General features: G+C 69.1%; 54 protein-coding genes and 1 pseudogene (1 of these 55 running past the window's edge). 31 read left to right on the forward strand and 24 right to left on the reverse strand.

The window, feature by feature from the left end:
* Positions 1–281 (reverse strand): annotated as a pseudogene (locus tag RZ1_RS05010) (guanitoxin biosynthesis MBL fold metallo-hydrolase GntH); the annotation flags it as partial.
* Between the two features lie 501 nt (positions 282–782).
* On the reverse strand, positions 783–1,244 hold the full coding sequence (locus RZ1_RS05015) for a hypothetical protein (protein WP_238071774.1): 462 nt from the start codon (positions 1,242–1,244) through the stop codon (positions 783–785).
* Positions 1,245–1,465: 221 nt separating this feature from the next.
* Between RZ1_RS05015 and RZ1_RS05020 the strand changes: the two genes are divergently transcribed.
* The 7 genes from RZ1_RS05020 to RZ1_RS05050 all read left to right on the forward strand — a co-directional run bounded on the left by RZ1_RS05020 (position 1,466) and on the right by RZ1_RS05050 (position 12,453).
* Entirely contained in the window at positions 1,466–2,398 is a 933-nt protein-coding gene (locus tag RZ1_RS05020) for a glycoside hydrolase family protein (RefSeq protein WP_072809792.1), read from the forward strand.
* A gap of 381 nt (positions 2,399–2,779) precedes the next feature.
* Positions 2,780–4,699 carry a hydantoinase/oxoprolinase family protein gene (locus RZ1_RS05025; RefSeq protein WP_072809793.1) on the forward strand — a complete coding sequence of 640 codons (1,920 nt, stop codon included), beginning with the start codon at positions 2,780–2,782 and terminating at the stop codon, positions 4,697–4,699.
* A 46-nt stretch (positions 4,700–4,745) separates the two neighbouring features.
* Positions 4,746–5,165, forward strand: coding sequence for an acetone carboxylase subunit gamma (locus tag RZ1_RS05030; RefSeq protein WP_072809979.1), 420 nt, complete (start codon positions 4,746–4,748; stop codon positions 5,163–5,165).
* 30 nt (positions 5,166–5,195) lie between these two features.
* Positions 5,196–7,322, forward strand: coding sequence for a hydantoinase/oxoprolinase family protein (locus RZ1_RS05035; RefSeq protein ID WP_072809795.1), 2,127 nt, complete (start codon positions 5,196–5,198; stop codon positions 7,320–7,322).
* A 25-nt stretch (positions 7,323–7,347) separates the two neighbouring features.
* A complete protein-coding gene (locus tag RZ1_RS05040) occupies positions 7,348–9,669 on the forward strand; it encodes a hydantoinase B/oxoprolinase family protein (protein WP_072809797.1) in 2,322 nt (773 codons plus the stop codon).
* Positions 9,670–9,744: 75 nt separating this feature from the next.
* Positions 9,745–10,557, forward strand: coding sequence for a hypothetical protein (locus RZ1_RS05045; RefSeq protein ID WP_072809798.1), 813 nt, complete (start codon positions 9,745–9,747; stop codon positions 10,555–10,557).
* A gap of 81 nt (positions 10,558–10,638) precedes the next feature.
* On the forward strand, positions 10,639–12,453 hold the full coding sequence (locus RZ1_RS05050) for a sigma-54-dependent Fis family transcriptional regulator (protein WP_072809981.1): 1,815 nt from the start codon (positions 10,639–10,641) through the stop codon (positions 12,451–12,453).
* A 13-nt stretch (positions 12,454–12,466) separates the two neighbouring features.
* Here RZ1_RS05050 and RZ1_RS05055 read toward each other — a convergent pair whose 3' ends face one another.
* Together RZ1_RS05055 and RZ1_RS05060 are read right to left on the reverse strand one after the other, a co-directional pair.
* Positions 12,467–13,444 (reverse strand): pseudouridine synthase, encoded by a 978-nt coding sequence (locus tag RZ1_RS05055; RefSeq protein WP_072809800.1) that lies wholly within the window; start codon positions 13,442–13,444, stop codon positions 12,467–12,469.
* Between the two features lie 112 nt (positions 13,445–13,556).
* Entirely contained in the window at positions 13,557–14,414 is an 858-nt protein-coding gene (locus tag RZ1_RS05060) for an alpha/beta fold hydrolase (protein WP_238071776.1), read from the reverse strand.
* 97 nt (positions 14,415–14,511) lie between these two features.
* Here RZ1_RS05060 and RZ1_RS05065 point away from each other — a divergent pair, with 97 nt between their 5' ends.
* Positions 14,512–15,117: a TetR/AcrR family transcriptional regulator gene (locus tag RZ1_RS05065; RefSeq protein ID WP_072809802.1), complete on the forward strand. Its 606-nt coding sequence runs from the start codon at positions 14,512–14,514 to the stop codon at positions 15,115–15,117.
* 41 nt (positions 15,118–15,158) lie between these two features.
* Here RZ1_RS05065 and RZ1_RS05070 read toward each other — a convergent pair whose 3' ends face one another.
* Positions 15,159–15,938: an alpha/beta fold hydrolase gene (locus tag RZ1_RS05070; RefSeq protein ID WP_072809804.1), complete on the reverse strand. Its 780-nt coding sequence runs from the start codon at positions 15,936–15,938 to the stop codon at positions 15,159–15,161.
* Positions 15,939–15,987: 49 nt separating this feature from the next.
* On the opposite strand from RZ1_RS05070, the gene RZ1_RS05075 reads away from it, so the two are divergent.
* The 4 genes from RZ1_RS05075 (at position 15,988) to RZ1_RS05090 (ending at position 20,181) form a co-directional block, all read left to right on the forward strand.
* The gene (locus tag RZ1_RS05075; protein WP_072809805.1) at positions 15,988–17,745 is read left to right on the forward strand and encodes a GNAT family N-acetyltransferase; all 1,758 of its coding nucleotides are present in this window, start codon (positions 15,988–15,990) and stop codon (positions 17,743–17,745) included.
* A gap of 146 nt (positions 17,746–17,891) precedes the next feature.
* The gene (locus RZ1_RS31960) at positions 17,892–18,227 is read left to right on the forward strand and encodes a DUF2798 domain-containing protein (protein ID WP_505358099.1); all 336 of its coding nucleotides are present in this window, start codon (positions 17,892–17,894) and stop codon (positions 18,225–18,227) included.
* 158 nt (positions 18,228–18,385) lie between these two features.
* A complete protein-coding gene (locus RZ1_RS05085) occupies positions 18,386–19,291 on the forward strand; it encodes an LLM class F420-dependent oxidoreductase (protein WP_218020444.1) in 906 nt (301 codons plus the stop codon).
* Entirely contained in the window at positions 19,288–20,181 is an 894-nt protein-coding gene (locus tag RZ1_RS05090) for an SDR family NAD(P)-dependent oxidoreductase (RefSeq protein WP_238071778.1), read from the forward strand. Before RZ1_RS05085 ends, RZ1_RS05090 begins: the two co-directional genes overlap by 4 nt.
* On the opposite strand, the gene RZ1_RS05095 is transcribed toward RZ1_RS05090, so the two are convergent.
* The gene (locus tag RZ1_RS05095) at positions 20,178–20,732 is read right to left on the reverse strand and encodes a TetR/AcrR family transcriptional regulator (protein ID WP_072809810.1); all 555 of its coding nucleotides are present in this window, start codon (positions 20,730–20,732) and stop codon (positions 20,178–20,180) included. The genes RZ1_RS05090 and RZ1_RS05095 overlap by 4 nt on opposite strands.
* 113 nt (positions 20,733–20,845) lie before the next feature.
* Here RZ1_RS05095 and RZ1_RS05100 point away from each other — a divergent pair, with 113 nt between their 5' ends.
* Positions 20,846–21,862 carry a hypothetical protein gene (locus RZ1_RS05100; protein ID WP_072809812.1) on the forward strand — a complete coding sequence of 339 codons (1,017 nt, stop codon included), beginning with the start codon at positions 20,846–20,848 and terminating at the stop codon, positions 21,860–21,862.
* Between the two features lie 24 nt (positions 21,863–21,886).
* Here the strand turns inward: RZ1_RS05100 and RZ1_RS05105 are convergent, their stop codons facing one another.
* The 3 genes from RZ1_RS05105 to RZ1_RS05115 all read right to left on the reverse strand — a co-directional run bounded on the left by RZ1_RS05105 (position 21,887) and on the right by RZ1_RS05115 (position 24,493).
* Positions 21,887–23,170 (reverse strand): MFS transporter, encoded by a 1,284-nt coding sequence (locus tag RZ1_RS05105; protein WP_072809814.1) that lies wholly within the window; start codon positions 23,168–23,170, stop codon positions 21,887–21,889.
* A 143-nt stretch (positions 23,171–23,313) separates the two neighbouring features.
* On the reverse strand, positions 23,314–23,721 hold the full coding sequence (locus tag RZ1_RS05110; protein ID WP_072809815.1) for a VOC family protein: 408 nt from the start codon (positions 23,719–23,721) through the stop codon (positions 23,314–23,316).
* 13 nt (positions 23,722–23,734) lie between these two features.
* Positions 23,735–24,493 carry an arsenate reductase/protein-tyrosine-phosphatase family protein gene (locus tag RZ1_RS05115; RefSeq protein ID WP_072809817.1) on the reverse strand — a complete coding sequence of 253 codons (759 nt, stop codon included), beginning with the start codon at positions 24,491–24,493 and terminating at the stop codon, positions 23,735–23,737.
* A gap of 68 nt (positions 24,494–24,561) precedes the next feature.
* Here RZ1_RS05115 and RZ1_RS05120 point away from each other — a divergent pair, with 68 nt between their 5' ends.
* Positions 24,562–25,842 carry an APC family permease gene (locus RZ1_RS05120; RefSeq protein WP_072809818.1) on the forward strand — a complete coding sequence of 427 codons (1,281 nt, stop codon included), beginning with the start codon at positions 24,562–24,564 and terminating at the stop codon, positions 25,840–25,842.
* 76 nt (positions 25,843–25,918) lie between these two features.
* Here RZ1_RS05120 and RZ1_RS05125 read toward each other — a convergent pair whose 3' ends face one another.
* Positions 25,919–26,188: a hypothetical protein gene (locus tag RZ1_RS05125; RefSeq protein ID WP_072809820.1), complete on the reverse strand. Its 270-nt coding sequence runs from the start codon at positions 26,186–26,188 to the stop codon at positions 25,919–25,921.
* Between the two features lie 200 nt (positions 26,189–26,388).
* Here RZ1_RS05125 and RZ1_RS05135 point away from each other — a divergent pair, with 200 nt between their 5' ends.
* Positions 26,389–26,583 (forward strand): hypothetical protein, encoded by a 195-nt coding sequence (locus RZ1_RS05135; protein ID WP_072809823.1) that lies wholly within the window; start codon positions 26,389–26,391, stop codon positions 26,581–26,583.
* Here RZ1_RS05135 and RZ1_RS05140 read toward each other — a convergent pair.
* On the reverse strand, positions 26,507–28,852 hold the full coding sequence (locus RZ1_RS05140) for an FHA domain-containing protein (protein WP_072809824.1): 2,346 nt from the start codon (positions 28,850–28,852) through the stop codon (positions 26,507–26,509). The two genes, RZ1_RS05135 and RZ1_RS05140, sit on opposite strands and share 77 nt — an antisense overlap.
* A 33-nt stretch (positions 28,853–28,885) precedes the next feature.
* Positions 28,886–29,884 (reverse strand): NADPH:quinone reductase, encoded by a 999-nt coding sequence (locus tag RZ1_RS05145; RefSeq protein ID WP_218020445.1) that lies wholly within the window; start codon positions 29,882–29,884, stop codon positions 28,886–28,888.
* A 92-nt stretch (positions 29,885–29,976) separates the two neighbouring features.
* Between RZ1_RS05145 and RZ1_RS05150 the strand changes: the two genes are divergently transcribed.
* A complete protein-coding gene (locus tag RZ1_RS05150) occupies positions 29,977–30,567 on the forward strand; it encodes a methyltransferase family protein (RefSeq protein ID WP_072809828.1) in 591 nt (196 codons plus the stop codon).
* A gap of 24 nt (positions 30,568–30,591) precedes the next feature.
* On the opposite strand, the gene RZ1_RS05155 is transcribed toward RZ1_RS05150, so the two are convergent.
* Positions 30,592–31,392: a helix-turn-helix domain-containing protein gene (locus RZ1_RS05155; protein WP_072809829.1), complete on the reverse strand. Its 801-nt coding sequence runs from the start codon at positions 31,390–31,392 to the stop codon at positions 30,592–30,594.
* Between the two features lie 72 nt (positions 31,393–31,464).
* Between RZ1_RS05155 and RZ1_RS05160 the strand changes: the two genes are divergently transcribed.
* Complete coding sequence (locus RZ1_RS05160) at positions 31,465–31,980, forward strand: VOC family protein (protein WP_072809831.1); 516 nt, start codon at positions 31,465–31,467, stop codon at positions 31,978–31,980.
* 26 nt (positions 31,981–32,006) lie between these two features.
* Here the strand turns inward: RZ1_RS05160 and RZ1_RS31155 are convergent, their stop codons facing one another.
* Genes RZ1_RS31155 through RZ1_RS05175 form a run of 3 tightly spaced genes read right to left on the reverse strand, consistent with a single transcriptional unit; the run spans position 32,007 to position 33,463 of the window.
* A complete protein-coding gene (locus tag RZ1_RS31155) occupies positions 32,007–32,609 on the reverse strand; it encodes a hypothetical protein (protein WP_244899315.1) in 603 nt (200 codons plus the stop codon).
* Positions 32,610–32,660: 51 nt separating this feature from the next.
* The gene (locus tag RZ1_RS05170) at positions 32,661–33,134 is read right to left on the reverse strand and encodes an SRPBCC family protein (protein ID WP_072809832.1); all 474 of its coding nucleotides are present in this window, start codon (positions 33,132–33,134) and stop codon (positions 32,661–32,663) included.
* Positions 33,134–33,463: an ArsR/SmtB family transcription factor gene (locus RZ1_RS05175; protein WP_072809834.1), complete on the reverse strand. Its 330-nt coding sequence runs from the start codon at positions 33,461–33,463 to the stop codon at positions 33,134–33,136. The genes RZ1_RS05170 and RZ1_RS05175 overlap by 1 nt, the downstream gene beginning before the upstream one ends.
* A 126-nt stretch (positions 33,464–33,589) precedes the next feature.
* Between RZ1_RS05175 and RZ1_RS31160 the strand changes: the two genes are divergently transcribed.
* From RZ1_RS31160 to recD, 5 genes are all read left to right on the forward strand, one after another.
* Positions 33,590–34,042 (forward strand): S4 domain-containing protein, encoded by a 453-nt coding sequence (locus tag RZ1_RS31160; RefSeq protein ID WP_238072311.1) that lies wholly within the window; start codon positions 33,590–33,592, stop codon positions 34,040–34,042.
* 56 nt (positions 34,043–34,098) lie between these two features.
* Positions 34,099–34,593 carry a DUF2505 domain-containing protein gene (locus RZ1_RS05185; protein ID WP_072809836.1) on the forward strand — a complete coding sequence of 165 codons (495 nt, stop codon included), beginning with the start codon at positions 34,099–34,101 and terminating at the stop codon, positions 34,591–34,593.
* Positions 34,594–34,744: 151 nt separating this feature from the next.
* Positions 34,745–38,119 carry an exodeoxyribonuclease V subunit gamma gene (gene recC / locus RZ1_RS05190; RefSeq protein ID WP_072809837.1) on the forward strand — a complete coding sequence of 1,125 codons (3,375 nt, stop codon included), beginning with the start codon at positions 34,745–34,747 and terminating at the stop codon, positions 38,117–38,119.
* A complete protein-coding gene (locus RZ1_RS05195) occupies positions 38,119–41,451 on the forward strand; it encodes a UvrD-helicase domain-containing protein (protein ID WP_072809839.1) in 3,333 nt (1,110 codons plus the stop codon). Before recC ends, RZ1_RS05195 begins: the two co-directional genes overlap by 1 nt.
* Entirely contained in the window at positions 41,448–43,322 is a 1,875-nt protein-coding gene (gene recD, locus RZ1_RS05200; RefSeq protein WP_072809841.1) for an exodeoxyribonuclease V subunit alpha, read from the forward strand. Before RZ1_RS05195 ends, recD begins: the two co-directional genes overlap by 4 nt.
* Positions 43,323–43,324: 2 nt before the next feature.
* On the opposite strand, the gene RZ1_RS05205 is transcribed toward recD, so the two are convergent.
* Entirely contained in the window at positions 43,325–44,836 is a 1,512-nt protein-coding gene (locus tag RZ1_RS05205; protein ID WP_072809842.1) for an ATP-dependent DNA ligase, read from the reverse strand.
* A gap of 86 nt (positions 44,837–44,922) precedes the next feature.
* Here RZ1_RS05205 and RZ1_RS05210 point away from each other — a divergent pair, with 86 nt between their 5' ends.
* The 3 genes from RZ1_RS05210 to RZ1_RS05220 all read left to right on the forward strand — a co-directional run bounded on the left by RZ1_RS05210 (position 44,923) and on the right by RZ1_RS05220 (position 48,325).
* On the forward strand, positions 44,923–46,353 hold the full coding sequence (locus RZ1_RS05210) for a lipase maturation factor family protein (protein WP_072809990.1): 1,431 nt from the start codon (positions 44,923–44,925) through the stop codon (positions 46,351–46,353).
* 62 nt (positions 46,354–46,415) lie between these two features.
* A complete protein-coding gene (locus tag RZ1_RS05215; protein WP_072809844.1) occupies positions 46,416–46,889 on the forward strand; it encodes a VOC family protein in 474 nt (157 codons plus the stop codon).
* 125 nt (positions 46,890–47,014) lie between these two features.
* Positions 47,015–48,325: an MFS transporter gene (locus RZ1_RS05220; RefSeq protein ID WP_072809846.1), complete on the forward strand. Its 1,311-nt coding sequence runs from the start codon at positions 47,015–47,017 to the stop codon at positions 48,323–48,325.
* 111 nt (positions 48,326–48,436) lie between these two features.
* Here RZ1_RS05220 and RZ1_RS05225 read toward each other — a convergent pair whose 3' ends face one another.
* On the reverse strand, positions 48,437–49,339 hold the full coding sequence (locus RZ1_RS05225) for a sigma-70 family RNA polymerase sigma factor (protein WP_072809847.1): 903 nt from the start codon (positions 49,337–49,339) through the stop codon (positions 48,437–48,439).
* Between the two features lie 74 nt (positions 49,340–49,413).
* Between RZ1_RS05225 and RZ1_RS05230 the strand changes: the two genes are divergently transcribed.
* Complete coding sequence (locus tag RZ1_RS05230) at positions 49,414–49,872, forward strand: carboxymuconolactone decarboxylase family protein (RefSeq protein ID WP_072809849.1); 459 nt, start codon at positions 49,414–49,416, stop codon at positions 49,870–49,872.
* 13 nt (positions 49,873–49,885) lie between these two features.
* Here the strand turns inward: RZ1_RS05230 and RZ1_RS05235 are convergent, their stop codons facing one another.
* Both RZ1_RS05235 and RZ1_RS05240 read right to left on the reverse strand, forming a co-directional pair.
* On the reverse strand, positions 49,886–50,164 hold the full coding sequence (locus RZ1_RS05235) for a substrate-binding domain-containing protein (protein WP_072809850.1): 279 nt from the start codon (positions 50,162–50,164) through the stop codon (positions 49,886–49,888).
* A gap of 109 nt (positions 50,165–50,273) precedes the next feature.
* Complete coding sequence (locus RZ1_RS05240; protein ID WP_072809852.1) at positions 50,274–51,971, reverse strand: fumarate hydratase; 1,698 nt, start codon at positions 51,969–51,971, stop codon at positions 50,274–50,276.
* A gap of 202 nt (positions 51,972–52,173) precedes the next feature.
* Between RZ1_RS05240 and RZ1_RS05245 the strand changes: the two genes are divergently transcribed.
* Complete coding sequence (locus RZ1_RS05245; protein ID WP_072809854.1) at positions 52,174–52,929, forward strand: CPBP family intramembrane glutamic endopeptidase; 756 nt, start codon at positions 52,174–52,176, stop codon at positions 52,927–52,929.
* 31 nt (positions 52,930–52,960) lie between these two features.
* Positions 52,961–53,485 (forward strand): 2'-5' RNA ligase family protein, encoded by a 525-nt coding sequence (locus RZ1_RS05250; RefSeq protein WP_072809856.1) that lies wholly within the window; start codon positions 52,961–52,963, stop codon positions 53,483–53,485.
* Positions 53,486–53,511: 26 nt separating this feature from the next.
* Here RZ1_RS05250 and RZ1_RS05255 read toward each other — a convergent pair whose 3' ends face one another.
* Positions 53,512–53,727 (reverse strand): maltose regulon activator MalT, encoded by a 216-nt coding sequence (locus RZ1_RS05255; protein WP_072809858.1) that lies wholly within the window; start codon positions 53,725–53,727, stop codon positions 53,512–53,514.
* A gap of 77 nt (positions 53,728–53,804) precedes the next feature.
* The gene (locus RZ1_RS05260; protein ID WP_072809860.1) at positions 53,805–54,584 is read right to left on the reverse strand and encodes a helix-turn-helix domain-containing protein; all 780 of its coding nucleotides are present in this window, start codon (positions 54,582–54,584) and stop codon (positions 53,805–53,807) included.
* Between the two features lie 117 nt (positions 54,585–54,701).
* Between RZ1_RS05260 and RZ1_RS05265 the strand changes: the two genes are divergently transcribed.
* Positions 54,702–55,037, forward strand: a complete 336-nt coding sequence (locus RZ1_RS05265; protein WP_072809862.1) for a DUF1330 domain-containing protein — start codon at positions 54,702–54,704, stop codon at positions 55,035–55,037.
* 1 nt (position 55,038) lies between these two features.
* On the opposite strand, the gene RZ1_RS05270 is transcribed toward RZ1_RS05265, so the two are convergent.
* On the reverse strand, positions 55,039–55,620 hold the full coding sequence (locus tag RZ1_RS05270) for a mismatch-specific DNA-glycosylase (protein WP_072809992.1): 582 nt from the start codon (positions 55,618–55,620) through the stop codon (positions 55,039–55,041).
* A 174-nt stretch (positions 55,621–55,794) separates the two neighbouring features.
* Here RZ1_RS05270 and RZ1_RS05275 point away from each other — a divergent pair, with 174 nt between their 5' ends.
* A complete protein-coding gene (locus RZ1_RS05275) occupies positions 55,795–56,100 on the forward strand; it encodes an antibiotic biosynthesis monooxygenase family protein (RefSeq protein WP_072809864.1) in 306 nt (101 codons plus the stop codon).
* Between the two features lie 6 nt (positions 56,101–56,106).
* On the opposite strand, the gene RZ1_RS05280 is transcribed toward RZ1_RS05275, so the two are convergent.
* The gene (locus RZ1_RS05280) at positions 56,107–56,598 is read right to left on the reverse strand and encodes a nuclear transport factor 2 family protein (protein WP_072809866.1); all 492 of its coding nucleotides are present in this window, start codon (positions 56,596–56,598) and stop codon (positions 56,107–56,109) included.
* A 215-nt stretch (positions 56,599–56,813) separates the two neighbouring features.
* Here RZ1_RS05280 and RZ1_RS05285 point away from each other — a divergent pair, with 215 nt between their 5' ends.
* Positions 56,814–56,882: the 5' end (the start) of a restriction endonuclease gene (locus tag RZ1_RS05285; RefSeq protein ID WP_072809867.1), read on the forward strand. The gene runs 879 nt beyond the window's last position; the window shows 69 of its 948 coding nt (coding positions 1–69); its start codon is at positions 56,814–56,816; the stop codon falls past the right edge of the window.

Consider the following 56,882-nt stretch of genomic DNA (forward strand, 5'->3'; position numbering starts at 1 on the left):
CAGTAGTTTGCCAGCGACCCCGAACCGAGGTCGAAGAAGAACCGGTCCCGCTCGGGATTGCCCACCTCGATCAGCAACGACGCCGACGCCTGGCTGGGCTTGACGAACGGGTCTCCGGAGCCCAGGACGGTGACCCGGATCTGTCCGTCGGGCACCGACTCTGCACCCGGTGTCGAGCCCGGAGGATCAGCCGACGGTCTCGATCCCACTATCGGTGTCGTCGTCAACGGTGACCCGCCCTCGAATGCCAGCTCGGTCAACTCGGTGATCTCGGTAGCCATGGCCCACCCCTCACATCGGTGCGCCCATTGTCCGCCACGTGAGTACCGCGTGTGCGCGGAATCGTCAGGCCACCGCGACCGTCGACCGCAACGATTCGATCATGGCCCCGGCAGGTCGTCGCACAGGTCCGCCCCGAGATCGCTGTGACCTCTCTCCCACCCCGGTCTCTCGATCGTTCGGCCGCAGCCGAGCTCGCCCGGCAAACGCCTAACGCCCCCGAAACTCGGAGCGGCTCCGCCGCACTGAACTCGATGGGCCACCTACGTGGTTGCGCTGTCCCGTCGTCCGAGTCGCAGCCGGTTAGGCGAGTCCGACAGTGCCGCAGTGAGTTTGCGGTCCGCATCGACGGGTATCGCGGCAGAACGCGTTGCGCACGAGGCGGATCGGCGCGGAAGATCAACTTCCGGGGTGGTGCATCGTCCCAACTCCATTCGGTGACCTCGGAGAGGAAGCTACCGACCGCGTGGACACGTCGGATTCGGTCTGCGACGGTGATCGGCTCACCGGTGACGGTGTTGACGGCGGTGGTCGGCGAGGTGAGGAACGGCTCGATGTGCCGGCGGCGGTCCAGGTCGGTCAGCAAGGCGATGTCGGGGGTCGATGACGGCGAGGTATCGACCGGAATGCGCCAGCCGGGTGGCGAGACTGCTGACCGCTTTGGGAGTGCAGGTAGCGCGTTTGCGGTGCAGGCAGGTCACCAACGCCGGACGCAACGTTGCGGGGACATCGGCCATCCGCTCTTCGAGGGACAGCGCCGGGACGGTCGTTGGTCCGACTTCACTGTCGAGGATCCCGAGATGGAAGAGGATCTGCCGGGCGCTGTGGATGGTGGTGCGATGGTGTTTGGCGCCCCGACCAGTGCGCATCTGGCGAATATCGCACGCGTGCAACAGGTCCTGCTTGTAGGCCATCGGGTAGGCGGGTTTGCCGGTGGGGGTTCGGCCAACGGGGATGTCGATCATTGGCGGTACTCCGATCCCCGCGCTGGTTGTCAGGATGTCTCACGATCATCCTGGCAACCAGCGCAGGCATCGCGCGGCGGTCCTACCTGTCTGCGGTATGGCCGCGTGTGGGAGGGGTAACGATCCGAGCGCCTGTGGCCGAAGTTACGCATGGTGCGCCTGTTGTCATAGATACTGCACCGGTGACCGCGACGAAACGAACCGGCCTTTCCTCGATTTCGATGGTGATGCTCGCTGTTGTGGGCTTGCTGGTCGCAGCCCCGGGGAGCAGTGGCGCCGCACAGCCCGCCTGGCGATACACGATGGTGGCATTCAGCAACGCCAGCGACCGCGACATGGATGTCTACGAGTCGGGGGACGGCACCGAGTTCCAACCCCTCCGGCTGTCGGCGTTTCGGCCCCCGTCAGGGGTGGTGCGCGACCCGAGCATCTTCCGGCACACGGACGGGTTCTACTACCTCACGTACACGACAGTCGACGGGGCGAACATCGGCTTCGCACGCAGCAGTGACCGCAGCGACTGGACGTTCCTGGGGGTCTGGCCGGTCCCGTTCTGCTGCGCATTCATGCCGGGCACGGGGGACGGGAAAGGTCCTCCGAGCCCGCCGGGCTTCTCGGGGTCGGCCGGGTTCCGGGACGGCCCGTCGCTGTCGCCGTTCACCACCAAGGCCTGGGCGCCCGAGTGGTTCGTGGACGGCGACCGCGTCCATGTCATCCTCTCGCTCTCGACCGGTGGAGGATTCGTGCCGTATCTGATGACGGCACTGGAACCGTCGCTCAGGTTGTGGGGCCCGCCTGTTCCGCTCGCCGGGATCGGCGCGGACCACATCGACACCACGGTGGTGAAGGTGGGATCGACCTATCACGCGTTCACCAAGAACGAGCACAAGAAGGTTGTCGAGCACGCGGTCGCGTCGTCGTTGACGGGACCCTATTCGTTTGTGCCTCCCGGAGATTGGGGATCAATGCGGGAGGGGCCGGCGGTGGTGCAGTTGCCGGACGGCACCTGGCGGATGTATCTCGACGCCTACACCGAAGGGAAATATCTCTACTCCGACAGCACGGATGGGCTGAAGACCTGGTCGCCGGTGCAGGAGCTTCCGGGCCTTTCCGGGACGGTGCGTCATTTCGGCGTGATCCGAGAGCCGGCATAGCGGCTCGACGCACATCAGACGGACAGCCGCGCGGTGCACGCACCGCGCGGCTGTCTTTCTCGTCTGCGGCTGTTGCTGTGGCCCGGCCCCGGTCAGCAGCCTGACTCGGTCGGAAGTGTCCCCCATCCGGACACTTCTGTCCCGGCGGACCGCAGCGACACGTCTGAGCTGGGATTTCGGTACCCCGCCGAGGAGCGCGCCGGGTCCGGCCCTCCACCGCAGCGATACCCGACCGCAGCGCTCGGGCGGGACAGGCACACCAAAACACCTGGTTGAGCCGTATGTCACGCAAGGTGTCCGCAAGTGACACACTTCACACACTGTTCGTGGCCCCAGGATTTCCTCATCCGAATCGCAACACCGCATTGGACCGAGGACACCATGGACAGACTGATCAACATCGACAATGGCGGTACCCTCACCGACATCTGCGCGTGGGATGGCCACGACTTCAGCTTCACCAAGACTCTCACCACACCGTTCGACCTGTCGCAGTGCTTGTTCGACGGTCTCACCAAGGTGTCACGGGAGATCTACGGCACGGAGAATCTGCCCGAGCTGCTGCACTCGACCGCGCACATCCGCTACTCGACCACGCAGGGGACGAACGCGCTCGTGGAGCGGAAGGGCCCGCGTGTCGGCATTGTCACCGACTCGGCCGGCACCGTGGACGAGCTGAGGCGCAGCCCCGAGCAGCGCGCGCTGTTCGACGACCTCGTCGGCAGCCGCGTCGCGGTGATCGACACCGCCGCCGACGATCTCGACGGTGAGCTGGTCGTCAAGGTCAACCGGCTCATCACCGACGGTGCCGCGCGCATCGTGGTCGCGGTCGGCGACACCAACGACGGCCGTGAACACGAGATCCGCAGTGTCCTGCTGCGGAAGTTCCCGCGCCACCTGCTCGGCTCGGTGCCGTTCCTGTACTCGTGGGACTTCAGCACCGACCGCACCCCGTCTCGGCGCATCTGGTCGGCTGTGATCAACACCTTCCTGCATCCCACGATGGAACGGTTCCTGTACAACGCCGAGCATCGTCTGCGCGACCACCGCGTCCGCAACCCGCTGCTGATCTACCGCAACGACGGGGCCTCGTCGCGCGTAGCGAAATCGGTTGCGCTCAAGACCTACTCGTCGGGACCGCGAGGCGGCCTGGAGGGTACCCGGGCACTGGCCGAGGTTTACGGCCTCAAGCACGTGCTCATGATCGATGTCGGCGGCACCACCACGGACATCGGCACGGTCACCGGCGGCGAGATCCTCACCGACCGAAGAGGTTCCATCGCCGGGATCCCCATCTCCTTCCCGATGTCGAACGTCGAGTCCGCCGGCATCGGCGGCAGCTCCATCATCGCCGTCGCCGACGGTGCCATCACCGTCGGCCCGGAGAGTGTCGGCGCAGCACCGGGACCGGCCTGCTTCGGCTTCGGTGGCACCGCTGCCACCATCACCGATGTCAACCTGCTGCTCGGCGTCCTCGATCCGTCCACCTACCTCGACGGCGGCTTCACCCTCGACGCGGACCGGGCTCGCGCGGTTGTCCTCGACACGGTCGCCGAGCCGCTCGGACTCACCCTCGACCAGGCGCTGACTGCGATGGAGCAGGCCTACTTCACTGCCATGGGGACCGCCATCGCCCCGGCGGTCGAGGATGCCGACGAGACCACCATCGCCGCGTTCGGCGGCGCCGGTCCGATGAGTGCGTGTGGTGCCGCCCGGGTCGCCGGCGTCCGTACCGTCCTGATTCCCAAACTTGCCGCGGTGTTTTCGGCGTTCGGGATCGGCTTCTCCGACATCGGGCAGAGCTACGAGACCGACCTGGTGGACACGACCGACGCGACCCTCGCCGAGGCCACTGCCGACCTGCTCGCCAAGGCCGAACGGGACATGTTCCAGGAGGGCCATTCCCTCGACGAGTGCACCTTGTCGTGGACCGTTGCCTCGGAGGACGAGCACGGCGCCACCGTCGACGAAGCCGCCTACCGGCCGGGCGAGCCCGTGGAACTCGTCGCCGGTGCCTCCAGCGCGCTGACCCTCGTCGTCACGCGCCGAATGAATCGAATCGCCCTGCCCGACGGCTCGTTCGCCGAATCCCGCGACCCGGAGCCGGCCGGGGCCCGCACCGTGCTCGGTGCCGGGGGACGCGCCGAGGTTCCGGTGTACACGCTCACCGATCAGCGGCCGGGTGCGACCGCCGCGGGGCCAGCCATCGTCGAAGGCCCCTTCTTCACCGCCCGGGTGCAGGACGGCTGGAGTTTCCACGTCACCGCCGCCGGCGACCTGCTGCTCACCGACACCCACTGATCGGCAGGCGCAACGCCTGCTTCGACCGCTTCGAAGGATGCACGACATGCGAATTCCCATGACCGAATACCTGGTCATCGATCTCGAGACCGAATTGTGGCTGTGCCGGGTTTGCCAGCACGAAATCGGCAATGCCCGTGGCAACTACAAGGAAGGGACGCTCGTCTACGACCGCGACCCGCGCGAGATCCACCAGCCGATCATCGACCCGGACCGCTACGAGTTCACGTTCTCCCCGGACCCGGACTACTGCCGGATCCTCGAGTACTACTGCCCGGGGTGCGGAACCCAGATCGAGACCGAGTACATCCCGCCGGGCCATCCGCCGACCGTCGACATGGAGTGGGACATCGACGCCCTGCGTGCCCAGTGGCTCGAACGTGGCACGGACCCGGAACAGGTCATCACCTACGGACCGGGGCAGGACGCCGAAGGCGAGTTCGAAGGCCGTCGTCACACCCACTGAACATCCTCGACCGCAAGGAATCCCGATACCATGAAACGCATCTCCGTCGACATCGGCGGCACCTTCACCGACTGCTTCTTCGCCTGGGACGACAAGTACGTCGAGGCCAAAGCTCTCACCACCCATCACAATCTTGCGCAGGGCTTCAACGAGGCGCTCGACCTCGCCTGCCGACGCGCCAACCTCGACCGCGACGACGTACTGTCCCAGGTGGATTCGGTTCGCTACGCCACCACCCTCGGTACCAATGCGCTCATCGAACGCAAGGGGCCCCGCGTCGGTGCCATCGTCACCCACGGCTTCGAGGACACCATCCCGCTCTCCCGCGGCCGCGGCTACGGTGAGGGGCTGGACCCGTCGATGCAGCAGAATCTGCCCGCTGCCGAGCGACCCGAACCGCTGGTGCACCGCAGCCTGATCCGCTCGGTGCAGGAGCGCGTCAACTCCGCCGGCACGGTCGTCGTCCCGCTCGTCGAACAGAACGTGCGCGAGATGGTGCGCGAACTCGTCGACGCCGGCGTTCAGGCGCTGGTGGTGTCGCTGGTCAACTCGACCGAGAACCCGGCGCACGAGCTGCGGATCATGGAAATCATCCAGGAGGAATACCCCGAGCATCAGCTCGGCGCCATCCCGGTGCTGCTCGGCCACCAGGTGTCCGGTCGTAAGGGTGAGTACGTGCGGACGACGTCCACGATCGTCGACGGGTTCCTGCACGACATCATGTTCCACGCGATGAGCCAGCTGGCGAACAACCTGCGCGATTCCGGCTACGACAAGCCGATGCTCATCATCCACAACTCCGGCGGCATGGCGCAGATGAACTCGACCGATGCGCTGCAGACCATCCACTCGGGTCCGGTTGCGGGAGTCAGTGCCGCCGAGCATCTTTCGGAGTCGTCGGGCATCGGCAACATCATCACCACCGATATGGGCGGCACGTCCTTCGACATCGGCCTGGTACCCGCCGGCGGGGTCAAGCACTACGACTTCCAGCCCACCATCGACCGGTGGCTGGTGTCGGTGCCGATGATTCACCTCGAGACCCTCGGCGCCGGCGGCGGCTCCATCGCCAGCTACGACCGCATTCACCAGTCCGTGCGGCTCGGACCCGAGTCCGCGGGATCGGACCCGGGCCCGGCGTGCTACGACCGCGGCGGTCTGCGCCCGACGGTGACCGACGCCGATCTGCTGCTCGGCTACCTCGACCCCGACAACTACGCGAACGGTTTCATCAAGCTCAACCGCAGGCGCGCGGTGTTCGCCGTCGAGGAAACCCTCTGCGACGAACTGGATCTCGACGTCATCGACGTGGCCAAGGTCATCAAGAGATCCGTCGACGAGCAGATGGCGATCGGCATTTCCAAGGAACTTCGGGTGCGCGGTTACCTGCCGGAGGACTTCACGATGCTCGCCTACGGCGGCAACGGCCCGCTGCACGCGTGCGGGATCGCCGACCAGGCGGGTATCCGGCGGATCCTCGCGCCGCCGTTCTCGTCGGTGTTCTCCGCGTGCGGCGCCGGCAACATGAAGCAGCTGCACATCCACGAACGGGGCGTGCACGTGGTGCTCTACAACGCCACCACGCGCGGACTCTACGACCGCTACGAGGAGTTCAACGACATCGTCGCCGCCCTGGAGGCGCGGGGCGCGGAAGATCTGCGTCGGCAGGGCATCGCCGACGAGGTGATCGAGCATCGCCTCGAAATGGACCTTCGGTACGGCAACCAGCTGGTGACGACCGCGGTGTCGTTCGACATCAACCGGATTCACGGTGTCGGGGACGTCCTGAACCTGATCCGTACCTTCTCCGACATCTACTCGCAACGGTACGGGCAGGGGTCGGCAGCACCCGAAGCTGGGATTCGTGTTCAGACCATCCGTGTCGCGTCGTACGTCAACGGCGACACCGTGGAATTCGACTCACTGCACCACGACGGGGAACGTACGCTGCCCGTCCCGATCGAGCATCGGGAAGTGCACTTCGTCGGGCACCCGCGGGAGATCAGCACCGCGGTCTACGACGCCGAGGCCCTCGACGCCCGGCACGTGATCCCCGGCCCAGCGATCGTCACCACCGAGAACACGACCTATCTCGTCGAGCCGGGCTGGCGCCTCGAACCCTCCCCGCAGGGTGCCGTCTGGTTCCTCAAGGACTAGCGCAGAAACACCAGGAGACAATGTCATGACTGCAGTGCACGACGACCTCGCCCGCGCCGCCGCCGAACGCCTCGCATCGCTCGACGAGCAGGAACAGCAGTGGGTCGACGAATTCATGGACGAGACCACGCTGTTCCTCGGCCCCGATCCGGAGATCATGCGTTCGCACCACATCACCTCGCGCAGCGAGATGGAGGAGGAATGCATCGCCAAGGGAGTCGACCCGCTCCAGGTGGATCGCATCCGCAAGCGCCTGGCCGGCGCCCTCGACGAGGGCTTCGAGATGTGCGAGGCGATGGGCGCGGCTCCCGGCGCCAAATGGGGTGACCTCACCACCGCCATCTATACCGCCGCCGGCGACGTGACATACCTGTCCTGCCACGGCGTGATCGCGTTCTCCGCGATCCTGCATCACCCGATCCGCTACATCATGAAGTACTGGAAGGACGAACCGACGGTCGGCATCAACCCGGGCGACGGCTTCATCCACAACGACGCCCGCTTCGGCAACGTCCACAACACCGACCAGTCGATGATCATGCCGATCATCCGTGACGACCGGATCATCGCGTGGGTCGCGGCCACCATCCACGAGGGCGAGAACGGCGCGTGCGAGCCCGGCGGCATGCCCTCCGGCTCGGAGACACCCTTCGACGACGGCCTGCGGATGAGCCCGTTCAAGATCGTCGAACGGGGCGAGCTGCGCCGGGACCTGCTCACCTTCCTGCAGCACTCGGTGCGCGACCCGAAGCTGCAACTCGCCGATCTGAAGGTGAAGATCGGTGCGGTGCAACGCATCCAGGAACGCATTGATGCGATCATCGACGAGGTCGGAGTGGAGACCTTCGTCGCCGCGCTGCGCATCACCGTCGAGGACGTCGAGGCCGAGGTGCGTCGCCGGATCCGCGAGCTGCCCGACGGAACCGTCCGGTTCAACCAGTTCATGGACTCGACGCTCAAAGAGAACATCCTCATCAAGCTCGCCTGCGCGATCACCGTCAAGGGCGACAAGATGACGATCGATCTGCGCGGCAGCGGACCGGAGATCCTCAACCGGGCCATCAATTCGCCGCTGTGTTCGGTCAAGTCGATGATGATGCAGGCCATCCTCGCGTTCTGGTGGCCGGATCTGCCGCGCTGCACGTCGGCGATGAGTCCGATCGACATCATCTCCGACGAGCACACCTGGTCCGACGCCGGCTACGACGCCCCGATGGGCCAATCCCTGCAGGCCTCGTTCCGCGGATTCTCGGCGTTGCAGAACCCGTGGGCGAAGCTGCAGTTCTCCAACCCGGAGAAGTTCTCCAACGTCATCGCCCCGTGGTTCAACCAGATCAACACCTTCCTGTGGGGTGGGGTCACCCAGCACGGTGACCAGGTCGGCAATCTGTGCGCCGACCTCAACGGCATGGGTGGCGGCGCGAAGGCGTTCCGGGACGGCGAGGACGCCGTATCGCCGCTGTTCTGCGCGATGGCCGACACCGCCGAGCAGGAGGTCATGGAGGAGGAGGTGCCCTTCATGCAGCTGGTGAGCAAGCGGATCGTCCGCGACAACCAGGGCTTCGGCAAGCACCGCGGCGGCATGGGCTACGAGATGATCGTGGCGGCGGAAGGCACCCCGCTGTGGGGTTTCATGACGGTCACCTCGGGGGCGAAGTTCTCGTCCGTCTCCGGGCAGTTCGGCGGCTACGGCTGCAACACCTATCCGCTCGCGATGGTCAAGGGCGTCAACGTCTACGACGAACTGCGCCGCAACCCGGAACGATTCGACCTGTCCATCGAGAAGGTGATGAACGAGCAGCCGTTCGAAGGGGCCGAGTACATCACCAGCCACATGGGCCTGCAGTTCGACGTCGCCAAGGACGGTGAGCTGTACATGATGTCGCAGGGCACCGGCGGCGGTTACGGGGACCCGCTCGAACGCGCCCCGGAGGACGTCGTTGCGGATCTCGAGATCGACCGCATCTCGGGGAAGGTGGCCCACGACATCTACGGCGTCGTGTACGAGCCGCAGACCTTCGTCGTCGACATCGCGGCCACCGACGAGCTGCGCGCGTCGATGCGGCGAGCCCGGATCGCCCGCGGCGTTCCGTACGCACAGTTCGTCGAGCAGTTCGTCACCCCCGAACCTCCGAAGGACCTGCTCTACTACGGGGCCTGGGGTGATACCGAGGAACTGACCGCCACTCACTTCACCGTCCACGGTGCACAGCGGGTCACCACGACGATCGACAAGATGCCGATCATCATGATGCCCGACCGTCGCGAAGTGAAGATCTCCGAGCTGACCGCGCGGGTGAAGGAACTCGAGGCCAAGCACGGTGAGGTGGTCCACCGCAAGTCCTGACCACCGTCCGCCCCGTCCACCCGGGTGCCCGCACGACGCGCGTGCGGGCACCCCCTCACCCCCGGAGACGACACGATGACCACTTCGAAGCCCGAGTTCCTCGATGCACCGGCCTCGGGGCGCCGCACCCCCCTGATCGTCGATCATCTCGACTACAGCCAGCGGGTCCTGTTGCGCGGCAACCCGATTCCCTGGGACGACCCGACCGCACTGTCGAACCTGTTCAACCAAGCGCACGGGCTGCTGCGCCCGGACGTCACGCTGCTCGACCTCGGCGCCTACTATCGGATCCTCGCTCGGGACCCCCGCCTGCAGGATGCGATGACCGCACGGTCGCGTCCCGGATACGCGCTGCGCGTCCTGCTCGGTGACCCGTCGGCCGGCCGGGCCGCGGCGACGCTGGTCGCCACCGTGGCCGGCACGACCCGGCTGCCGCTCGTCCTACAGATCCCGTCGCCTCGTGCGTGGCTGGCGCAGACACATCCGGGAACGACGGAGGATCTCGACGCCGACCGGGTGGAGAGCGCGGCGATGTACGTCGCCGACTGGCTTCGCGGGTTCGCCGACGTGCCGGTCGCGGCGCTGCTGCTCGACGAGCGCGCGGCCGGCGGTGTGCCCGCCGTGCCCGCCGACACGTACACGCCCATCGGCAACGTCGCCGTGCACTACCGGTGGGAGCTCGGGCTGCGTGACGACCCGAGCGTGTCGTTCGGTGGACGTGACGGGGATGTACTCGGCGACGACTTCTGGCTCGGCGACCACGCCGCCGTGCCCGCGGCGTCCGCGGCGTTCCGGCTCACCCGGCTGCCCGAGAGTGCGGTGCCCGAAACGGTGCTGGCCCGGCTGGCCGACCTGGACCGTGAGGGCGTTCGATCCGGGGCGATGTGACGACCGGCCCGGATATCGCGCGGAGCCGACCGGATACCCTCGAGTGAGGCAGGTCACCACGGCGTGGGCAAGGGGAACGCGATGAAGAACGCAGACCGACGACTGACGGTGGCGGTCGCCCGTGCCGGGTTCCTCGATTCCGGGGAGCCGGACGAGTCCCTGGTGTCGCCGGTCGTGTCCGCGTCGTGGCAGCGGTCGCAGGCGGCCGGGGTGCAGCCCTCCGGTGGCGACGTCGGGTTCGTCGGTGACGTCAACCGGGATTCCCGGCTGGTGCAATGCGCGATGTCCGTTTTCGACAGGCTCGCGGCGGACATCGTCGACGTTCCCGTCAGCATCGCACTGACCGATGCGAAAGCGCAGGTGCTGATGAGGATCGACGGTGCCCGCAGCATCGGGCGCCTCCTCGACCGGGTCTCGCTCGCCCCCGGCTTCGACTACCGCGAGGCCGAGATCGGCACCAACGGCGTGGGGACCGTGCTCGAATCCGGACAGCCCGTCCAGATCGAGGGCGCCGAGCACTTCCACGACCGGTTCCAACCGTTCGCGTGTTCCGGCGCCCCGATCCGCGACCCGTTCAGCGGCCGCATCGCGGGTGTCGTCGACCTCAGCTGTCTCTCGGAGCATTCTTCGCCGCTGCTCGCGAGCGTCGTGCGCAGCGCCGCATCCGAGATCGAACTGAACCTGTTCCGCGATCGCAGCGCCCGTCAGCACGCACTGTTCGACGCGTTCGTCCGCGCCGACGCCCGCGGCGGGACGGCGCTGCTGGCCACGGGCAGCGCGATGTCGCTGGCCAATCCGCTCGCCCACGCCATCCTGGGGCCGGAGGATCAGCGCCGCGTCGGCGAGCACGTCGACTACATGATCGGCCATCGCGACCGCATCGACGAGAACATCGAACTGCCGGACGGTGTCTTCGTCCGGGTGCGGGCCGTCCGGATCCGGGCGGGTGAGGACAACGCCGGATACCTGATCGAGGTGTCCGAAACCACCGCCGTGGCGGCCGCGATCCCGGCCGCGGTCCGCCCTGTCGTCCCGCCCCGGGTGCCCCCGCATCGGGCGGGTCTGGCTGCCGCAGGAACCGGGAGGTTGCGGGCCGGCGGCGGCTCGTCCCTGTGGACCCGGGCCTGCAACGAGATCGAGGACGCGGTGCGGGCGGGGGAGCGGGTGCTGGTCACCGGGGAGCCCGGTACGGGCAAGGCCTCGCTGGCGTCCGAGATCTTCCACTCGGTGGTGCCCGGCGGGCGCAGCATCCTCGTCGACGGCAGCACCGACCTCTCCGGGCTCGGCGTCGAGTCCGCAACTCCCACCCTGTATGTGCTGCGCAACATTCGATCCATGCCCGAACCGGTCGTCGCGACCCTGGCGGCGGCGTTGGACCGGCCCGGTCCCGACCATGTGTTCGTCGTCGCCACCATGCAGGATTCGGACGAACCGGCGCCGGAGTTCCTCGTTCCGTTGCTCGACGCGCTCGAGCGAACCGTGCACGTGCCCGCGCTGCGGCACCGCACCGACGACATCCCCGGGGTGGCCGCGGAGGTGCTTCGGACGATCACCGGCTCGTCGAGCCGCGAGCTCACGCCCGACGCGATGCGCCTGCTGGTGAGCTACCCGTGGCCGCGCAACATCCACGAGCTGGAGGCTGCGCTGCGCAGCGCCGTCGCGCTGCGGCCGGCCGGGCGGATCACGCGGGACGACCTGCCGGAATGGTGCCATCACGGGCCGGGCCGCAGGCTGAGTGCCGTCGAGGCGGCCGAGCGCGACGTGGTGGCCCGAGCGTTGCGGGATACCGGCGGAAACCGAGCGGAAGCTGCTCGTGCACTGGGAATTTCACGGTCGTCGCTGTACCGGAAGCTGGCCAAGTTCGGGCTTGCCGACGGTGCGGAGCCGGCAGGGTGATCCTCGGACGGGCTCAGCGCCCCGGAACGGGCGCTTCGCCCAACATCCGGCGGGTGACGAACCGTCGCGGCATCCCCGACAGGGGATCGGCGAATTCCAGTTCCCGCGCGAGCAATTGGAGCGGAAGGGAATGATCGTCCGGCGCTTCGGGCAGCAGGTCGGGATACCAGCGGTCGCCCAGGATTCCGGCGCCGAGCGCTGCCAGATGCACCCGCAACTGGTGCATGCGTCCGGTACGCGGCCGCAGGATCGTGTGCAGTACGGCTCGTCCGGAGGCGCTCACGCCGGTCCCGAGCACCTCGATCAGCGTCTCCGAGTTGGGCTCGCGGGAGCTGTCGACGACGACCCTCAATTCGCCGCGCCGGGATTCGATGTGGTTGCGGTAGACGACGGGTACGGCGCGCCCGGCAAGCGCCGGTGCGTGCGGGTCCCACCCGGACGGGAGCGCCGACACCGCCTCGTAGATCTTCGTTACCTGCCGCTTCTCGAACAGCGTCTGGTAGGCGCCGCGCGTTTCGGGACGAGCCGAGAACATCACCAGACCGGCGGTCGCTCGGTCGAGTCGATGGATCGGCGTCAGGTCCGGGTTGTGGAGGCGGGTCCGCAATCGGACGAGCGCGGACTCGCGGAGGTACCGCCCGCCCGGGGTGGTGGGGAGGAAATGCGGCTTGTCGATCACGACGAGGTCGTCGTCGACGTGCAGGATCTCCTCGTCGAACGGCACCGGTTCTTCCACCGGCAGGTCGCGGTAGTACCAGACGAACCGGTGCGTGTTCAGCGCCGTGCCGCGACCGATCGCACTGCCGTCGGTTCCCACGATTTCGCCGGCGTCGAACCGTCGGTGCAGGTCGTCGGGGTCCAGGTGGTCGAACCTCGCGACGACGTATTCGGCGATCGTCGCCCACGGCCCGGATGCCGGGACGCGCAGCCGTGTCGGTCCGACGCCGTGCCTGACGGGTAGAGGTGAAGGCATAGGCACGTACGTCATCATCCCACCGGTCCCCGGCACGCCGACCGGGCGGTCGTCGGATTCCGGGAGTGGCTCTGCGGAGGTTCTCCGAGCGAAGAGCCTTCACGGCTCCGGAACAGCCCGAGTGCGACGATTACACGGGCGTGCCATCGGATGTGGAAGCTCTGGACCGGGACCAGAATCGGCGTAGTGCGGTAGCCAGTTGTACGGGTTGCTCGAGGGCCGGAATCACGCGCGCGTCGGTGATGGTGACCTCGGTCGCGCACGACATCTGTGCGACAGCGGTGCGTGCCTGTTCCGGTGTCCATTCGCCGCGATCGTCGGTGGTGACGAACAGGGTGGGGCACCGAATCTCGCGCGCTGCCCATAGGAGGTCGGTGCGATTGAGGATGGCCGACCGGATCGCCGTGATCGTGGCGTCGCTCCCCGCCGTGGCGAGGCAATCGTCGATCAACGCGACCGCCTCCGTATCGGTCTTGCGGGTGGTGTCGGTCAGGAGGGTGGACATGATCGCCGATCGGACCGGACCGCGCGCGCCGGCAGCGCGGTAGAGCGGCAGCAGCAGGCGAACTTTCAGCCGCAACGCGACGCCGATGGGAAAGGTCGGCGCGCTGATGGCGACAAGGCTGCGGATCATGTCGGGATGGGTTGCTGCGAGTTCCATCCCGACGTGCCCGCCCCAGGCGTTGCCGAGCCAGTCGATCGGCTGTCCGCCGAAATCGGTGGCGAGGGCCGTGACGACCTGTGCGGCCGCACGTGTGCAGGCGCTGATGTTCACCGGTTCGGTGAGCGCATCGCTGGCACCGCACGACGGTGCGTCGATGAGGAAGAAGCGTCGATCGGGTATGTGCGGCACCAGGCGGGACCAACTCGACGAGTCGACGAACATGCTGTGCCAGGCCACAACTGGGCTTCCTTCGCCGACGATGTGTACCGCGAGATCGCCGAGGTCGGTGTGGATCATCGTGGTCTCCCACGGGGTGTTGGTCATGGACGTGCCGCCTCCCGATATTTTCGACTTACATTGAGTAAACCCGAATCCGAAATCAACATACACCGAGTAAGTCGAATATGGGTAGGCTGTTCCTGTGGTTCGTGAGTACAGGTCGAAACTTCGAGAACAGCAGGCTCGGGTCAACCGTGAAGCAGTGGTGGTGGTCGCCACCGAGATGTTCACGTCCCGTGGATGGGTGGCCACGACCATGGCCGACGTCGCGGATGCTGCGCACCTGACCAGGCAGACGGTCTACCAGCAGTTCAACGGGAAACTCGCGCTCCTCGACGCCTGTATCGTCCACGCTCTCGCCGGCGGAGACGGTGCGCGCGTGCGCGATCAGCCGACGTTCCAGGCGATGGGTGCCGGCGACCGGGAGGCTCGCATTCGAGCCGGTGGGCGCTGGTTGCGGGGTGCCCACGAGCGGTCGGCGGCCATTCAGTATGTCCTGGATCAGGCGGCGGTGACCGACAACGCCGCCGCAGCCCGATTGGCCGAGCGGGAAGCGGCCCGCTGGCAGGAGGTCGCACATGCGGCGACTCTGATAGTCGGGAATCGACCGAGTGACGAGGTCGTCGATGCACTGTGGGTGTTGGCCGGTCGTCGGTGGTGGTTGTTGCTGGTCGGTGAGCGAGGCTGGACCGGCGAGCGATGGGAGCGATGGTTCGCGAGCGCTGCCGCCGCCACCTTCGCTCTCTGAACCGTGGCCGGTCGGATCCGGCTCGGGAAATGCATCCCTGCCTAACCGTGCCGTGCCAGGTCCTCGCACAGGATGCCCGGCCAGCGGGCGAGATCGGCCGGCGTGCGGGCCACCTCGAGCGTGGCGTCGGGCAGAAGGTCCCGCAACGCCTCCGCCGTGGACACCGGGTGACCGGGATCGTCGATCCAGGCGAGAATCGTTGTGGGAACGTCGATCTTGGCGACCTCGTCGGGGTCGGGCAGGTCGCTCAGGGCGGCTCCCCGGAACAGCGACGGAAGCAGGTTTTCGACAACGTCCGGCACGGTCTCGGGAGTCCCGGCGGTTGCGGGGGGCCGGGGCAGGGCGAGGTCGGCCCCGAGGAACGCGCCGAGTCCCCGCTCCTCGATGATCAGGGCATTGTGCCGGTAGCTCTCTGCCTTCGCGGCGCGGGTGCCCCACGCGGTCGCCGGCACCAGCAAGGTCAGGCCGCTGAACCGGCCCGGGTCCCGGACCGCTGCGTGCAGCAGGGTACCGGCGCCCATCGACGGGCCGACGCCGTGCACCTGCTCGCCGGGGAACCAGTGGTCGAGCAGGCGCAGCAGGTCGTCGGCCAGAACCTGCCAGCGGTAGTCCTCCGGCGCCGCGCGTCCCGTCGAACGGCCGTGCCCGCGCGCGTCGTACCGGAGAAGCCGGGTTCCGCTGAGCCCGCGCCCGAGGTCGAGATCCATGAGGCGGTCGCGATGACGGCTGGAGGTGAGTCCGTGGAGTTGCACAACCGGGTGGCCACCCTCGTCGCTCAGCTCCACATCCAGTTCGGCTCCCGGAACACTGAAGGTCGGCACGGCAGCTCCTAGGTCGGTCATCGCTGAGGAAGGCGCCTAGGATACCGCCATGCGGCTCACCAACGTCGCGCACCTGCGCCTGCCCTTCGGTCGGCTGCTCGGCTACGACGTGACCGACGGACAGCTGGGCCGATCCCTTCCGGTCTCCTTCGACCAGCGGCGTCACGTCGCGGCCGGAGACCGTCCCGGATCCTGGATGGCGTTGTCCTTCAGGCTCTCCCAGCCCGTGCCGCCCGACGCTCTCGCGACCGCGTGGCTGGCGGTGGTCGCGCGGCACGGCACATTGCGGTCGGTCTTCGTGCCCGGAGACGACGGCGAGCCGCAGCTGTACGAGATCGACATCGCGCCCGGGCGCTGGGTCGAACACCCGATCGCATCCGGGCAGGCCGTCAACGACGCGCTACGGGACGTGCTCGACCGCGCGTGTTCGCCGTATGCCCGTCCGTCACACCGGTTGTGCATGCTCGAGACGGCGGACGGGCCGACGGTGGTGATCGCCGCCGACCACTCGCACGTCGACATGTGGTCGATGCTGGTGATCGCACGTGACCTGCTCGCTGCGCTCGCGGCAGTGCACGACGGCCGAACGCCGGCGTTGCCGCCCGCCCCTGCGTTTGCCGAACACACCAGCGCGCTGCGGAACCGCCCGACCGCACCCGACGACGTACGCCGCCGCTGGACGGAGGTGCTGGCGGCCGGCGACGACGTGATGCCACGGTTCCCGCTGCCGCTGGGCGAGTCGACGCTGCATCGCGAACGTGTGGAGGTGCGTGACGTGCTCGACGTCGACGACAGCGCCGCGTTCGCTGCGCAGGCCAGGGACGACGGCGTCTCGACCCTGGCGCTGGTGGTGGCGGCGATGACCGACGTGACCCTCGAGCTGGCCGGCACGCCGTTGCGTGCGGTGTTCCCGGTGCACAGCCGGTACGACGCCACGTGGCACGACTCCGTCGGCTGGTTCATCACCAATTCGGTGCTGGAATCGACCGTCCCCGAGCCCCGCGCTGTCGCGGAGGCGGTGAAAGAAGCGGTCCGGATGGGGTCGTGGCCCTTGGAGGACGTCCTGCGTCCGTGGGGCGGGATGCCCGAGGCACCCGGGATGTTCGCGATTTCGTGGCTGGACCTGCGCCGGTTGCCGGTCCGGGTCGACGCGACCGGACTGGACGCGCAGTACGTCGGCGCGACGATCCGCACCGACGGGGTGATGTTGTGGTTCGTCCTCGACGAGTCCGGGCTGCACCTTCGTTGCCGCTACCCCGACACCGCCGAGGCCCGGCGGCATGTCGGAGCGTGGCTGGACACGCTCATCGCCCGCTTGCGGTCGCGAGCGCAGGAATCGGTCGGCGGGCGGCTGCGTCTCGGCGACCGGACATACCGGGTGCAGCGTGCCGCCCGCGCAGACGTGCCCGCGCTGGTCGCGTTGCTCTCCGGCGACGAGACCGGCGGCGCTCGGGAGATCGCGCGGTACGAGGAGGCGTACGACGCTGTGGCCCGGGACTCCTCGCACTACCTTGCCGTGGTGCGCGCCGAGGACGATCGGATCGTCGGCACCATGCAGCTCACGATCGTCCCGGGGCTGGCCCGTGGCGGTGTCACGCGGATGCAGATCGAGGGGGTCCGGGTGGCGGCATCCGAACGTTCCCGGGGTGTCGGCACGGCGATGCTCGAGTGGGCGCACGGGCACGGCCGTCAGCGCGGGGCGTCGCTCGCTCAGGTCACCACGGACCGGGTCTGCGAGCGGGTCCGTACGTTCTTCGCGCGGCTCGGTTACGACGACACTCGCGTCGGGCTCGAGCGGGCGCTCTGATCTGCCGGATCGGGTCGACCGTGTTGCGGCGAGCATCGCATCGGCCCGATCACGCGGCACCGGTATAGTTGAACGGCCTGAAAGATCTTGGCTGGTGTGGTTATTCCAGCCCTCGGTACTCCTGAGATGAAGTCGTGCCTCCCGGCGTGAACCCGAGGCGCCCGATCCCTCAACGTAGTGGACGGTGGCGCCGGTCGAGTATCGAAGGTGTCGTCGTCCCGGACAGGAATGGACGATGGACAAGAAGAGCATCCTTCTCTCAGGTCATCATGACCTTCATCATGGCGGCGACGATGTCGGTCATCATGGGCCTCGTCAACGTCGGGCCCTCGATGGAATGGTTGCGCGGGTGGCCCCTGCAGTTCGTCATCGCGTGGCCTATCGCCTTCTGCCTCACGATGGTTGCCTGGCCCGCGTCGATGGCCATCACCGGGAAGCTCGTCGGTGCCCGCAGCGAGGCGAGTGCTTCGCAGTCGTCCTGACGAGCGGCCGGGACCGCGTCGACTCCGGGCGTCACCCGTTTGCATTCAGTGAGAATCAGACTATCTTCGAATGGTAGTAGGATTCTCGAACGGGACGGCCTCGTGATACGAGGCTCGGGTACAGGCGGGCAGGAGGCTCGCCGGAGAGGTGCGCGCTGGTGACGTTGCGGTTCATCTTCCACTACCCGGAGATCAACGGCCCCGATGGCGACGTGCTCGACCCGGGTCCCGTTCGCGACGTGGCGGTCGCTGCCGAACGCGCCGGATTCGACGCCTTCTCGTTCAGCGAGCATCCCGCGCCCGGGGCGCGCTGGCTCACCGCCGGTGGGCACCAGACGCTCGACCCGTTCGTCGCGCTCGGCTATGTTGCCGGCGCGACCGAACGGTTGCGTCTGCTGACCTATCTGGCGGTCGCCCCCTACCGCAACCCGTTCCTGCTCGCCAAGGCCGCCGCATCCCTGGACAAGATTTCCGGCGGACGGTTCACGCTCGGTATCGGGACCGGCTATCAGAAGAGCGAATTCCACGCTCTCGGTGTCGACTTCGACGAACGCAACGCCCTGTTCGACGAAGCCCTCGACGTGTTGCCGCTGCACTGGAGCGGCGAGCCGTTCAGCTACGACGGCCGCCACTTCAGCGCACACGACATCATCGCCCGGCCGCGCCCGGTGCAGACGCCGATCCCGATCTGGATCGGCGGGAACTCCAAGCTCACGCGGCGCCGCGTCGCACAACACGCCCAGGGCTGGATGCCCATGTCGGGCGGCGCGCAACTCAGCACCACCGCACGCACCCGCGAACTGGGTCCGATCGGCGAACTCGCCGGTCAGATCACAGAAGTGCGCGAGGCGGCGATCGCGGCGGGACGTTCCGACCACATCGACGTCGTCTACTCCTACAGCAACGAGATCGGTTCAGCCGCTGTCGATTCCGGCCATCATCGCGAGGTGTTCGCCGACCTCGAGAAGGCCGGTGTCGACTGGGTGACCGTCTCGTGCCGCATCGAGGGACTGTCGGCCACCGTCGACTTCCTCGAGTCGTTCGGCGCCACCTACCTGTCGTGAGCGGGCCTGCTGCCGTGACGGGATGGTTCGAAGAGCGCGCAGGCCTGGCGGGGTCGGTCGCCGTGATCACCGGGGGCGCAGGGGGACTCGGTGAGGCGATCGTGCGCGACCTCGCCGCGAACGGTGTGCGGCCGGCCGTGATCGACATCGATCGCGATGCCGTGGCGGCACTGGCTTCGTCGTTGCACGATCAGGGACTCGACGCGATCGTGCGGCACGGCGACGCCCGCGACCCTGACGCGCTGGCCGCACTGTTCGACGAGGTCGACGAACGCTGGGAGCGGCTCGACACCTTGGTGAACATCGTCGGCGGCACCTTCCGGTCGCCCTTCGTCGACACCAAGCCAAAAGGCTGGGACGCGCTCGTGCGCACCAACCTCTCGCACGTGCTGCACGCGTGTTCGCTCGCGGTGCCCCGGATGAAGAACGGTGGCCGCGGGGGCAGCATCATCAACCTCACGACCATCGAAGCGCACCGGGCCGCACCGGGTTTCGCCGTCTATTCGGCTGCGAAAGCTGCAGTCGAGCAGTTCGCCCGAACACTCGCGGTCGAGGTGGCACCGGACCGGATCCGCGTGAACAATATTGCGCCCGACTTCGTTCCGACGCCGAACCTCGAGCGGCTGGCGGTGGGGGAACACGCCCTGGTCGATCCGCGCAGTGCGGCGATCGCGATTCCGATGGGACGCGTCGGGCACGTCCACGACATCTCCAACTGCGTCGTGTTCCTTGCATCGGGACTGTCGTCGTTCATCACCGGTACGACGCTGCACCCGGACGGCGGAACCCTCGCGTCGTCCGGATGGTTCAACTGGCCCGGGCACGGCTGGGCGAACTATGCGCCGGCGGACGTCCTGGAACGGACAGCGGACCCTGTCACCGACAGCTAGGGCCGCATTCCGGCCAGCATGATCGACACCAGGCGTGGCACGAGCTCGGGTGCGGCCGCGCGGAGGGCCTCGGGTTGGGGACGGGTGATCATGCCGATCGCGAGGACGAACTCGAGTGCGCTCACGTGTGCGCCGACGGTGCCCGCGGCCCGGGCGGCGTCGAGCACGTCCTCGACTCCGGCGAGTGTGATCCCCTGTGCCGTCCGCAGAGACTCCGGCAACTCGTCCGCGACGAGCTCGGCCAGGCCGGCCGACAATGCGCCCAGATCCAGGTCGACGAGTCGCCGCACGTAGTTCATCCATGCGGCGTCCGGTGCTGTACCGAACGCGTCGAGTGCATCGGCGGACGCGCTCTGCATGTCGCCGAGGATCGCCAGTGCCACCTCGTTCGCGAGCGCGCCCCTCGAGTCGAAGTTCCGGTACAGCGTGGCTATGCCGACACCGGCGGCCTCGGCGATGGTCTCCAGCGCGATGTCGCTGCCCTGGGCGGCGAACAACCGTCGTGCTTCCCGGACGATGGCTTGACGACGCTTCGCGGCATCGGAACGCATCTGTACTCCTCCGGCGGGCGTCGGTCTTGACATCCCATTCTAACCGGAGGAACATACTCCGGTATAAGTGGAGGAAATTCATCCGGTTATTGAACCGGCAGAAGGACGTGGCAATGACGCAGATCGACACGGATTCCCCGGTGGCCGACGGGGGCGCCACGGGACGCACCCGGAACCCCGCCGTCATGCTGCTCGCCATGTGCTGCGGTCTCGGCGTGATCCTGGTCCTGCTGCTGATGCTCTTCATCCTGCCGTCACTGAAGAGCGGCCCTCACGATCTGGCGGTGGGTGTGGTGGGAGCCGATACCGCCGAGTTCGAGCAGGCCCTCGGTGTGGCCGCCCCGGATGCGTACGAGCCGCGCCGCTTCGACTCGGAAGGGGAACTGCGAGAGGCGATCCGCAATCGCGACGTGGTCGGTGGGTTTGTCGTCGACGGCCCCGACGTCCACACTCTGGTCGCCGGTGCCGGTTCGGCCACGATCTCCGGATCCATCACGGGCACCGCCCGGGCAGTGGGCACGGCGACCGGATCCGACGTGACGGTCGAGGACGTCGTTCCGTTGCCCGAGTCGGATCCGACCGGCATCGGCATCGGCGGACTGGCGTTTCCGCTCGTGTTCGGCGGTATCGTCCCGGTTGTCGCGTTCCGGAAGATCTTCCCACGCGGCAACGCGTGGTACCTGGCAGGTCTGATCGGTTTCGCCGCGCTCGGTGGTATCGCTGTCGCGACCGTGCTCACCTACTGGTTCGGCAGCATCGAATCCGGCATGTGGACGGTCGCGGGGGCCATGGCGCTGGGCATCGCAGCGCTCGCGCTGCCGTTGGCAGGTCTTCAGAAGATGTTCGGCGCCAAGGGATTCACGATCGGCGCGATGACCATGATGTTCCTCGGCAACCCGCTGGCGGGGATCGCCACCACGGCGGCGTGGTTGCCCGAGGGACTCGGCGCATTCGGCCAGATCCTGCCGCCCGGCGCCACCGGAACCCTGGTCCGTTCGACCGCCTACTTCGACGGGGCCGGCGGGGCCACGGCGGCGCTGACTCTCGTGGCGTGGGTCGTCGTCGGAGCGGTGCTCTATGCGCTCGGTGCGGTGCGCGCTCGGGGTGAGGACCAGACGGAATCCGCCTGAACTGGATTCGGGCCGAACCCGGAGTCACGGGCGTCCGACCGGACCCGGGTGGCGTGCGATCATCCGCTCGGGAGCTCGCCAGACGGTGCCGAGGCCGCGGGGCCCGATTCCCCGGTCGAGTGCGGCGAGCAGGACCGCGCAGCCGATCCCCGACAGGGCGACGCTCGTGCCGAACAGAGCGGGATAGCCGAGCAGATCACCGACCGCACCCGCCACGAAACCCGCCAGACCCTGGACAACGACGATCGAGCACGCCATCAGGGTGTAGTCGCTGCCGGCGTGGTCGCGGTCGGCGGCGTCCATCATGAGCGTGAACACCGCGACGGTCGCGGCGCCCCCGAGGACGTGCTCGGCCATGCTCGCCGAGACGATCAGGCCGAAACCGCCGACTCCGAGGGACGCAACCAGGTAGAGCGCCAGGCTCGCGGTCTGGGTCACCCCACCGATCAGCAGTGCACGGCGTCGGCCCCACCGGGAACACATCCACGCACCCAGCGCCGCCCCGGCGAGCGCACCCACGGACGACAGGACCCCCTTGATCAGCGCGATCTGGCCGAGGGACAGGCCCGAGTCGGACATGAACGGGCCGACCATCGCCGACCCCATCGAGTCCCCGAACTTGAAACCGCCGATGAGAAGGATGAACGCGGCCATCCCGGGACGCCGCAGACGCGTCCACCACCCGGCCGCCAGCCGCCCCGGCGTCGTCGCCTCCCGGGTGCTGCGCACCGTCGTCTGCCGCATCGTCCACACCGGGATCGTCGTCACCAGCAGCAGCACGGCCATCGCGACGAAGAGTGCTCGCCATCCCGCGATCGAGAACAGCCAGAGCAGCGCGCCGCCGCCCACGATCATGCCGATCCGGTAAGCGCCGGCCTGAATTCCGTTGCCGGCGCCGCGCTCCCGCGGCCCCAGCAGCTGGACGGCGAGCCCGTCGGTGGCGATGTCCTGGGTTGCCGACACCGCGTTGACGACCGCGATCCCGACCAGCATCCAGCGCAGCGACGACTCGAGATCGAGTGCGGCCAACCCGAGCGTCACCGCCGCCGAGAGCAACTGCAGCGTCAGCAGCCATCGGCGTCGGGTGCCGTAGTGGTCGACGTACGGCGCCCACAGGAACTTCAGGGCCCACGGCGCGAACAGGACACCGGTCGCGCTGATCGCGATGAGCGAGAACCCCGATTCGCGGAGCACCACCGGCAACGCCTGGGTGAAGAACCCGTACGGCAGGCCCTGTGCGAAATACAGGGCGACGAGCAGCACCACGGTGGACACCGGGATCGTGCCCGGCCGGGCCGCTGATTTCATGGGCACATCCTGGCAGAGCCGTCCGGCGCCGGCCGTACAGGCGCGACCGCCCGCCGGGGGAGACGGCGACACGGGTCAACCCGGTCCGGCCGGTCGCTTCCGGATTTCACGTCACCGGTTCGCGGGCCTCCACGTCGACGGCACTATGCCGGCTGGTCGGCCGCGGGCCGATGGGCGGCGGGCTGGAACAGCTCGATCAGATTGCCTGCGGGGTCGGCGAGCAGGATCTGGCGGCCGCCCGGCCCGGCCACCACGTCGCTGCGGAACTCGATGCCGGCACCGCGCAGGCGGGCGATCTCGGCGTCGAGGTCGCCGACGACGAGGTGGATCCGGTTGCGGCCCGCACCGGCGGACTCGGCGGGGGTGGCGCGCGCCCCCGAACTGGCCGGCCCGGACAGCAGCAGCCGCAACGAACCCCGGATCACGTCGGCGAAGGCGGGTGCGGGATTGGTGAGCACGGTGAAGCCGAGATGGTGGGTGTAGAAGGCGACGGCCGCGGGCACGTCGTCGACGAGGTACCGGACGCTGACGTATTCGTCGGAGGGGGTCATCGGACGCTCCTGGTCATGTTGGGGCGGTAAGGGTCTCGCACAGGTACCGGATGCGGGTGTCGATCTCGGCGGCGGTGGCCCGGAAGGCCGGGTAGGTGTTGTCGTCGGTACCGCCGTCCGCTGCCGGGTCGGCGATGCTCCAGTGGATCCGCCGGGTGTCGTCGCCGAACTCGGGGCAGACTTCACGGGCCTTGTCGCACAAGGTGATCACCGTGCCGAACCGGCGATCGGCGAGGGTGTCGAGGTGGCGGGGATGCTGATCGGTGATATCGATCCCGAACTCCTCTCGCAGTACCCGCACCGTATTGGGGTGCATGCCCGGCTTGGGCCGGGTGCCGGCGCTGATCACGTCGACGGTGCCGTCGGTGCTCCGCCGGAGCAGAGCTTCCGCGATCGCCGAGCGGGCGCTGTTGCCGGTGCACACGAACAGCACCGGTGCGGGCGTCGCCGGGGTGAGCGTCGTGGGCGCGAGGTTGCGGCCCAACGCCGGGTGCAGTGCGGCACCGGCACCGGCCAGCATCTCGGTGCACCGGTCCAGGTCCAGGTGGTAGTAGCTGTCGCGGCCGTCGAAGCTGCTGCGGGTGGCCCGCACGAGCCCGCCGTCCCGGAGCAGCCGCAGATGGTAGGAGATCAGGTTCTGCGGCTCACCGACCAGGGACACCATCTCCCGGACCCGATAGTCGCTGCCGGACAGCGCTGCCAACAGATGCCACCGCACCGGATGCGCGGCCAGCTGCACGAAGGACGGGACGGGTTGACGCACCAGCTCCACTACCCGAGGATATCACCAGATACATCAAACAGATTTGATGCAATTCGGTGGCGCTCGAAGGAGCCGTGATGTCGGAGGCAACGGGGACGGGCACGTCCGAGGGACTACGGCGGCGTCTCGGGCTGGCCGATGCCGTCGTGATCGGCCTCGGGTCGATGCTCGGGGCGGGGATCTTCGTGGCCTTGGCGCCCGCGGCCGGAGCCGCGGGGTCGGGGTTGCTGATCGGGCTCGCGGTGGCGGCGGTGGTGGCGTATTGCAATGCGTCCTCGTCGGGACGGCTGGCGGCGCGGTACCCGGTTTCCGGGGGCACGTACGTGTACGGGCGCGAACGGCTCGGCGAGTTCTGGGGATATCTCGCGGGCTGGTGTTTCGTGGTCGGCAAGACCGCCTCGTGCGCGGCCATGGCGTTGACCGTCGGCCTCTATGCCTGGCCCGGGCAGGCACACGCGGTTGCGGTCGCCGCGGTCGTGTTGCTCACGGCGGTGAACTATCGCGGTGTCCAGAAATCGGCACTGGCGACCCGGGTGATCGTGTCAATCGTGCTCGCTGTGCTCGCCGCGGTGGTGGTCGCAGGATCGACCTCCGACTCCGCCGAGGTGACCCGGCTCGGATTCGGCACGGACATCACGGTGGGCGGGGTGCTGCAGGCGGCCGGATTGCTGTTCTTCGCCTTCGCCGGGTACGCGCGGATCGCCACGCTCGGTGAGGAGGTGCGCGACCCGGCGCGCACGATACCGCGCGCGATCTCGGTGGCGCTGAGCATCACCTTGCTCGTGTACCTGGTTGTCGCGGTGGTTGCGCTGCTGGTGCTGGGCCCGCACGGGCTGGCCGAGGCGACCGCACCGTTGTCGAGTGTGGTGACCGCGGCCGGGGTCGATCGGCTGGAACCGGTGGTGCGGATCGGGGCCGTCGTCGCCGCGCTGGGTTCGCTGCTCGCACTGGTGCTGGGGGTCTCACGCACCACCTTTGCGATGGCCCGGGATCGGCATCTGCCGCACCTGCTGGCGGCGGTGCACCCGCGGTTCGCGGTGCCACACCGGGCCGAACTCGCCGTCGGTCTGCTCGTCGCGATCGTCGCCGCTACCGCCGATGTCCGTGCCGCGATCGGGTTCTCGTCGTTCGGGGTGCTGGTCTACTACGCCGTCGCCAACGCCTCCGCATGGACCCTCCCGGAGGGAGGGCGGCGCGGACGCACCATCGCTTCGCTCGGGCTGGCCGGATGCCTGATCCTGGCGTTCACCCTGCCCGGTGGGTCGGTGCTGGCCGGGGCGGCCGTGATCGCGGTCGGCACACTGATCTACGCCGCGCGCCGTCGCTTCGCATCCCCGGATCCGGTGTCGGAGTCGTAGATCCACCCGATAAACCACTTCGTCGTGCCGACATCCGCGGAATCCGTTGCGCACCTGGTGGTCCGAAGCGCGGGTCTCAGTCGACCGGCGACGCGGATCGCGTCTTCCACCACGACCACAGCGCAGTCACGATGATCGCCCCGGCGATGGAACCGATGATGCCGCTGGGGCGCAACGCGAGACCGTCGCCCGCGAGCAGGCTGATGATCAGGCCACCGACAAACGAACCGCCGACACCGGCAACGAATGCCAGGGTCCAGTCGATTCCGGACCCGGACTTGCCCACGATGAACTGCGCGACCGCGCCGACGAGCAATCCGAACAGAATGATCCCGATGATCAGCATGCCGGGAGTATAGGCAGCAAAACCTGCTCGGGGCCGACTTTGGCGGGCCGGCGCCCCGACTCGGCTTCCGTCCCCTTCCGCTGCTCGAGCGAGCGCTCTCCGGATCGCGTCACGGGCTCGGCGATCAACGGCCTGGGTGCCGGTGCGATCTTCCCGGCCTCACCGGCGTCGGTCGCGGCGGTCTCGCGCACCCCGACCTGATGCGCGATCTCGGGTTGGCGCTCGGCCCGGTGCTCGTCGGCGCGGTCGCACTGAGCGCCGCCGGCACTGCGCTCGGCAGCGGCTTCTCCACGGCGTTCCTTGTGGCCGCGGCACTGCTCATCTTCCCCGGGTTGCGCGGAGTTCGCGAGGTCGCGCCCAGCGCCGACTCCGCAGCCGCAGCCGACTGTGCGTGAAGAGCGCGAGCACAACGCTGATCAGTATCAGCATCGCCATGCTGAACAGCCACCACGACGGGGCGTGCTGCCACAGCGCATCGGCCTCGGCCGTCGGATCCTTCGCGCGAAGGTCGACGGTCGAGGCCGATGCGGCATACCCCCAGCGGGCCGCGAACAGCCACGACAACTGCTCGAGCACGACCCGGCCGGTGATCGGGATCAGGCCGCCGCTCATCACCAGCTGCACCATCACGGCCACCACGAGCATCGGCATGACCTGTTCGCTCGACCGGGCCACCGCTGACAGGGCCAACCCGAGGACGACGCACGCACACGTGGTCATCGCGACATCCACCACGAGTTCCACCGCACCGACCGGAATCAGGGCCCCTGGGCCCGGAATTCCCTTGCCCGCCATGACCACCAGCACCAGCACGATCGACTGGACGAGCGCCGCCGCGGAGAACACCAGAATCTTCGCCGCCAGATAGGCGGAGGGCTGCAGACCCGCGGCGCGTTCACGGAAGAAGATCTGCCGCTCGCCGACGAGGTCGCGCACCGTCAGCGACAGGCCCATGAAGCAGGCACCGAGGATCAGCAGGATGAGAATGAACGACAGCTCGCCGGGTTCCTCGCCCGGCGCCGGGAAACCGAAACCCGCATCGCCGGGCACGAGAATGGTCAGTCCTCCGAGCACGAACGGCAGCACCGACAGGAAGATCAGGTATCCGCGGTCCGCGCGGATCAGCCGCAACTGCCGCCGCGCGACCGTGCCGAGCTGTTTCGTCCGGGATGTCTGGGCCGGACGCGGCAACGGACCCGGTTCGGTCGGTGGGGGCTGCTCGATCACGCCGCTGCGCGCCAGGTGATCGGCGTACACGGCCTCGGGTTCGGCCGCGACCCGGGCGAAGATCTCGGCCCAGTCGGTGCTGCCCAGCGCCGAACCCACCTTCGTCGGCGGGCCGACGTAGGCCGTTCTGCCACCCGGCGCCAGAAGCAGCACCTGGTCGCACATCTCCAGATAGGACAGCGAATGCGTGATCACGAGGATCACCCGGCCCAGGTCCGCGAGACGGCGGAGGGTGGCCATGATCTGCCGGTCCAGGGCCGGATCGAGCCCGGACGTGGGCTCGTCGAGGATCAGCAACGACGGCCCGGTGAGCAGCTCGAGCGCCACCGACGCCCGTTTGCGCTGCCCACCGGACAGGCGATCGACACGGGTGTCGGCGTGCTCGGTGAGCTGCAGCTCGGCCAGTACATGCGCGATCACCTCGTCCCGATCCGCGCGGGTGGTATCCGGCGGTAACCGCAGTTCCGCGGCATAGCCGAGTGCCTGCCGCACAGTGAGCTGCCGGTGCACCACGTCGTCCTGCGGGACGAGCCCGATCCGCGACCGCAACGCCTGATACTGCGAATGCACGTCGTGGCCCTCGAATTCGACGATCCCGTCGGTCGGCCCGGTAGTACCGGACACGATCCGCGCCACCGTCGACTTGCCCGCCCCGGACGGGCCGATCACGGCGGTGAGCGTGCCGAGCGGGGCGGACAGGCTGACGTCGTCGAGCAGTCGCTGCCCCCCGGGGATCGTCAGGCCGACGCCGTGCACGCGCAGCCCGATCGTGGTCGTCGGCTCCTCGTGCTGCGGGACGAGGCTCTCACCGTGCACCACCAGATCGGTGTTGCCGACGGTCACGACGTCGCCGTCCTGCAGGGGTGTGCGGGTCACCGGTTCTCCGTCGACGAACGTGCCGTTGACGCTGCCCAGATCCTCGATCTCGAGACCCGACGGGCCGGTGTGCAGGGCAGCGTGGACGCGGGAGACGAGCACGTCGTTCACGACGATGTCGCAGGTCCCGTCGCGCCCGATGGACCGTGCGCCGGTTGCGAGCGGTCGCGGCTTGCGGCGCGGCGCGGGGCGCAGATCGTCGGCGCGCATGGTCCGCAACTGCCCGACCATGCCCTTGCGGGTTCGTGTCGCGGACGGATCGGCCACGACGAACCGCAGCGACGGCGCGGTGTAGGGGCCACCGCAGTGCACGACGACGGAATCGGTCACGGCGAGCCGATCCACGCGGCGACCGTCGACGAACGTGCCGTTCTTGCTGCCCGAATCCGTGAGGTACCAGCCGTCGTCCCACAGCAGTCGGGCGTGCTCGCGGGAGACCATCGGATCGGCGATCGTGATGTCCATCGTCTCGTCCCGGCCGATGCGCACCTGTCCGGGCGCATCCACGACGGTGCGGCCACCGTCCCACTCGATCACCACCCGACCGGTTCCGGTGTCCATCGCGTCGGCCTCCCGTTCAGTTGTCGGGCCCGTTCAGTTGCCGGGTCGCAGCACCAGACGGGTGCCGCGGGCCTCGCCGGCTTCGAGGCGGCGGTGGGCCTCGCCGGCGGCGCTCAGCGGTAGTTCCTCGATGTGCCGGGGGCGTAGCACGCCGTCGGTGAGCAACGTGGTGACGTGCTGTGCGGCCTCGGCCAGTTCCTCGGCGGTGGCGTTGGTGATCGCGAAACCGAGCAGGCTGCGGTCGTGGGTGTAGAGGTCGCCGGCGCGGCATTCGAGTTTCCGGTCCATCCCGGACATCACCACGATCCGGCCGCGCGTCGCGAGCAGCTCCAGCGTGGTGGCGAGATCGTGCCGGCCGGAGGTGTCCACGAGCACGTCGATTCCGTCCGGGGCGGCGGCACGCAACTGCTCGGCCAGGTCGGGAGCTGCATAGTCGAGCACCGTCGCCGCGCCCGACGAGCGGCACCACTCGTGGTCGTCCGCACGAGCCGACACCAGGACATATGCTCCGGAGCGTGAGGCCATGACGGTCAGCGCCGACCCCACATGCCCGGCACCACCGGCGACGAACACCGTTTCGACCGCGCGGAGACCGGCGTGGGTATACAGGGCGAGATGCGCGGTTGCGGCGGGATGCGCGACCGCGACCGCGACCGCCGGATCGACCCCGGCGGGCAGCGAATACACCCGTTCGACAGGAGCGGTGGTGTACTCCGATGTCGGTCCCTGCCGTCCGGCGTGTCCCAGGCTGTTGCACCACACGCGGTCGCCGATCCTCGGGGTGGTCACCTCGGTGCCGCGGTCGACGACGGTGCCGACGACATCGCGGCCGATCACGAACGGGAACGTGATGTCGGTTCGGAACCGTCCGGACCGGACGAAGGTGTCGACATTGTCGACCGCGACCGCTTCGACCCGCAGCAGCACCTCGCCGGGGCCGCACCGCGGAACGGGCAACAGGCCGTAACGGATCGCGTCGGTGCCGCCGAGCGATTCGACGTAAGCCGCGTGCATGTGGTCCGGGACGGGCACGACTCGATGGTACCGACCCGGAAGGTCCTCGCCGGGTGGTTCGAGGGGCCTTCCCGGACGCCCGATCCGAACGTCGGGCGGATACTTGTGCCGTGACCGCGCCGCTGTTCGTCGCCGAACCCCTGGTGGGGCTCGCACTGGCTGTTGCCCAGGCGGCGTGGTTCGTCTCCGAGGTCCGCATCGGGCGGCGACATGGTCCGACCACGCCGAGCACGGTCGGCCGCTGCACCGGTCTCGCCGTCGGTCTCGGCCTGGTCGCGGTCTACGCCGGCGGTCCACTGCTGAGCCTGACCGTCACCGGCGCAACCATCACCACCGCGCCGCTGATCTGTTTCGTTGCAGGACTGGTGATTGCAGCGGTGGGGCAGGGATTCCGGCTGCGTGCGGTGCGGGAACTCGGTGCGTCGTTCACCTTCGAACTGCAGACGGTCGCGGGCCAGCGGGTGATCGACACCGGACCGTACGCGAGGATCCGGCATCCGTCGTACACGGGTGCGCTGATCTGTGCGCTGGGTTTCACTGTCTCCTATACCAATTGGCTGGCACCCCTGACGGTGCTCGTGCTGGGAGCCGCGTATGTGGTGCGGATACCGGCGGAGGAACGCATGCTCGTCGCGGAGCTCGGCGACCCCTACCGCCGGTACATCGACCGCACGTGGCGGCTGGTTCCGCATCTGCTCTGAGCCAGGGCCGGTCGAGCGGATCGGCTATCGCGAACCCGGGACGGCGCGATCGCGGTAGGTGCTCGGATTGAAGCCGAGCACGCGACGGAAGTCCGCGCACAGGTGCGCCTGGTCGGCGTACCCGAGTTCGGCGGCCACCTGTCCGATCGGGATCGCCGGATCGTCGCGCACGCGCTGGGCGGCTTCCTGCAGCCGGTAGCGGCGGATCATCGCCAGCGGTGTCACGCCGACGTACCGCCTCGCGAGACGCTGCACGCTGCGCACCGAGATCCCCAGTGTCTGTGCCAGATGCTCGACGCGGGTCAGTGCGAGGTCGGTGGCGATCGCGTCCTCCATCGCGTTCGCCAGTTCGCCCTCGGCGTCCGGTGGATCGAGATGCTCGGCGGCCCACGCGGCAAACGCCGCCGTCGCCTCCGCCCGCCGCGCGGCGTCCTTACCGCCGGTCGACATCGCCTTCGTCACCGCCCGGTGCAGTTCCGGTGCCTCGTGCGGAGCCTGCCGGTCGCGAACTGCGCGCGGGTCGCCGATGACCGACGGGATCGCGGCGGGTCGCAGCAGCGCGCCGACGGCCCAGCCGGACCCGCTCAGGTCGCGGTGCGATCGCCGCGTCGTCGGGCCGGACAGGGTCACCCCGCCCGCTTCGACGGTGAGATTCGAGGCGGGGAACGCCAGCACCTCCTGACGGGAGGTCCTGCCCGGGGCGAGCTGCCATTCCGGAATCCAGAACCACCGCACCAGACCTGTGAGTCCGGGTGGAGGCGGTTCGCGATGGAACGTGGGTAGGCGCGCGGGATACAGGACACCGCGTCGGTCGCTGGTCGTCACGTCGGGACCCCTCCTCGTGTGCTGTCGCGAATCTACAAGCCACCCCCGACAGTCCGGTCCTACCGTCGTGGCATGAGCGAAAACACCATGACCGGGACCGGTGTCACCGGCGACCACACGACCGACGGCCTCCCGCACGGGTCCACCAGCCTCACCCCCTTCCTCGCCGTCCCGGCAGCCCGCGACGCCATCGAGTTCTATCGCTCGGTGTTCGGCGCGCGCGTCGTCGACGTCACCGAAATCGGGGGCGTCGTCGTACACGCCGATATCGACTTCGGCTGTGGGCGAATGCAACTCGGAGAACCCAATCCCGACTACGGGCTCGTGGCGGCACCGGAGGGCGACGCCGACTGCTATTCGATCGGACTGTACTGCTCGAACGCCGACGAGGTGGTTGCGCGCGCCGAACGTGCCGGCGCCACCGTCCGTGAACCGCTCGCCACGTTCGTTTCCGGCGACCGGTTCGCGTCGATCCGCGACCCGTTCGGGGTGCGCTGGTCGATCATGACCAGGGTCGTGGACCTGTCCGAGGAGGAGAGCGCCCGGCGGGTCGCGGAGTGGGCCGCGGAGCAGTCCGACGCCGGGTGAGGTCGCCTCCTCGGAGGGCATGCGGACTACCAGAGGTCGAATGCGCTGTCCGACACGGTGAATCCGTGGAGACGTGCCGCGCACGTGACGCCCCGCGTGGGATCGACGGTGCAGGTGAAGCCGGCGGCGCTGAGGCTGTGACCGTACGGCAACGGTTGCACGGCAGCCCCGGGACCGTGGAACAGGGTGTCGCCCACACTCATGAAGGCGGCCGGCTCGTCGACGGTGACCGCAACGGAGTTCCGCGGCACCGGAACGTCGGGGGCGCCGCTTCCGGTGACCTTCGGTGCGGTCGCCGGCATCGGTCCATGGCACCCGGCGAGCACCGGTTCGTCCGTGGAGATCATGCACGCGAATTTCCCGCTGGCGCTGGTGAAGTGGTAGTAGCCGGGGGCGGTCAGGTAATCCTCGGGGTCGACGGCGGACCGCGCCGGGGAGGACGTGCTCGGTGCTCGGGTCGCCGGGGACTGGGGCGTGCTCGTGCGCGGTCGGGTGGGCGGGGGTGCCGTCGCGGGATCCTCGGCCGAGGCGGTGGGTGTCCCGGGCACGACGACCGTGCATCCGGCCGCCACCGCCATCGCGACGACCCCGAGCAGAGCACCCGCACCCCCCGTGTCCCATGCCGACATGGTGACCGAAGTGTCCGGCTCGGTGTCACGCGGGGATGGGGTGCTCGGGAATCACGCAGCCAGGAGGCGATCCAGCGCGGCGTAGCTCGCGCTCAACCCGTCGGCCATGCCGGACTGCAGCATGCCGTCGCGTTCCTCGGTGGTGTAGAAGAGGCTATCGGTGACGATCTTCGTGCGGCCGTCGCCGAGATCGACGAACGTCGCGGTGTCGATCGAGACGTAGCCGGGCATGCCGTCCCACTCGAACGTCTGGACGATGCGTTCCTTCGGAGTGATCTCGCGGAATCGGCCTTCGAACCCGTGGGTTTCGCCGTCGGAGTGCTCGACGAACCGCCAGTGTCCGCCGCGCTCGAATTCGAACTTCTCGATGTCGACCCGGTTCCCGCGGCCCCACCATCGGGCGAGCAGATCGGGTTCGGAATGGGCGGCCCACACCCGGTCGACCGGGGCGCCGAAGACGCGCTCGATGTGGATTTCGCGGTCGCTGGGGGTGGTGACGGCGACGGTGGCGTGAGGGGTGGTCATCAGGGCTCCTTCGTTTCGTCGAGGAATGCTGCGAGGCGGTCCATGCGGTCTTCGATCGACTGTCGGTGGCCGCGGATCCAGGCCGCTTCGCGGTCGAGTGGGTTGGCGCCGAGCGTGCAGTACCGCACGCGGCCCTTCTTCTGTGTCAGTACCAGGCCGGCCTCCTCGAGGAGTCGGATGTGTTTGCTGATGCCGGGCAGGCTCATGTCGAATCGTGCGGCCAGATCGCTGATCGAGGCGGGACCGTCCGTCAGGTGTTCGAGGATTCCGCGGCGGGTGGGGTCGGCCAGTGCCGCGAACGTCGAATCCAGATCCGAATACTGAACCATTTGGTTAAGTGTTGCACCGGGGGGTGGCGGAGTCAACACCCCGGGAGCGTGTATTTCGCGGACCGTTCACCCGGGCGTTCCGTACGCGTGACCGCCCCGACGAGCGCGCCCGGCATGCTGACAGGCATGCCGACGCTCGTCCCCGATTACTTGTTCGGCTTTCTGCAGGACAGCGGCCTTGCCGGATCTCCCGGCGAAGCCGCGGCCCTGCTCATGGAGGGCCTGGTCCGGATCAACCACCTGTCCGTCCGCAACCCCCGCGTTCACCTGGCCCCCGGTGACGTCGTCTCCCTCGCCGGCGACCCCCGGCGCGCGGTGTTCACGCCACCGGCCGAGGCGCGGTGTGCGCAGCCGCTGCGAACCCGGCGAACCCGGGAGAGACTGGTCCGCGTGACCGGACATCCGCTGCCGAAGACCTCGGCCCCCGCCCAGCGCGCGCTCGACAGCATCGGCATCGCCACACTCGAGGACCTCACCCGATACACCGAACGCGACCTGCTCGCGCTGCACGGCATGGGACCGAAGGCCGTCCGCATCCTGCGCGACGACCTCGAGCGCCACGGTCTGAACTTCGCGTAACCACCGCGCGCTCCCGTTCGCGCGCTGCGTCCGACGGAACGCAGTACCGTCCAACCATGCCGAAGAAATTCGAGTTCACGGCAGTCCTCGACCATCCGGCCCACGACGTGCATGCCGCGCTGATCGACGAGCGGTACTGGCGTGACCGCATCGCAGGCAGTCCCACCGCGACCGTGCGGATCGAAAACCCGGACGGTCCCGGCACGCTGCGTGTGGTCGTGACCGAGCGGGCCGAACCGGCCGACCTGCCTGCGCTCGTGCGCGGCGTTGTGCGCGGCCCGATGGTTCTGGAACGCTCCGACGATTGGGGCACCCTCGGCGCCGACGGCGCGACCGGCGTCATCGTCGGTGGTGCCACCGGCATTCCCGTCGACTTCCGCGGGACCTCGCGACTGCAGCCCACCACAGAAGGAACCGTCCTCGCGATGCGCGGCGAGGTGACCGTGAAGATCCCGGTCGTCGGCGGACGGATCGAGGGTCTGGCCGCGAAGATGATCCGCCAGATCATCGAGAAGGACCGCGCCGCCCTCGCTGCCTGGCTCACCCGCTGACACTCCACCCCTCCGCCATCGCCGGGATCTGCGCGACGGCACCGAAGGCAGACTGCGTCGGTGTCCGAATGCCGACTGCGTCGGTGCCCGATGTCCGACCGGTGTGATAGACCGCAGGAGGAAAACCGGACGGACTTCGAGGAGGACACGCGTGCTGACGCTGCACCGCGCCGAACGCGCCGACATCCTCGCCGACACCCTGGCCGGGCTACTCGCGACGCCGCCCGCCGATCCGTTCGCCCGCGAGGTCGTGGCGGTCCCGGCCCGCGGAATGGAACGGTGGCTCACCCAGCGGCTGTCCACCGTGCTCGGCACGACCGGTGGCGACGGCGTCGCCGCGAACATCGATTTCCCGTCGCCCGCGCGGCTGGTCGACGAGGCGCTGTCCGCGGCCTCCGGAACCACCGCCGACGACGACCCGTGGCATCCGTCCCGCGTGCTGTGGGCATTGCTCGCCGTGATCGACGAGTGCGTCGGGCAGCCGTGGTGCGCGGTGCTGTCCCGGCATCTCGGGCACGGCAGCGACGATTTCCGCACCGGTCGCCGGTACGCGACCGCCGCGCACCTCGCCGAACTGATGCGCGGCTACGGCGCCCAGCGGCCGCAGATGCTCGTGGACTGGGCTGCCGGCCGCGACACGGACGGCGCCGGCGCACCGCTCGGCGAACACCTGCTGTGGCAGGCCGAGCTGTGGCGCCGGCTGCGTGAACGCATCGGCAGCGACAGTCCCGCGCAGCGACTCGACGCGGCGTGCTCGCGGCTGCGCGCCGACCCGGGTGTCGTCGATCTGCCGGAACGGGTGTCGCTGTTCGGGCCCACCCGGCTGACGTCGGTGCAGCTCGCGGTCCTGTCTGCGCTCGGCGAGCGGCGCGACGTGCACTTGTGGCTGCCGCATCCGAGCCCGGCGATGTGGGGGGCGCTCTCCGGTACCCCGGCGCGGCTGCGGCGCGCGGACGACGACAGTGCCCTCGTCGTGCGGCACCCGCTGCTCGCCGCTCTCGCCCGCGACGTCCGCGAGTTCCAGACCCGCCTGCGCGACCTCGACGCCGTCGACGTGCACCACCGCTCGGACGAGCCCGCCGGAACACTGCTCGGCCGGCTGCAGGCCGACATCCGCGCCGACCGCGTCCCGGTCGCCGGCGTCGCGTCCCTCGACGGGACCGTGCAGATCCACGCGTGTCACGGCCCGACCCGGCAGGTGGAGGTGCTGCGCGAATCGCTGCTGCACCTGTTCCTGGACGATCCGACGCTGGAACCTCGCGACGTGATCGTCATGTGCCCCGACGTCGAGACCTACGCCCCGCTCGTCCACGCCGCGTTCGGGCAGGGCGTCGCCGGTCACCCGGGCCACGGCTTGCGGGTGCGTGTCGCCGACCGTGCTCTGCGTCGCACCAACCCGGTCCTCGCCGTCGTCGCGACCCTGCTCGATCTGGCCGACGCCCGCGTCACCGCGAGTCAGGTTCTCGACCTGGCCGCCGCGCCGCCGGTACGGAGGCGGCTCCGCTTCACCGACGAAGACCTGGAACGCCTGCAGGAATGGACCGTCGCGACCGGCGCTCGCTGGGGCCTTGCCAAGGGGCAGCGCGCCGCGGTCGGTCTCGGCGACTTCCCGCAGAACACGTTCGGCACCGCGCTCGACCGGCTGCTGCTCGGCGTCGCGGCCGACGAGTCGCAGAGCGAATGGCTCTCGCTCGCACTGCCCTTCGACGACGTGGACAGCAACGACATCGACCGCGCCGGGCGATTCGCCGAGTACATCGACCGGCTGCACTCGGTGCTGCACAGTCTCCGCGGCCTCAAACCCGCGACCCGGTGGTCCGCGGACCTGGCCCGTGCCGTGGACCTGCTCGCCGATGTCGCACCGAGCGACGGCTGGCAGCTCGTCCAGGCGCACCGCGAGCTCGCCGCGGCCGTCGAACACAGCGGCGACGCGCAGCTGCGGCTCGCCGACGTGCGGGCCATGCTTGCGAGCCGGCTCGCGGGCCGGCCCACCCGGGCGAACTTCCGCACCGGTGAACTCACCGTCTGCACGATGGTCCCGATGCGGTCGGTGCCCCATCGGGTCGTGGTGCTGCTCGGGCTCGACGACGAGCATTTCCCGCGCGGCACCCACATCGACGGCGACGACGTCACCGCGCTCGATCCCATTGCAGGAGAGCGAGATCCGCGCAGCGAGGATCGGCAGCTGCTGCTCGATGCCCTGATGTCCGCCCGCGACCGGGTCCTGTTGTTCCACACCGGCGCCGACCCCGTCACCGGTGCGCCACGGCCACCCGCGGTCCCGCTCAGCGAACTGCGCGACATCGTCGCCGCCATGACCGCCGGCGGGCCGGCACGGGGCGAGCGAAGCGACGGGGAAGGTGACGGGGGCGAGCGAAGCGACGGGGAATGTGACGGGGGCGAGCGAAGCGACGGGGAATGTGAGGCCGTCGTGACGCGGCATCCGTTGCAGCCGTTCGACGCCCGCAACTTCCGTGCCGACGCGCCGTTCAGTTTCGACACCGCAGCCCTCGCGGGGGCCCGGGCCGCGACGCGACCCGATCCCGAACCACCGCGGTCGGTCGGGGCGGCGTGCGCGGCCCTGGCTCCCCGCCCCGTCGACGGCGACGTGGACCTCACCGAACTCGTCGCCTTCCTCACCCATCCCACCCAGGGGTTCCTGCGGCAGCGACTGGGTTTGCGCATCCCCGAACTCGACGAGGACATCGCCGACGCCCTCGACATCGAACTCGACGGTCTCGCCCGCTGGAACCTGGGTGAACGCATGCTCGAGGCGCGCCTGGCAGGCGTGGATCCTGCCGACTTCCGCGCCGCCGAATGGCGACGCGGCACCCTGCCGCCGTCCGCGCTCGGTGAGCGTGTCCTCGGCGACGTCACCCGCATCGTGGAGGAACTCGTCGCGACGTGCGGACCGGTGCACGCCGGTCCCGCCGACACCGCCGACATCGTCGTCGACCTCGGCGACGGCCGCCGCCTCACCGGCACCGTCGGCGGAATCCACGGCACGACGATCGCGCGGAGCACGTTTTCGCGCCTGGCCCCGAAACAGCGGATGACGGCGTGGATCCACCTGCTCGCGGTCGCCGCGTCCGGCCGGCCCGGCACGTGGCAGGCGGTGACCACCGGCCGTGGCCGCTTCCGCACCCCCGCCTGGCGTTCCACCCTCACGGCGCCCACCGATGCGCACGATCAACTGCTGCGGCTGGTGAGCCTGCGCGATCGGGGACTGCACACGCCGTTGCCGATCACCACCGGTGCCTCCGCCGAATACGCGAACCGGCGGTATCGCGGCGACTCGGTCGAGATGGCCCTCGAATCCGCGGGCAAGGAGTTCGGCAGTGCGTTCGGCGACAAGGACCGGCACCTGACCTACCTGTACGGAGCGGGAGTGAGTCTGAGCGGGCTGACCTCAGCCTCGCCGCTCGACGACGAACGTGCCTGGTGCGAGGACCCGACCCGCTTCGGGGTGCTCGCGCGGCGCCTCTGGGAACCGCTGCTGGCATCGGAAACGCAAGGGAGGCCGTGATGACGGCGTCGACCTCGCCGGCGACGGCGTTCGACCTGCTCGGTCCGCTGCCGCGCGGCACCACAGTGCTCGAGGCCAGTGCGGGCACCGGCAAGACCTATGCGATCGTCGGCCTGGCGACCCGCTTCGTCGCCGAAGGCCACGCCGACCTGTCGGAACTGCTGCTCGTGACGTTCAGCCGCGCCGCCACCCAGGAACTGCGCGAACGCACCCGGGAGCGGTTCGCGACCGTGGCCGCGGCGCTCGCCGACCCGGACGCCGCGCGGCGCAGCGGCGACGAGCTGATCCGGTATCTCGCCGACGGCGACGTCGCCGCGCACCGCACCCGGCTCCGGCAGGCCCTGTCGAGCTTCGACGCCACCACCATCGCCACCACCCACGGCTTCTGTCAGCGGATGCTCGACGAACTCGGCATCGCCGGGGAACGCGAACCCGACGTGGTGCTCGTCGAGGATGTCGACGACCTGACCACCGAAGTCGTCGCGGATCTGTATCTGCGCACGTACGGGCGGGTCGAGAGCGCCCCGATCAGTCTCTCCGAGGCGACCGCCGCCGCCCGCGCCGCGATCTTCGATCCGCAGGCCGAGCTGGTCCCGGAGGGGGCCGAGGGCACACCGGCGGGGGAGCGGGTCGCGTTCGCGCGCGCCGTGCGTATCGAGGTCGAACGCCGCAAACGCGCGGTGGGCCTGCGGGACTTCGACGACCAGCTCGCGCTGCTGCACAAGGTGCTCGGCGACCCCGAGCACGGCGACGCGGCGTGCCGGCGGGTCCGGTCGCGGTTCGCGGTGGTGCTCGTCGACGAATTCCAGGACACCGACCCGAAACAGTGGGAGATCCTGCGCCGCGCCTTCCACGGCCACACGACCCTCGTGCTCGTCGGCGACCCCAAGCAGGCGATCTACGCGTTCCGTGGGGCCGAGGTCCTGAGCTACCTCGAGGCCGTGGCGGTCGCCGACAGTCACCTGGAACTGACGACCAACTGGCGCAGCGACGGCAACCTGCTCGCGGCGTTGCGGAGGCTGTACGGTGGTGCCGCTCTGGGGGATTCGCGGATCGTCGTGCATCCCGTCGACGCGGCGCAGCCGGCGTCGCGGGTGGTCGGGGCACCCCCGATCCGGCTGCGCTACCTGCCGCGGAGCGGCGCCGGGCCGTACGGCAGTTCCGGATTTCCCGCGGTGGGTGCGCTGCGGTCACGGGTCGCGCGCGACGTCGCCGCCGATATCGTCCGGTTGCTCGACAGCGGCGCCACCGTCGATCACGGTCGCGGCCCGCGCCGCGTCGAGCCGGGCGACATCGCGGTGCTGGTGCGCACCCACACGCAGGTGTCGCTGGTGTACGACGCGCTCGTGCGCACCGGGGTGCCGTGCGTGCTGGCCGGTGGCACCAGCGTGTTCGCGACTCCGGCCGCACAGGAATGGCTGTGGCTGCTGCAGGCGCTCGAACAGCCGCACCGGTCCGACCGGGTGCGGCTGGCCGCGCTGACCTCCCTGCTCGGGTACAGCGTCGACGACGTCGACACCCGCGGCGACGAGTTGGTCGCCGAGGTCGGCAGCATGCTGCGCGAGCTGGCCGCGGTGTTCGCCCGGTCCGGGTTCGCGGCGTTGTTCGAACGGCTCGCGACGCTCGGCCGGCTCGAGGCGCGACTGCTCGCGACCGTGTCCGGCGAACGCGCCCTGACCGATGTGCGCCACATCGCGCAGTTGCTCGATCGTGTTGCCGCCGAGGAATTCCTGGGTCCGACGGCACTGACGCGGTGGCTCGAGGAGCGAATGCTCGATCCGCGTCCCGGCAGCGCCGACCGCAGCCGCCGCCTCGACAGCGACGCCGCGGCTGTGCAGATCCTCACCGTGCACGGCAGCAAGGGTCTCGAATTCCCGGTCGTGTACGTGCCGTTCGGGTGGGATTCGGCGAAACACCCCAATCCCGATCCGTTGCTGCTGCACGAGGACGGCCGGCGCATCCTCGACGTCGGCGGCGAGGGCAGCCCCGGATACGGGCAGCGTCGTGCCCGGCACGACGAGGAGGCCGCCGGGGAGGAACTGCGACTGCTGTACGTCGCGCTGACCCGCGCACGATGCCACCTCGCGCTGTGGTGGGCGCCGTCCTTCGGCACCGGGTCGTCGCCGCTGCACCGGATGCTCGCCGGTCGTATGGACGGCACCGCCGACCTCGCCCCGACCGTGAAGATTCCCGCCGATGCGGTGGTCGCCGACCAGTTCACCTCGTGGTCCGAACGCGCGGACGGGTTGATCATCACGGAGGCGGTCGCGCCGGGGCCGATCACGGTGCCGACGTGGAGCCGCGATCGCGATCACGACGACGCCTTGGCCGCGGCCCGTTTCGACCGGGCCCTCGACGAACATTGGCGGCGCACGTCCTACTCCGCGCTGACCGCATCGGCGCACGACAGTCCAGGTGTGGCAAGCGAAGTCGAGGTTCCCGACAAGAACGACGAGCCGGAGGAACCGCCGCTGCCGACCGGTGAACCGGAACCGGGGCCGGCGGTGGCGGCGATCGAGTCGCCCATGAACGGGCTGCCCGGCGGCACTGTGTTCGGAACCCTCGTGCACGCGGTCCTCGAGGTCGTCGACACCGCGGCCGCCGACCTCGAGGACGAACTGCTCGACCGCTGCCGCGACGTGATTGCCGCGCAGCATTCGGACGTCGATCCGGAGGCGCTGGCCGCCGCCCTGTTGCCCGTGCTGCACACCCCGCTCGGCGCCCTCGGCGCGACCCTCGCGGGCATCGCGCCCGCGGACCGCCTGGCGGAACTCGACTTCGAACTGCCGCTCGCCGGCGGCGACACCCCGGTCTCGGCGACCGTGACGCTCGACGCGGTCGGTGCGCTGCTGCGCCGGCATCTGCCCGCCGACGACCCGATGTTGCCCTATGCCGATCTGGTGCGGACCCTCGAGCCGATTCCGTTGCGCGGCTACCTCACCGGCAGTATCGACGCGGTGCTGCGGGTGGCCCGGGCAGAGCGGAGCGACGGGGAATGTCGCTACGTCATCGTCGACTACAAGACGAACCGGCTCGCGCCCGACGAGCTGCTGACCACCGAGCACTACACTCGCGACCGGATGGCCGCGGAGATGCTGCGCGCCCACTATCCGATGCAGGCGATGCTGTATTCGGTTGCGCTGCACCGTTACCTGCGGTGGCGGCTGCCGGGCTACGATCCGGCCGTGCACCTCGGGGGAGCGCAGTACCTGTTCGTGCGCGGCATGGTCGGACCCGGCACCCCGCCCGGCGTCGGCGTGTTCGACTGGACGCCGCCGGCCGCCCTCGTCACCGAACTGTCCGACCTGCTCGCCGGAAAGGCCCAGCCGTGATCGATGTCCTGGTGGCCCAGCGCGGCAAAGGCGCGCTGCGTGCATTCAACGAGGCCGGTGTCCTCGCCGCCGCCGACGTGCACGTCGCGCTGCGACTTGCCGGTCTCGGCGCCGAACCCGACGAAGACGTGCAACTCGCCACCGCGCTGGCGGTGCGGGCCGTGCGATCGGGGTCGGTGTGCCTGGACCTGACCCGGCTGCGGGACGTCGGCGCCGACGAGAACTCCCGGATCGACCCGGCCACGCTGCCGTGGCCGGACGACGACGCGGTGCTCGCGGCGCTGCGGCGCAGCCCCCTGACCACGGGATCCCCGACCGGTCCGCTGCGTCCGCTGCGGCTCGTCGACACCGACTCGGGGCCCCTGCTGTACCTGGACCGCTACTTCCGGCAGGAGCAGACCGTGCGGCGTGGCCTGGACGCGCGGGCCCGCGACTATCCGGACGTCGACGAGGGCCTGCTCGTGCAGCGACTCGACGAGTTGTTCCGCGACCCGGCCGACGCGTCCCGTCCGTCGTCGGCGCCGGACCGGCAGCGGGTGGCCGCCGCGCTCGCCGCCACCCACTGGACCACCGTCGTCGCCGGTGGTCCCGGCACCGGCAAGACCCACACCGTCGCGCGGATTCTCGCGCTGCTCACGTCCCTGCACGGCCCCGGGGTGCGGATCGGGCTGGCGGCACCCACGGGCAAGGCCGCGGCCCGGCTACAGGAGTCGGTGCGCGACCAGGCCGGACTGCTCGGGTTGGCACCCGATGTCACCGCCATGACGCTGCACCGGATGCTCGGCTGGCAGCGCGGGCGGACCCGGTTCCGCTACCACGCGGGCAACCACCTGCCGTTCGACGCGATCGTCGTCGACGAAACCTCCATGGTGTCGTTGACGATGATGAGCTGCCTGCTCGAGGCGGTCCGTCCCGACACCAGGCTGGTGCTCGTCGGCGACCCCGATCAGCTCACCTCCGTCGACGCCGGCGCGGTCCTGGCGGATCTGGTGGCGCGGCCTGTCACCGGCACCCCGAACCCGGTCTTCGTGAACGTCGCCGCCCGCGATCTGGCCGCCGCCGACGACCCCGACGAAGCCGCCTTCGGAGCCGGCGAACGGGAACGCCTGCGCAGCAGTGTCGTTCGCCTCAGTCGCGGTAGGCGGTTCGGTGGGGGCATTGCCCGGCTCGCGGTCGCGGTGCGTGACGGCGACGACGATGAGGCGATGCGCATCCTGCGCAGCGGCGTGCCCGAGGTGTCGTTCCACGCCCCCGGCGACCTGGACGCGCTGCGCGACGACGTGGTCCGTTCCGCGGACGAGGTCACCGCGGCGGCCGTGGCGGGCGACGCGCACACCGCGCTGGCCCGCTTCGAGACGCACCGGTTGCTGTGTGCGCACCGGGACGGCCCGTACGGGGTGCAGCACTGGGCGCGGCAGGCGACGGAATGGATCGGCGTGTCGTCCGGCCGCCGCCCGGACCCGGACCGCTGGTACCCGGGGCAACCGCTCATGGTCACCGCGAACGACCACGATCTGCGCATTTACAACGGCGACACCGGGGTCGTCGTGCGCCGGGGGGACGACGCGCTGGTCGCGGCGTTCGTGCGCGGCAAGGACCCTTTCCTGCTGCATCCGAGTCACCTGTCGGCGGTGCAGACGGTGTATGCGATGACGATCCACCGCAGCCAGGGCAGTCAGTACGACACCGTGTCGGTGGTGCTGCCCGACGAGACGTCGTCGCTGTTGACGCGGGAACTGCTGTACACCGCGATCACCCGTGCGCGTCGACGCGTGCGCATCATCGGGACCGAGGACGCCGTGCGCGCCGCAGTGGGACGTCAGGTGCTGCGCGCGAGCGGGCTGCGCCGCACGATCCTCACCGAAAGCTGAGGTCACCCGCGCAGCAGGGCCCGGACCGCGTCGATGGTGTCCGCCCCGGCGGCGTCCTTGTCCGGCCGGTACCGCAGGACCCGCGCGAATCTCAGGGCCACCCCGCCGGGATAGCGCGGACTGACCTGCACCCCGTCCAGTTCGATCTCGACGACCAGTTCGGGACGCAGGTAGACGGTGTGCGCGTCGCGGGAGCGTTCGCGGCGCGGAAACTCCTCGGTCTGCCAGCGCAGCAGCTCGTCGGTCAGGCCCTTGAACGTCTTGCCCACCATGATCGGTTCGCCGCCGTCGGGGTCGCGGGCACCCAGGTGCAGGTTCGACAGGAATCCGGTGCGGCGGCCGTATCCCCACTCGGCGCCGAGCACCACCAGGTCCAGGGTGTGTTCGGGTTTGACCTTGAGCCAGGTGCGGCCGCGGCGGCCGGCCGCGTACGGATCGGCGAGGGACTTGACCATCACACCCTCGTGGCCGGCGGCGAGTGCGGCGTCGAAATGTGCTGCCGCCGAGTCCGGATCGGGCTCGAGCAGTGACGGGATGCGGTACGGTGCCGCGACCGCGTCGAGTGCGGCGATCCTGTCGGTCAGCGGTGCGTCGAGCAGGTCGGTGCCGTCGAGGTGCAGGCAGTCGAAGAAATACGGTCGCAACAGCAGATCGTGGGTGCTCGCGGTTCCGAACCGGCTCATCGTCTCCTGGAACGGGCGGGGCCGGCCGCTGTCGGTCGGCGCGAGCGTTTCGCCGTCGAGGACTACACTCGAACACGGCAGTGCCGCAACAAGTTCGACGAGTTCCGGTACTCCGGAGGTGATGTCGCGGAGGGTGCGGGTGTACACGCGGACCTCGTCGCCGTGCCGGTGCACCTGGATCCTCGCGCCGTCGAGCTTGTACTCGACGCTCACCGCCGAGCCGAGCGCCGTGAGCGCCTCGGCGAGCGAACCGGCGGGGGACGCCAGCATCGGCCGGATCGGCCGCCCCACCTCGAGCCGGAACACACCCAGCGCGTCCACACCGCCGGTGAGAGCCGCCGACGCGGTCGCGGGGAGACGGCCCGACAGCATGAACGCCCGGCGTACCGCGTCGACCGGAACCGACGAGGCCGCGGCGACGGCATCGGTCATCACCCCTTCGAGCGCGCCCTGTCGCAGATCGCCGGTGAGCAAGCGGACCAGGAACTGCTGCTCGTCCGCGGTCGCGGCGCCGAACAAGGAGGTCAGCAGGGCGCGTCGTCGTTCCGTGGACCCCGCGCCGCTGGTCGCGGCGAGCGTCGTGAAGGTCGCGTCGACCTCGCCGACCGACAGGGTCGGGTGGGGTGCCGGGTCGACGCGCAGCCCCGTCAGGGTGCGCCACCCGACCCCGATCCGACCCTGTCGCACGTCACCCGACAGCCACGCGACGACCGGTTCGACCTCGTCCGGGCCGAGATCGGCCAGCACCTCCCGCAGCAGCGCGGTTTTCTCCCGCCGCGAGCGGGTGGCACCCACCGCGTCCGACACGGCGACGATCCGGGACACACGCACAGTCCGACGGTACCGGGGGAGGGGGCGTGGGAGGCGTGGGTTCCCAAAGCACCGCGGCGGTGGGATCCTCGGAATCGGTGACGGTGGTGGACTGGTTCGATGCGGACGGTTACACGTGGGGCCGGATGTTCTTCACGCGGGGACTCGCGGCCCTGTATTTCGTCGCGTTCCTGGTGGCGTTCAACCAGTTCCGGGCGTTGCTCGGCACCGACGGGCTGCTCCCCATCCCGGAATTCGTGCAGGCGGTGCCGTTCCGGCGGGCGCCGAGCCTGTTCCATCTGCGCTACTCGGATCGGTTCTTCGCCGCGGTCGCGGCGGCGGGGGCGGTGCTCGCCGCCGCCACCGTGCTGGGTGTCGCGGATCTGTTGCCGCTGCCGCTGACGATGCTCGTGTGGTTCGTGTTGTGGGCGCTGTACCTCTCGATCGTCAACGTCGGCCAGGTGTGGTACTCGTTCGGCTGGGAATCGTTGCTGCTCGAGGCCGGTGTGCTGGCGATGTTCCTGGGCAATGCGGAGACCGCCCCGCCGTTCGTGATGCTGATCCTGCTGCGGTGGTTGCTGTTCCGGCTCGAGTTCGGGGCAGGCCTGATCAAGATGCGCGGCGACCGCTGCTGGCGGGACCTGACTTGTCTGTACTACCACCACGAAACCCAGCCGATGCCCGGTCCGCTGTCCTGGTACTTCCACCACCTGCCGCGACCGCTGCACAAGGTGGAGGTCGCCGGCAACCACGTCACGCAGCTCGTCGTGCCGTTCGGGTTGTTCGCGCCGCAACCGGTCGCCGGGATCGCCGCCGCGATCATGATCGTCACCCAGTTGTGGCTGGTGACGAGCGGCAACTTCTCGTGGCTCAACTGGATGGCGATCATCCTGGGGCTGTCCGTGATACCGGATGAGGGCTATCGCCTGGTGCTTCCCCTGGGCGACCCGGGCGGCCACGAGGGCGCACCGGCATGGTTCGCCGCCTGCGTCCTCGCCCTCGCCGTCGTGGTGGTGGTGCTCAGCTATCAACCGGTCCGGAACATGGCGTCGGGGAAGCAGAAGATGAACGCCAGCTTCAACCGGTGGCATTTCGTCAACACCTACGGTGCGTTCGGCAGCGTGACGCGGGTGCGGCGGGAGGTCGTCGTCGAAGGCACCGCGGATACGACGCTCGGCCCCGACACGGTATGGAAGGAATACGAATTCAAGGGCAAACCGGGCGATCTGCGCCGTCGGCCCCGTCAGTTCGCGCCGTACCATCTGCGCCTGGACTGGCTCATGTGGTTCGCCGGGATCTCCCGCGACTACGCGGCCGACTGGTTCCCGCCACTGATGGCGAAGTTGCTCCGCAACGACGAGCACGTCGTGAAACTGCTGCGGTACAACCCGTTTCCTGATACGCCGCCGCGCTACGTACGCGCCCGGCTGTTCCGGTACCGGTTCACCACGCGCGCGCAGCGGCGGGCCACCGGTGCATGGTGGGTGCGCACTCCGATCGGCGAGTACTTTTTCCCGGCCGAGCTTGCCGACCGATGAGTTTTCCCGTGCGGCCAGGTCTGTGTATCCGACGATGGAAAACCCGAGACGAGGAGAGACCGATGCCCAAGATCACCCCGTGGCTGTGGTTCGACATGAACGCGCAGGAAGCCGCCGAGTACTACATCACGGTGTTCCCCAACTCCCGCATCCTGAAGGTGACCCACTACCCCGAGGGCGCGCCCGTGCCCGCGGGCACGGTCCTGGCCGTCGAATTCGAGCTCGACGGCACCCTGTTCGCAGGACTCAACGGCGGCCCCCAGTTCCAGTTCAGCGAGGCAGTGTCCTTCTCGATCGATTGTGCCGACCAGGACGAGGTGGACCACTACTGGAACGCCCTCACCGGCGGTGGCGGCGAGGAATCCCAGTGTGGATGGCTCAAGGACCGGTTCGGGGTGTCGTGGCAGGTGGTGCCGCGTCGGCTCGACGAACTGATGTCCGACCCCGACGTCGGGGTCGTGGAGCGGGTCAGCGAGGCACTGATGAAGATGCGCAAGATCAAGGTGCCGGTGCTGGAGGAGGCGGCGCGCGGCTGACGGCGTCGTCCACTCGGTTCTGTGTGGATTCGTGTTCGCGCGGCGGATGAAATTCCACACAGAACGCGCTCCGTCGACCAACCTTCCGACGCGAACCGGGTGGCGCGGCCGGTACGTTGCGCTTCATGACCACGCGCGCTCAGCGGCTCGACGAACTGCCGTTCACCCGCAGACACTTCAAGCTGGTGCTCGGCTCCGGCATCGGCTGGGCGCTCGACGCGATGGACGTCGGGCTCATCTCGTTCGTGATGGCCGCGCTCGCCGTGCAGTGGAACCTGAGCAGCACCCAACTATCGTGGATCGGGTCGATCGGGTTCGTCGGTATGGCGGTCGGGGCCGCGCTCGGCGGACTGCTCGCCGACCGCATCGGACGCCGGCAGGTATTCGCAACCACACTGCTCGTCTACGGGCTGGCCACCGGGGCGTCGGCACTGGCGGGGTCGGTTGCGGTGCTGCTGGTACTGCGGTTCGTCGTCGGCCTCGGTCTCGGGGCGGAGCTTCCGGTCGCGTCGACGCTGGTCAGCGAGTACGCGCCGCGCAAGGTGCGTGGTCGCGTGGTGGTGGCGCTCGAAGCCTTCTGGGCGGTCGGCTGGATCATGGCCGCGTTGATCGGCTACTTCGTCGTGCCGATCGGCGACGACGGCTGGCGGTGGGCGCTGCTTGCGGGTGTCGCCCCGACGCTGTACGCCGTCGTGGTCCGATTGGGTCTTCCCGAATCGGTGCGGTTCCTCGAACGGAAGGGCCGATACGCCGAAGCCGAAGCCGCCGTGCGGGCGTTCGAAAGATCTGCGGGCGTCGCCGTCGCCACGCCCGGACCCGACGAACCGGGCGCCGAACCGCCGCCCGTCGCCCCGGAATCGATCTGGTCGCCGCGGTTGCGGTCTCGCACCGCAGCGCTGTGGATCGTCTGGTTCGGCATCAACCTGTCGTACTACGGCGCGTTCATCTGGCTTCCCAGCCTGCTCGTCAACCAGGGCTTCGACCTGGTCAAGTCGTTCCAGTACACGCTGATCATCACGCTCGCGCAGCTACCCGGCTACGCGGTCGCGGCCTGGTTGATCGAAGCGTGGGGTCGTCGCGCGACGCTCGCGACGTTCCTCGTCGGATCGGCGGTCGCGGCGGCCCTGTTCGGGCTCGCGGGCAGCCCCGCCACGATCATCGCGGCCGGAATGATGCTGTCGTTCTTCAACCTCGGGGCGTGGGGGGCGTTGTATGCGATCGGGCCGGAGTTGTACCCGACATCGGTGCGCGGTGCGGGCACCGGCGCTGCCGCGGCGTTCGGCCGGATCGCCTCGATCCTCGCGCCGCTCCTGGTGCCGTGGCTGCTGCCCGGCGGCAACGGGCTCGTGTTCGGCGTGTTCGCGGCCGCGTTCGCCGTCGCCGCGGTTGCGGCATTCACCCTGCCGGAGCGGGCCGGGACGGTCCTCGACGCCTGACCCACCGGCCTGTCGGGTGTCGTGGGCCGCGCCCGTCCCTGAGCGAATGTATCGTCCGTCTCCTTCAATCGACTGGATGTACCCTTCGCTCGAAAGACCGAGGGGTGGACGTCAGTTCCCGACGAGCACGACCTCGAGTGCCGCGACCTGATCCGGCTCGACGACCACGTCGATCGAGATGATCCGGCCGTCCTCGACGACGAAGACGAACACCGACCGGACGACGCCGGCGGGTGCCCACGCCGCACCGGGCATGCCGTCGACCAGTGCGGGCTGCGCCGCCCGGGCGCGGCCGGAGAAGGCGGTCGCGACCGCGCGGGCCCCCTGCAACTCGCGTTCCAGACCCGGTGCCCCGGCCGCGGCACCGAGCCGCGCCGACGCGACCGCGGCGTCGTCGGCGTGCAGGCTCACCTCGGGGTCGAGCAGAGCGAGCAGGTCCTCGAACCGTCCTTCGCGAGACGCGGCGAGGAACGCGTCGACGACCTGCCGCCGGCGCGACAGATCCGCCGGGGCGAGCGTGACACCCTGCACCCGCCGCCGGGCGCGGCTCGCGAGCTGCCGGGTCGCGGCCGGGGCCCGATCGACGATCGGGGCGATCTCGTCGAACGGAACCCCGAACATGTCGTGCAGCACGAACGCGAGGCGTTCCGCCGGGGCAAGCGTGTCGAGGACGACGAGCATCGCGACGCCGACGGAATCGGCAAGTACCGCTTCGTGTTCCGGCTCGGCAGTGGGCCGGGGGAGGGCAGGCTCCAGGCGGTCGGGATCGTCGAGCGAAACCTCGGACCGGGATCTGCGGGCGCGCAATACATCCAGGCACACCCGGCTCACCACGGTCGTCAGCCAGCCGGCGAGGTTGGCGACTTCACTGGTGTCGGAGCGACTCAACCGCAGCCATGTCTCCTGGAGCGCGTCGTCGGCGTCGGCCCCCGAACCCAGCATCCGCAACGCCACGGCCCGCAGGTGCGTGCGGTGGTCTTCGAACTGCCGCGCCAGAAAATCTTCGTCGCTCATCTGTCACATCCTTCCGCCCGGTTTCGTCGATGAAGTGACGAACCGCCACAACCGAATGTGACAAGGAGCGAATCATGCAGTCTCGAATGAAGAATCCGGCAATGGTCCTGCCCACGGCTATGCAGGCGATCCTCGCGCTCGGACGGTCCACCGACAGCGTCGACATCCCCGCGCGGACACTGCACTTGATGCACCTGCGGGCGAGCCAGATCAACGGCTGCGGCGTGTGTGTGGATCTGCACCCACGGCTCGCATTGAAGGACGGTGAGACGACCGAACGGCTGTTCGCGGTCGCCGCCTGGCGCGAGTCCCCGTACTTCACCGACGAGGAACGCGCGGCGCTCGCGCTGACCGAAGCGGTCACCAGGCTGGCGGACCGGCCGGATCCGGTTCCCGACGACGTGTGGGATGCGGCCGCCGACCTCTACACCGAGGAACAGCTCGCGGCGCTGATCGTGCAGATCGCGACGATTAACGTGTGGAACCGTGTCAACGCCTCGGTGAGGCAGGTGGCGGGCGATATTCCGGCCTGACCGGGCCGTCGAATCAGGTCGTTTCCCGGACGATCACCTCGGAGGGCGGCTGCGTCCAGTTTCCGGCGTCGAGCCCCAACGAGATTCGCGCGGCGCGGCGACCGTAGGCGGTCGCGTTGATGCGGACCGTCGTGAGCGCCGGCTCCCAGAGCGCCGCATGCTGTCCCTCGGCGAAACCGATGACGGCAAGGTCGCTCGGGACCCGGTGGCCGGTCCGGCGCGTCGCCGCGAGCACCGTCAGCGCCACATTGTCGTCGAAGGCGGCGACTGCGGTGACGTCGGTACCCTCCACGAGGTGGCGGACTATCTCGGGGTCCCCTCGGCCGACCGCGCCCGGATGCCCCGGAAACAACGCATCCGCGAACCGATAGCGATTCGCGGATGCGTTGGGCGGTAGAGGATTACAGTCCGGGGCGCTTGCCGACCGTCAGGGTGACCTCGCCGGTGCCTGCGAAGAAGTCGTTGCCCTTGTCGTCGACGACGATGAACGCGGGGAAGTCCTCGACCTCGATCTTCCAGACCGCTTCCATGCCGAGTTCCTGGTACTCGATGACTTCGACCTTCTTGATGCAGTCGAGGGCCAGACGGGCCGCCGGGCCGCCGATGGAACCGAGGTAGAAGCCGCCGTGCGCGTTGCACGCGTCGGTGACCTGCTTGGAACGGTTGCCCTTCGCGAGCATCACCATCGACCCGCCTGCCGCCTGGAACTGCTCGACGTACGAGTCCATGCGGCCCGCGGTGGTCGGACCGAACGAACCGGACGCCAGACCCTCAGGGGTCTTGGCCGGGCCCGCGTAGTACACCGGGTGATCGCGCAGGTACTGCGGCATCTCCTGACCGGCGTCGAGGCGTTCCTTGATCTTCGCGTGCGCGATGTCCCGGGCCACGACCAGCGGGCCGGTCAGCGACAGTCGGGTCTTGACCGGGTGCTTGGACAGCTCGGCCAGGATCTCCGGCATCGGCCTCGTCAGATCGATCTTGACGGCAGCACCCTTGCCGGTGCCCGACACGCCGTCGGTCTCGGCGTCGAGCTGCGAGTCGGTGACCTCCGGCAGGAACCGGCCCGGGTTGAATTCGAGTTGCTCGAGGAACACGCCCTCGGGGGTGATCTTCGCCTTCGCCTGACGGTCCGCCGAGCAGGAGACGGCGATCGCGACGGGCAGCGACGCACCGTGGCGGGGGAGACGGATCACTCGGACGTCGTGGCAGAAGTACTTGCCGCCGAACTGTGCGCCGATACCGATCTTCTGGGTGAGCTCGAAGACCTTCTTCTCGAGCTCGTGGTCGCGGAAACCGCGGCCAGTGATCGAGCCCTCGGTAGGCAGCTCGTCCAGGTAGTGGGCCGACGCGTACTTCGCGGTCTTGAGCGCGAACTCCGCGGACGTGCCGCCGACGACGATCGCCAGGTGATACGGGGGACACGCGGCGGTGCCGAGCGAACGAATCTTGGCCTCGAGGAACTGCATCATCGAGTCCGGGTTCAGGATGGCTTTCGTCTCCTGATACAGGTACGACTTGTTGGCCGATCCGCCGCCCTTGGCCATGAACAGGAACTTGTACGAGTTCTCGTGGCCCTTCGCGGTGTCCGCGTACAGCTCGATCTGCGCGGGCAGATTGTTGCCCGTGTTCTTCTCCTCCCACATCGTGATGGGAGCGTTCTGCGAGTAGCGCAGATTCAGCTTGGTGTACGCGTCGTACACGCCACGCGCGATCGACTCCTCGTCGTCGCCGGGGGTGAGCACCTGCTGGCCGCGCTTGCCCATGACGATCGCGGTGCCGGTGTCCTGGCACATCGGCAGCACGCCGGCCGCGGCGATGTTCGCGTTCTTCAGGAGATCCAAGGCCACGAACTTGTCGTTGTTCGACGCTTCCGGATCGTCGAGGATGCTCGCGAGCTGCTTCAGGTGATCGGTGCGCAGATAGTGGGAAATATCGTGCAGCGCGGTCTCGGTGAGCAGGCGCAGCGCCTCAGGTTCGACCTTCAGGAAGGTGCGGCCGTCGGGTCCTTCGACGGTGGACACCCCCTCGCTGGTCAGCAGCCGATACTCGGTGGGGTCTTCCCCGATCGGCAGCAGGTCCTCGTAGAGGAAGTCGGCCATGATTTCTCCTGGAAAGGGGCTGGGTTCGGCTAACAGGCTAGTCGCGACGGCGCAAGGCCTTGACAACGGGGCGTGTGATCCAGCCGGTCCGGGATCGCGAAGTGAACTGCGTCACCTGCGATTTCGGCAGTTCAACCGGACAGTTCGGGCAGCGTGATGCGCATCATGCCGCGACGGAACCGCGATCCGTACACTTATAAGGATGCTTCTCGCGAACATCCCCGGCGGAGTCGCCGCAGGTCTCGGACAGCTCCGACGGACCCACGCGTGGCTCGACGTGCTCGTCGTCGTGGCCGTGCTCGTCGCCACCAATATGGTCGCCCACTTCACTACAGTCTGGGCATCCATCGCGACCGTGCCGATCGCCGCGCTCGTGCTTGTCGCGATGATGCGACATCGCGGGATGCACTGGTCCGAACTCGGATTGTCGCCCCGGCACTGGAAGCGCGGGACGCTCTACTCCCTCGGTGCGGTCGGTCTCGTGGTCGCCGTCGTCGCCATCGGTATCGCACTGCCGTTCACCCGTCAGTTCTTCCTGTCCGAGCGGTACGCGACGATCTCCGGTGCCCTCGTCGCGTCGATGATCGTGATTCCGCTCCAGACCGTGATCCCGGAAGAACTCGCGTTCCGCGGCGTCCTGCACGGCGCGCTCGAACGCGCGTGGGGCGCTCGCGGTGTCTTCGCCGCCGGGTCGCTGCTGTTCGGGCTGTGGCACATCGCGTCGTCGCTCGGACTGACCTCCGGAAATGCCGGCCTGACCGCGGTACTCGGCGGTGGCGTGTGGGGGCAGGTCGCCGGCATCGCCGGCGCGGTCGTCGCGACCGCGGCCGCCGGATTCGTCTTCACCTGGCTGCGCCGCCGCAGTGGCAGCATCCTCGCCCCGATCGCGCTGCACTGGTCGCTCAACGGCGTCGGTGCGCTCGCCGCCGCGCTGGTGTGGCACGTGAGTGTGGCCTGACACTCCGTCGCGCCGACGAAGGGAGGCCCCCGTGGCTCTCGCCGTCTGCCTGCTCTTCGATGCCGACACCGAGCATGCACTGCGTCGCCTGTGGCACCGGCTCGAGAACCTCGACGTCCCCACGCTGCTCACCCACACGCACCGCCGCCACGTCCCGCACGTGTCGTACGCGGTGCTGCGGACCTTCGTCGTCGACGAGGTCGCCGACGCCGTCGAGCAACTGCCGGACGGGGGCCCGATGGTGCTGCACCTCGATGCGCTCGGCTCGTTCCGGCGTGGCCGCATCTGGCTTGCTCCCGCACCCACCGAGGACCTGCTCCGACGACAACACCGTGTCGTCGAGGCGGTCGTGGCCACCGGCGCGGACCTGCACCGGAACTACCGTCCGGGCGCCTGGACACCGCACTGCACACTGAGCCCGCGCACTCGCCTGGTCGACCTGCCGCGCCTGGCCGCCGCGATCTACGACGTATTGCCCGTCGACGCGGTCGTGGACGCCGCAGCGCTCGTCGACAGCACGACCGGGGAGCGTCTCGCGCTCCGGGGGATTCCGTGAGAAATCGGGGGAATCCCCGTGAGAAATCAGTCCTCCGGGTTCTCCACCCAATGCCCGTAGGGCGGCGGGCCCTCACTCTGGATCTGCACACCGAAGACGTGCGAGTGCTTCCACACATACCCGTGCAGGACGTGTTCCTCGGATGTCGTCGTGTCGACTACGACGATGTCGCCGCTCGGTCGCTCCTCGAGGACGAAGCCGTTGTTGCGTCCGTCCAGAACCCACCATTTTGCAGTGCTCATGATCGGTGCCCTCCGGTTCACGATGGGTGATTCGACGCTACCGCGCGGAGGTGTGCCGCGAGACCGGTTCGATCGGGTCACCTCCCGAGCAGCAAGCGGGCGGTCGCGTCGTCGGCGGGATAGAACGCCTCGATCGCCAGTTCCGACACCGTGACGTCGAGTGGGGTCCCGAACAGCGTGGTCGTGCTCAACAACGACAACTCGACGTCACCGACCCGCAGCCGCAGCGGCACCACGAGCGCCGCGCCGTCGTCCGCCTCGGCGGTCCCGTCGCCGGGATAGCCCTCGAGTTCCGCGTGCAGCCGCATCAGCTCGGGGTCGCCGGTCGCCGCGATCTGGTGCCGCAACCGGGACAGCAGGTGCCCGCGCCACTGCCCGAGATTCGCGATCCGCTGTGCCAGACCCCGGGGATGCAGTGTCAATCGCAGCACGTTCAGCGGCGGCTCGATCAGCGCGGGTGCGCAGTCGGCGATGAGCGCGGTGACGGCATCGTTCGCGTCGATCATCGTCCAGTGCCGGTCCACGACCAGTGCCGGAAACGGCATGTGCGACATGAGGATCCGGCCGATCGCGTCGGACACGGCGGCCATCGGTACGTCGCCGAGCCGATGCTCCGGATATGCCGGGGCAAGTCCCGCTGCGAGCAGCAGCGCGTTGCGTTCCCGCAGCGGAAGATCCAGGTGTTCGCCGAGTTCGAGCAACATCCTGCGCGACGGCCTCGACCGGCCGGTCTCGACGAAACTGAGGTGCCGCGCCGACACTCCCGCGAGGTTGGCGAGGGCGAGTTGACTCAGCCCACGGCGTTCCCGCCAGTGCCGCAGCAGCGCACCGGCCGATTCCTGCTGCACAGTCGTCATGAGCTCGACGCTAGGGCAAGGCGGGAACGGCTGCCATTACCTCACAGGTAATCGATTCGCGTCGCCCCGAGCGTCAGGCTCGTCCGTGTACGCACCGCCGAAACCACGGGAGACGCCATGACCGCCTACGCCGCCGCACATCTTCGCTCGGTCGACTTCGGACCGGAGATCATGCGCTACCTTCAGGGAATCGATGCGACGCTCGCGGAGTTCGGGGGCCGGTTCCTGGTCCACGGCACCGACCCGGAAGTGAGGGAAGGGTCCTGGCCCGGCCATCTCATCCTCATCGAGTTCCCCGACATCGAGCGTGCCCGCGCATGGTACGAGTCGCCGGGCTACCAGACGATCCTGCCGCTGCGCACCGAGAACTCCGACGGCTCCGCGATCCTCGTCGAGGGCGTCGCACCGGGCTACCGCGCCACGGACTACCTGGCCAAGGTGGGTGGGTACTGACCTAAGGACCCGAAAGGCTCACCGGAATGCCGGCACGGCGGGCCGGTTCGGCATAGGCGGTGGCGAGCGAGTCGACCGTGTCGTGGGCATTGAGGCCGCTCGGATTCGGCACCACCCACAGCGGGACACCGTCGATCGTCTCTTCCTGCGGTCCCGCCACCGCCTTCCGCCTGCCGAAAGCGGTGCGGTACGCGGTGATTCCCGCGACCGCGACGACCCGGGGCGTGAATTCCGCGACGACCGCGGCGAGTCGGGTGACACCGGCGCGCAGTTCGTCGGTGGTCAGTTCGTCGGCGCGGGCGGTCGCGCGCGGGGCCAGGTTGGTGATCCCGACGCCCCGGTCGAGCAGGTGCTGCCGGTCGTCCGGGGTCATTCCGGCACCGGGATCGATCGGGCGGGTGATGATGCCGGCCCGCAGCAGTGCGGGATAGAACCGGTTTCCGGGTCGCGCGAAATGTGCGCCGGTCGCCGCCGTCCACAGGCCCGGATTGATCCCGACGAACAGCAACCGGCAGCCGGGCCCGATCAGATCGGGGACGACGGCGTCGCGAAACGACTCGAGCTCTGCACGTGTGAAACCCACGCGACCACCGTAGGCGGTCTCGACGAGCGGGCATCGCGCCTCGTGCCGACGAGGTGCCCGGATCGGCGGCCGCACGCAGCGGCGGTTCTGGCGCGACACTTATCGACAGTGTGTCGATATGATGGGTTGCGGTAGGCGTCGGGAGGCGCCGGCCCGAACGGAAAAGGAGCATCCATGTTCATCGTCACCAACCGCATCCCGGTCCCGGCCGAGGGCGCCGAAGCGTTCGAGAAGGTCTTCGTCGAGAGCATGAACACCACGCTCGCCGGCGTTCCCGGCCTGCATCGGACGACGTTGCAGCGCCCCGTCGGCGACGACGCCCCCTGCGTCTCGACGATGGAGTTCGACACCCGTGACGACTTCTTCGCGTGGCTGAAGTCGGACTCGTTCCGCGCTGCCCATTCGGATCCGGATGCGCCGGGCATGCAGGCCCCGAGCGCGATCGAGCAGCACGAACTCATCGCCGACGTGCGCGTATAGGGCGGCTCAGCGCCCGTATCGGTCCCACCAGATGCGGGCGTCCTCGGGAAGGGTGCCCGCGTCCTGCGCGGCGCGGCACCAGCCCTGGGCCATGTGCAGGAAGTTCATCGGGTTGTAGGCGTCCTCCTCGTAACACCACAACCCGTCGCCCCCGTAGTGCAGGATCGTGATGTTCGCTGCCGCGTGATGCGAACCGTCGCCCGGATCCTCCATCGGGTTGTCGATCTCGGCGATCACCCACCCGCGGTCGGCGTCGACCACCGACCAGTTCGCCGGAAACGCGGTCATCCGGTTGCCGGGGAACGCGCCCATCGTGCCGATCACCCACTCACGGATCGCGTCGCGGCCCTCGAAACGGCCGTATGCGTGCTCGTAGTAGCGGGCGTCCTCGGTGAACCGGTCCGAGAACAGACTCCAGTCGCCGGTCCGCCGCGCATCCGCGGAAGCCTGTTGGTACAGCGCGAACGCATCCTCGAGTTCGCTGTGACTCCAGCCCATCGGCAACTCCACCCCCGCCTGCGTGCCCCGCCACCGCCGGATGTTCCGGCATGATCTGCGTCACTATCGCACGGCGAGGCCCGGCCGTGTCGGACCGGTCCTGCACGGTGGGAGCGCGTGCGTACGCCGCCGCCCCAGGGGCGATCCGCTAGGGTGAAGCCGACGTGCAGGATCGAGAGCGGTGCGGAGACAATCCGCACGCGATTGGGGAAGGTGTGCAGCGCCGGAACGTGGTCGGAGCCTCCGCCGAAAGTTCGGTCGGTGACGAGGTCGCACTGCCGCCG

Source organism: Rhodococcus zopfii NBRC 100606 = JCM 9919, from assembly GCF_001895025.1.
GTDB lineage: Bacteria > Actinomycetota > Actinomycetes > Mycobacteriales > Mycobacteriaceae > Rhodococcus > Rhodococcus zopfii.

Coding starts and splice junctions, on each gene's coding strand:
- RZ1_RS05015 (WP_238071774.1), bottom strand. CDS start 1,244: ATGATCGACATCCCCGTTGGCCGAACCCCCACCGGCAAACCCGCCTAC.
- RZ1_RS05020 (WP_072809792.1), top strand. CDS start 1,466: ATGGTGATGCTCGCTGTTGTGGGCTTGCTGGTCGCAGCCCCGGGGAGC.
- RZ1_RS05025 (WP_072809793.1), top strand. CDS start 2,780: ATGGACAGACTGATCAACATCGACAATGGCGGTACCCTCACCGACATC.
- RZ1_RS05030 (WP_072809979.1), top strand. CDS start 4,746: ATGCGAATTCCCATGACCGAATACCTGGTCATCGATCTCGAGACCGAA.
- RZ1_RS05035 (WP_072809795.1), top strand. CDS start 5,196: ATGAAACGCATCTCCGTCGACATCGGCGGCACCTTCACCGACTGCTTC.
- RZ1_RS05040 (WP_072809797.1), top strand. CDS start 7,348: ATGACTGCAGTGCACGACGACCTCGCCCGCGCCGCCGCCGAACGCCTC.
- RZ1_RS05045 (WP_072809798.1), top strand. CDS start 9,745: ATGACCACTTCGAAGCCCGAGTTCCTCGATGCACCGGCCTCGGGGCGC.
- RZ1_RS05050 (WP_072809981.1), top strand. CDS start 10,639: ATGAAGAACGCAGACCGACGACTGACGGTGGCGGTCGCCCGTGCCGGG.
- RZ1_RS05055 (WP_072809800.1), bottom strand. CDS start 13,444: ATGATGACGTACGTGCCTATGCCTTCACCTCTACCCGTCAGGCACGGC.
- RZ1_RS05060 (WP_238071776.1), bottom strand. CDS start 14,414: ATGACCAACACCCCGTGGGAGACCACGATGATCCACACCGACCTCGGC.
- RZ1_RS05075 (WP_072809805.1), top strand. CDS start 15,988: ATGCGGCTCACCAACGTCGCGCACCTGCGCCTGCCCTTCGGTCGGCTG.
- RZ1_RS05095 (WP_072809810.1), bottom strand. CDS start 20,732: ATGCGTTCCGATGCCGCGAAGCGTCGTCAAGCCATCGTCCGGGAAGCA.
- RZ1_RS05100 (WP_072809812.1), top strand. CDS start 20,846: ATGACGCAGATCGACACGGATTCCCCGGTGGCCGACGGGGGCGCCACG.
- RZ1_RS05105 (WP_072809814.1), bottom strand. CDS start 23,170: ATGAAATCAGCGGCCCGGCCGGGCACGATCCCGGTGTCCACCGTGGTG.
- RZ1_RS05110 (WP_072809815.1), bottom strand. CDS start 23,721: ATGACCCCCTCCGACGAATACGTCAGCGTCCGGTACCTCGTCGACGAC.
- RZ1_RS05120 (WP_072809818.1), top strand. CDS start 24,562: ATGTCGGAGGCAACGGGGACGGGCACGTCCGAGGGACTACGGCGGCGT.
- RZ1_RS05125 (WP_072809820.1), bottom strand. CDS start 26,188: ATGCTGATCATCGGGATCATTCTGTTCGGATTGCTCGTCGGCGCGGTC.
- RZ1_RS05135 (WP_072809823.1), top strand. CDS start 26,389: ATGCGCGATCTCGGGTTGGCGCTCGGCCCGGTGCTCGTCGGCGCGGTC.
- RZ1_RS05140 (WP_072809824.1), bottom strand. CDS start 28,852: ATGGACACCGGAACCGGTCGGGTGGTGATCGAGTGGGACGGTGGCCGC.
- RZ1_RS05160 (WP_072809831.1), top strand. CDS start 31,465: ATGAGCGAAAACACCATGACCGGGACCGGTGTCACCGGCGACCACACG.
- RZ1_RS31155 (WP_244899315.1), bottom strand. CDS start 32,609: ATGTCGGCATGGGACACGGGGGGTGCGGGTGCTCTGCTCGGGGTCGTC.
- RZ1_RS05170 (WP_072809832.1), bottom strand. CDS start 33,134: ATGACCACCCCTCACGCCACCGTCGCCGTCACCACCCCCAGCGACCGC.
- RZ1_RS05175 (WP_072809834.1), bottom strand. CDS start 33,463: ATGGTTCAGTATTCGGATCTGGATTCGACGTTCGCGGCACTGGCCGAC.
- RZ1_RS31160 (WP_238072311.1), top strand. CDS start 33,590: ATGCCGACGCTCGTCCCCGATTACTTGTTCGGCTTTCTGCAGGACAGC.
- RZ1_RS05185 (WP_072809836.1), top strand. CDS start 34,099: ATGCCGAAGAAATTCGAGTTCACGGCAGTCCTCGACCATCCGGCCCAC.
- RZ1_RS05195 (WP_072809839.1), top strand. CDS start 38,119: ATGACGGCGTCGACCTCGCCGGCGACGGCGTTCGACCTGCTCGGTCCG.
- RZ1_RS05215 (WP_072809844.1), top strand. CDS start 46,416: ATGCCCAAGATCACCCCGTGGCTGTGGTTCGACATGAACGCGCAGGAA.
- RZ1_RS05220 (WP_072809846.1), top strand. CDS start 47,015: ATGACCACGCGCGCTCAGCGGCTCGACGAACTGCCGTTCACCCGCAGA.
- RZ1_RS05225 (WP_072809847.1), bottom strand. CDS start 49,339: ATGAGCGACGAAGATTTTCTGGCGCGGCAGTTCGAAGACCACCGCACG.
- RZ1_RS05230 (WP_072809849.1), top strand. CDS start 49,414: ATGCAGTCTCGAATGAAGAATCCGGCAATGGTCCTGCCCACGGCTATG.
- RZ1_RS05240 (WP_072809852.1), bottom strand. CDS start 51,971: ATGGCCGACTTCCTCTACGAGGACCTGCTGCCGATCGGGGAAGACCCC.
- RZ1_RS05245 (WP_072809854.1), top strand. CDS start 52,174: ATGCTTCTCGCGAACATCCCCGGCGGAGTCGCCGCAGGTCTCGGACAG.
- RZ1_RS05255 (WP_072809858.1), bottom strand. CDS start 53,727: ATGAGCACTGCAAAATGGTGGGTTCTGGACGGACGCAACAACGGCTTC.
- RZ1_RS05260 (WP_072809860.1), bottom strand. CDS start 54,584: ATGACGACTGTGCAGCAGGAATCGGCCGGTGCGCTGCTGCGGCACTGG.
- RZ1_RS05265 (WP_072809862.1), top strand. CDS start 54,702: ATGACCGCCTACGCCGCCGCACATCTTCGCTCGGTCGACTTCGGACCG.
- RZ1_RS05275 (WP_072809864.1), top strand. CDS start 55,795: ATGTTCATCGTCACCAACCGCATCCCGGTCCCGGCCGAGGGCGCCGAA.
- RZ1_RS05280 (WP_072809866.1), bottom strand. CDS start 56,598: ATGGGCTGGAGTCACAGCGAACTCGAGGATGCGTTCGCGCTGTACCAA.